The sequence below is a fragment of the Streptomyces sp. NPDC014734 genome (assembly GCF_043083325.1).
Lineage (GTDB): Bacteria > Actinomycetota > Actinomycetes > Streptomycetales > Streptomycetaceae > Streptomyces.
In genome coordinates, this window is record NZ_JBIBYN010000036.1 from 1 (window position 1) to 55,261 (window position 55,261).

Sequence of the window (55,261 nt, forward strand, 5' to 3'; positions counted from 1 at the left end):
GTCTCATCAGGCGTGTCCTGCGTCCCGCCGCCCTGCGGACGCACCCTCGACGGCGGGATCAACGGCTTCGCGATCTCCCACAGCCCGTCCGGAACTATCCAACTCCACGTATCCCGCCCCATGAACAGCCCAACGAGTGATCACCACATAGGACACGGTCTAAAAGACAAGCTCAACGGAACTGGCTTCGGCGGAACCCCTGAGGATCGTCGTCACCCTCGGCTGGGGCCATGCACCATGGTGGGGTGATGGGCACCGAAGCACAGCCGTGAAACACGAGGACCGATGAATCTTGAATCTCCGTGGTGGGGGGATACTGGGATCACTGACGACTACCGCCTCACGCTGGCCTTCGACGAAGGTTGGGAAGTCGCACTCGAAGCGTCTGCTCGGCTCTCATCCGGGCCAGCTCACGTCAATCCCGGCGTGCTTCTGATACCGGAGACTCAGGGCGTGGCCGCAGTCCTCCCGCCCTGATTGTTGGAACCGCGGCGCGCGAGGGCTGTTGTCGATCTTCTTGATGAGGACGTCACCGTGGTGGCGGAGGAGTTCGCGCAGGGCCGCGTAATGGTTCAGGGCGTCCGGGCGTGAGAGATGGAACCAGGTGTTTCGCCCTCCGTTGTCGCCAGGCTTGGCGACAACGGAGGACTGGCTGGCATCTGGGCCCGTTCGCAGGAAGCCGAGCCTGCAGGGGGCCGTCGCCGATCGGGCCGTAAGTCATGTCGATGAAGACCGCCCCACCTGCTCGACGCCCACGCGCACCTGGAGGCAAGCGCGCTCACGGGCGCCGCAGGCGGCTGCGCGGCCCCCTCTCCGGAACGGGGCGCGCTCGTGCTGCTGCGACGCCGGCGATCCCTGCGCCACAGGCCCGGTGCAAGGAACTGGTGTGTTGGTAGGTGTATGAGGGAATGGCGACCTCACATGTATGCCGCATCTCCCGTGTGATGTGGCAGGGGAGTGAGGGGGAGACATGGACGCTTCGGAGTTGGCGATCACAGCTGTTGGCCGCCTTGTGACAGCCGTGGTCGGGGCGGCGGGTGGAGCGATCGGTGAGAGCGGAGGAGACGCTGTCGCCGAGATCGTCCGCAACCGCCTGCGCAGCAACCCACGAGGAGAAACAACGCTGCGGGCGCTCGAAGCGGATTCCGGGAACATCCAGGCACGAGACGAAGCCCAGAATGTCCTGCGTGAGGAGATCGATGCCGATCCCGAACTACGGCGTCAGCTCTCCGTTCATCTGTCCAGCTCACCTATTCACAACCGTGAGTCGGTTGTGATCACCGGAAGTCGAGTTTCGCGCAGCCATATATCCCTCGGGCCGTTAACGATCAACAATACGCCAGGCGCACGGATTTTGATCGGGTTATCTGTGCTGCTGGCCGTCGCGCTCGTGGCTCTTGCCGTTTACGGCGGGCAGCGCATCCTAACTTCACAGAGCCCAAATCAAATCCCCTCCGCACAACAGCCTCGAGGAGTAGGTGGCTCAAGCAACGGGTCCGGATCGCAGATGCTTTCTGCTGCGGAGGCCGACCGGGCCCTGCTGACAGCGGATGACATGCCTCAAGGCTGGGTCACGTTCGACGTAGACACATACAGCGAGCAGGACCGGCAGGACGGGTGCGCACTCGACGGCATCGAATTCGAACGAGATGGAAACACAGCCAGCTCAGAGTTCGTGGGTGTCACCTCGGCGATCCGTCCGTGCCCGGCAAGCCGCTTGCAGGTCGCGCGGATCGTCTCCACCGCCGCCGTCCCGGCCTTGCCCTCCGTCGGGCGTCCCGGAGCAGCGGTGAGATCCCTGACGTGCATCTGCTTCCCGGACGTGGCCAGCAACTGCTCGATGGCCTGCATCACCTCGCCGGACTTCGCCCCAGCCCTCTGCTTCGGCCGCGCGTTCTTCGTGCCGGCCTGCCGGGGCCCCTGCGGGGACGCCGGTGTCTCAGCTGCCGGAGCAGGGGAGTCGTCGTGCGAGGATGCGGTATCGCTCCCGGCTGCCTCCGAAGCGGTTTCCTGTTCCTCACGGGCGCTCGGCGCCTGGGCGAGGATCTCGTCGAGAGCACCGGCGAGCTGATCTCGGGTGGTCTGGGTCTTCAGCAAATCATCCTGGACAGCAGCGAGTTTGGCCGCCAGCTCGCGCTGTCGCTCCTGGAGACGGTCGGCCTTGCGGGTGTAGAAGTCCACGGCCGCACGCACCCCTGACGCCGCAGCAGCCTCATCCGTGTCAGCGAAATCCATCTGCCCTCCCCAGCCAGACGACGCCTCAGGCGCATCGCCAGACATCGTAGGCAACGCCAGACGTCCCAGACAGCCAAACGGCAAACCACGTCCGGCAGTTGGCCAGACAGCTGCCTGCCACGCAGCGCGGCCTCGCGCCTACGGCCGACGACTGCCGCCGCCAGACGTACCGGACAGGCACGCAGCAGCACTGACGCCGACCTCGCACAGAAGGGGGTCCCCGAATCACAATTCGTCGTCTCCGCCAGCGAACGCCGACATCACCAGTACGATGCCTGTCATGCATCACCTCTGTGACTGACCAGCGATCGTTCCGTGACCTCGCAGGCCACGGGGCACACACGACGTCATTTTGTCGTTCGTCCCGGTCATTTTCGGGACGTCACACTGCTGGAGTCACTGGTGTTCCTCGCTCGACGCCGCCCTCACGGAAGCCTCGTCGCGCTCCTGCGTGACAACGCAGACTTCCGACGCCTCTTCGGCGCTTCCGCTCTCAGCCTGACCGGCGACTGGTTCACTTTCGTCGCCCTGAGCAGCTTCGTCTACCGCCACACGGGCTCGCCAGGCTGGACAGCCCTACTGTTCGCCGTCAACTCCCTGCCCGGGGTCGTGCTGCTGCCGCTGATCGGACCCCTCACCGACCGGTTCGACCGGCAACGCCTGCGCATCGCTTGCGACCTGGGAGCGATTATCCCCGTCGCCGGCCTGCTGGTCGCCTTCCACATCCAGTCCGTCCCGCTGGCCCTCGGATGCCTGGCAGGACTGTCCATCGCCGCCGCCGTCGCGAGCCCCATCCCCGAGGCCGCACTGCCGAACCTCGTCACCTCCCGCGAACTCCCACTGGCACAGACCGCTCTCGGAAGCCTGTACTCGGCGGGCCTCCTTGTGGGAGCCGGTCTGGGAGGCGTGGTCTCCTCGGCATGGGGTCCCTCGGTCACTCTCGTCATCGACGGGGCAACCTTCGCCGTCTCCGCACTCCTCATCAGGAGGATCAGGCAGCCGCTCGCCAAGACGATCGCGAATCGCCGGATCCGGATGCGGGCCGATACAGCCGAACTCTGGACCTTCGTACGGACGACGCCAGTGGTGTCCGCCTTTCTGTGGCTGACCGTGGGACTGCGCCTCTGCTACGGCATGGTCGGCCTGCTGCCCGTTTACGCCCTCGACCGCTTCCACGTCGGCGACGCCGGCGTCGGGGCCCTGTATCTGGCACAAGGACTCGGCGCCGTACTGGGCCCCTTCCTCGGCCGACGACTCGTCGCCGGGTCGATGCGCCGCAGACTGAACACGGCCGGTGCCGCCCTGGCGCTCTTCGGGTTCGGCTATCTTGCCCTGGCCCAGGTCACAGCCCTCGGTCCCGGCATGGCCGCAGCCCTGATCGGCCACATCGGAGTGGGTGCCTGCGCCATCCTCGCCGTCAACGGCCTTCAACTCGCGACACCCGATCACATCCGCGGCCGGGTCATGGTCCTCGTCTTCGGCCTCTCCTCCGCGTTCCAGGGTGTGTCGTCCCTGGCCGTGGCACCCCTGGCCGCGTCCATCGGCATGCCCGACACCACCCGACTCCTCGCTGCACTTGCCATCGCCTGCGCAGTCATCTGGACGATCGGTGTAACACGCACGGGGAGAGCGCGAAAGCGCGTCGAACCGGACACGGCCCACGAGAACACTCCCGACCTCGCGCACTGAGTCCTGTCAAGAACATGCTCACCTGCACTTCGAGGGTCGGGTCACGGGCCGCAGCGGCAACTGGAGGATCCACCCTCATTTGGGTCTGTACGGTGAGTGATGTAACTCCTGAGCTGGAAGCGACAGTTGATGACTGACGTGATGAGTGGCATCGAGGCCGGGGAGGCCGCCATGGGCAAGATCGACGCCGTGGACGATGAGCTGGTTGCCGAGTTGGTGAACCGGGCCCAGGCGGGCGGGGTGAAGCTCACCGGTGAAGGTGGTCTGCTTCAGCAGCTGACGAAACGCGTGCTGGAGTCCGTGCTGCAGGGTGAGATCACCGATCATCTGGGGCACGAGCCGGGCGAGAGGGCCGAGGGCGGCCGGGAGAACTACCGCAACGGGCACCGGTCCAAGACGGTGGTCACCGAGTCCGGGCAGGTAGAGATCGAGGTGCCGCGGGACAGGGCCGGTACGTTCGAGCCGCAGCTGGTCAAGAAGCGGCAGCGGCGTCTGGGCGGAGTTGACGAGATGGTGCTGTCGCTGTCCGCGAAAGGGCTGACGCATGGGGAGATCTCCGCGCATCTGGCCGAGGTGTACGGCTCCGACATTTCCAAGTCGACGATCTCCACGATCACCGACAGCGTGATGACCGGCATGACGGAATGGCAGAACCGGCCGCTGGACAGTGTCTACCCGGTCGTCTTCATCGACTGCGTGAACGTGAAGGTCAGGGACGGGCACGTCGCCAACCGGCCCATCTACATGGCGGTGGCGGTCACCGCCGAGGGGCACCGGGACGTCCTGGGCCTGTGGATCGGCGAGGGCGGTGAGGGGGCGAAGTACTGGCTCCAGGTCCTGACCGAGATCAAGAATCGCGGCGCCGCCGATGTCCTGATGTTGGTCTGTGACGGCCCGAGTGGCCTCCCGGACGCCGTGAACACCGTCTGGCCTGCACCGATCGTCCAGACCTGTGTTGTTCACCTGCTGAGGAACAGCTTCCGTTACGCGGCCCGGCAGGACTGGGAGAAGATCGCGAAGGCGCTCAGGCCCGTCTACACCGCGCCGACCGAGGAAGCCGCGCTGGAGCGGTTCGTGGAGTTCACCGACGCCTGGGGCGGGAAGTATCCGGCAATCGTGAGGCTCTGGGAGGCGGCCTGGGCGGAATTCGTACCCTTCCTCCAGTTCGACGTGGAGATCCGGAAGATCATCTGCACCACCAACGCAATCGAGAGCATCAACGCACGGATCCGCAAGGCCGTCCGGGCCCGGGGGCACTTCCCCACCGACCAGGCAGCCCTCAAATGCGTCTACCTGGCCGTCATGAGCCTGGACCCGACCGGCACCGGTCGCAAACGCTGGACCATGCGCTGGAAGGCCGCACTCCAAGCCTTCGACATCACCTTCGACGGCCGGCTCACCGCCGGACGTCGCTAAAAATCCGACCGAGTCCCACCGTTTACTACACAGACCCCCTCGAGGCCAGGTGGGGAAACGAACCCTGTATAGCTGCTGAAGTACGGAGTAGTCGGTCCGCAGCGGGCAACTTCACTCGGATGGGCTTCGGGGTCACTCGTGCGCGGGATCGCGGGTTCCATCGCTGCCCAATGAGTGGGGAACGATCACTGCCGTGCCGGGAAGCGATCTCCAATGCCTTGGGACGTGGCTGGTCGGTCCTACTCGTGAACGGCCCACCACTGCTACGAGCGCAAACCAGGCAACTACCCGGCCTTTCTCGGGCTTGCCGCCGCCCTCTGCTGCTACAAACGGCTCCTCAAGCTCACCATGTAGGACACCGTCTAAGGTCGGGCCGCCGGTGTTCAAGCCCCGCAAGGACCATCGGTAGTCCGTCCGCTTCACCAGGAACGCCTACGTCAAGGTCACAGGCGAGGGACGGCTTTCCCTGCTTGATCGTGTGCGGGCTCAGGTTGCCGACGGGCGCCGCGAATTCCAGCACCAGCTGTCCACCCGCATCGTCCGTGAACACCAAGCGGTCGTCGTGGAGGACCTCGCGGTGCCAGGAATGGCGCGCACCAGATTGGCCAAGAGCGTGCACGACGCGGGCTGGGCCGCGTTCGCGAGCATGCTCCGGTACAAGTGCGAACGCTACGTGCGGGCGTTCATCAAGATCGGCCGATTCGAACCGACCACCCGCTGCTGCCACGCCTGCGGGCCTGTCGACGGGTCCAAACCCCTCGACATCAGGGAATGGGACTGTTCCGCCTGCGGTGCGCATCTGGACCGCGGCATCAACGCCGCCATCAATGTGAAGGACGCCGCCGGACGGGCGGTGTATGCCTGAGGAGCACCCGCAAGACCACGGCCCAGTGCCGTGGCGGGGCGTGGAGAAGCCGGAAGCCGGGAATCCAGGCCGGAGCCCGCGCCGCGTAGCGGCGCGGGCTCCGGACCGGAAGGCCAGAATCCTCTCCTTTCAGGGAGAGGATGCACGTCACTGCTTGCCGTAGCCGACGGGCTCGACCGTGACGCCCTGACCGGACTCCGAGCCGTCCGTCACCGGGAGGCTGAGGCCGATCCGGAGCGACGTGGAGTGCGTCTCGTTCGGCGGGGTCACGACGATGGAGACGATCCGGAGGCCGGTGCCGCCGGTGTCGTTGGGCGGGGTGTGGAGCGTGAAGCGGGTGGTCTCGCCGCCGCCGAGGACGACCTCCTGCGGGGTGTTCGCGCTGCGGTTCGCGCTGAAGGTGTCGCCGTCCGACGTATTCAGGTCGACGCCGGGGAAGCCCTTGAGCGAGCAGGCGTCGCTGTTGTTCTTCAGGCTGACCAGGACGTCGCCCTCGCGCATGCCGTGGTTGGCGGTGATGGTGAGATTGGCCGTCTTGCACGGGCCGGTGTTGATCTGGCCGCCGCCGCTGCCCTTGTCACTGCCGTTGTCGCTGCCGTTGCCGGAGTCGCCGCCCTTGCTGCCGTCGTCCGTGGCGGTGCCGCCGTTGCCGCCGGTGCTGTCCGAGGGGGCCGCGGAGTTCTCGGCGGCGGGGGAGGACGCGGTGTCCTGCGACGGGGCGGCGTCGGTGTTGTCGTCCTGACAGGCCGTCAGAGTCAGGCCCGCGAGGACGGCCACGGTGGCGAGGGTCAGCTTCTTCTTCAGCTTCGGCTGGACGTGCATCGGGACTTCCTTGCTGTGGTCTGGGAGGTGGTGCGCTGCTGATCATTAGGACACAGCCTGCGTCTGTCCCGTTCCGATCCCGCGCTGCTGGGACGTGTCCCTGACAGACCTGTTACACGCGGGCCCGGCACTCAGCCCGCCGTACGCAACCGCTGGAGCGCCGCACGAATCTGGGAGCCGAGTCCGTTTCCCGAGGCGTCGCCCTGCTACGGCACGTGCGACGCCCCCCGTCTCGCAGCGTCTGGTTCCTGATGAACTCAGGGAACTGGCCGCCCCGTTGCCGCCGTCGTTTGCTGCTCGTCCGCAAGGTGGTGGGACCGCTCCGTGTGACGAGCGGGCCGTGTTCACGGCGGTGGTGTACGTGCTGACCAGTGACTGTGCCCGGCGGCATCTGCCGCCGGCGTTCGGCACGTCGCCCGCCACCGCGCATCGCCGTTTCACGGTATGGACCGAGGCCGGCCTGTGGCGCCGGCTGCATCGGGCGGTGCTGGACGGACTCGGGGCCCGGGGCGAAGTGGACTGGACCTCGGCGATCGTCGACGCGGCCTCCGTTCGCGCCAAAGACACCTCGGGGGGTAAGAAGTCAAGCTGGTGGATGTAGCCGAGTCACCAGGGTCGGCCTGCTGCGCCATGGCGGCGTCCACTTGCGCGATCGACCAGAGTGAAGACGGACAGGGCGACCGTCGACGCGGCCCCCGTGGCCAGGGCATCCGCCACGTACCGGCCCAGGTCCGGCCGCAGGATGTCCACGAGCCCGAACAGCACGGCAAACCCCGCGAGGCACGCCGCGACAGCGGCACGCCAGCAGCGGTGATACGCAAAGAACCATTGGGCCAGGCCCATGCCGATCAGGGGTGCAGGGGACAGCTGCGGCTCGTCGAGGGCGGCGAGCACCCCGTATCCCAGTCCGCTGACCGTCCAGCAGGCGGCGCTCACGAGTGCCGCCTCGCTCCAGGACACGGGCCGCTTCACTTGTGCCGTCCGTGCCGTCCGCCGACGGCGCCACCGGCCCGATGGCGCGCTCGCCACTGGGACACGCCTGCCGCGATCACTGAGAAGAGCAGGAGCGGTCCGGCAGCCCAGTGGAGCACGGCAATCGGCCAGGCCGGTACCTTGCCGACCAGCATGGTCGTCATCTTGGCAGCCATAGCGATGCCCAGCAGCACATAGGCGAGGCCCCAGGTGCGGGCCACCCATACGGGGCCCCCGATCGGCTGCGGCGGCCGGTGCGGACGGAGCACGGCCCGCCCGCCCAACCACGTACAGCCCAGGGCCATGACCGTCATGAACACTCCCCCAGCCGTGTCCAACGCATCGGTCTGGATCCCGAGCATTCGCACCACACTCTTCTCACGTCATGAGGCTCCCAACGCCAAGGCCGCCCCTGGTCAGCATCATGGCAGTCCGGGCGCGGCACCTCATCTGCAGGGCACGGCAGATGGCTGGAGGGGCTGCCTTCCGGAATCCGGCAATGTGGGAGGCCCGGACTACAGTCACGCAGGCGCTTGGCGGAGCGATGCGAAGGCGCGTTGTTCGTCGAAGAACTGCCGGGTCGTGAGGCAGTGATGGAGCTGGCCGAGGAAGCGGTTCAGCAAGTGCCGTTGCGCGGCGGCATGCCAGTCCCCATGGTCGCGCCGGCGTCGATAGTGCGCGTTGGCTCCGGGTGAGGCGGTGAGGGCGGCGAAGGCCCAGAGGAAGCCGGCGTTGATGAGGCGGTTGTTCTTGACGAAGCGGCGGCCGACGAAGTGCTTCTTGCCGGAGGCCCGGGTGATGGGCGGGGATCCGGCGTACGACTTCAGCGCCCGGGCGTCGGCGAACCGTGCCCGGTCGTCGCCCAGCTCGGCGAGCACGCGGGCGCCGAGCATGGGGCCCAGGCCCGGGAAGCTGAGCAGGATCTCGCTGTCGGCGTGCTGGTGAAAAGCGGCTGTTGCCACCTCCGCGAGGTCGTCCGCAGCCTGGCAGGCGGCGTCCAGCTGCTTGAGCAGGGCCAGGAGCTGGTGGCCGAAGGCGTCCTCGACTCCGGGGAGCTGGTGGGCGTACTCGGCGCGGAAGACGGCCCGCAGCCGCTCGGCTTCCGCGTCGCAGGCGCGGAGGCGGCCACTGCGTTGAGGGCGGCCCGCAGCTGGGCGAGGGTGAGCTTCGCGGCCTTGGCCGGGGTCGGGGCCAGGGTGAGGATGACGCGGGCGTCAGCCCTGGTCAGGCCGCCTTGTTTGCCCTGGAAGGCCAGCAGAGCAGCGGGGTAGTACTCGCGCAGGAGCGAGCGGACCTGGTTGGCGACCTGCTGCCGGGTCCAGACGGCGTCCTGCTGGGTTCGGGCCAGTACCGCGATGGCCTGGGCGAGTTCGGAGTCGGCCGGCAGAGGCCGGTGGGCGTGCATGTCGGTGCGCAGGATGTTCGCCAGGACCAGGGCGTCGCCCGGGTCGGACTTCTTGCGGCTGACGCCGTGGCGGTCCCGGTAGCGGGCGGCGGCGAGCGGATTGATCGCGAAGACCCGACGGCTGCCGGTGTGCAGGCTCGCGACCAGGAGGCCGTGGCTGGTCTCGATGGCCACCGGTATCGGATCTTCTGGGCTGTCACCGTGCTCGGCGAGGAGGGCCAGGAGCTTGTGGTGGCCGGCCGCGTCGTCGGTGATACGGGTCTTGGCGAGCAGATTGCCGGCTTCGTCGACAAGGGCGACGTCGTGGTGGCGCTCCGCCCAGTCGATACCGCGGAAAACGGTCAAGCTGTCCTCCCAGATCCGTCCGTTTATGCAGGTCGCGAGCACATTCGGGTCACACGGCGCCCTAATCCAAGGACTCGTTGGTCCGCCATCTCAGTAGCCGTTCGCAACACCAGCGCACTCCAGGGGCTCGATCTTCTGCAGAGCTCGCGGGCTCGCGGACTCGCGGATGAACAAGAGGTCGACCCTGGAGCGGGCTCGCGCCGTGACGATCAACGTCCGACAAGCCGCCGCGAGTTTCGCGGTGACCACGGAGGCGCCGGGCTGCGCCGCTCTTGACGGAGGCCTCACGGACCCGGGGAAACGGAGGCATCAGCCCGGCGCCCGCGTCATCACCGCGAGCCCCGCAACGGACAGCGATGCCGCTCTCTGAGGAGGCCTTGATGACCAGGGGGATCCAGGCATTCGCTGTCCTGCGCGAGCAGTTGCCCCGGGTCGTTGCATGGGCCCGGGCCGCCTGCTTACACACTGGATGAGGGGAATCGCTGACCGGGCCGAACCCGGTCGATCGCGGCAAGAAGGGCAGTACGTTGCACGTGCTGTCCGAGGCCCAGGGCATCCCGCTCGCCGTCGCCGTGTCCGGCGCGAACATGCACGACAGCCTCGCCCTCAAGCCGCTGATCCGCGGCATACCCGCCGTCCGGTCCCGCCGGGGACCACGGCGGCGCCGCCCCGTCAAACTCCGCGCGGACAAGGCGTACTTCTCCGCCGAACACCTGGCCTGGCTGCTCGGGCGCGGGCTCGTCGCGCGCATCGCGAGGCCCGGCATCGAGTCCGGTGAACGCCTCGGTCGGCACCGCTGGAAGATCGAGCGGTCGATCGCCCGGCTCTTCGGCTACCGCCGCCTCACCGTCCGATACGAACGAAAGGGCTCCCACTTCCTCGCCTTCCTCGGCCTGGCCGCCGCCCTGACCTGCTACAGGAAGCTTGCGAAACTTGCCACGCGGGACAACCTCTGAATCATGATTTTCGGCGTGCTCCTGCCGGCCTCGGGGATCATCGCACCCAGCGCCGACATAGCTTGAAGCGGTCGCCAACAGGACGGGCCGGACGGACGGGCTCGTCGTTCTCGCCGCCCTGCGGTGCACGCCATTGAGGGGAAGGACCGAGCGGCCCGGCGGCGGCAGCATCGGCGGGACACAAAACGGGGCCGCCTTCTTCCGGCCCGGCGCAACCGGTACTGCCCACGTGAGATCAAGAAACCGAACTGCTGGCCAGTCCTGAGAACCCGTGCCGGACGCGACACGGTCCAGCCCGGCCGGTGGGCCCACAACCCGGCCTCGAAGGCAAAGAGCAGTCGGAGGGCTGGACGGCCGGCGCTGAAAGGAACACAGGCCGCGCTCGCCGTCCTGACCCCGCCATATATCCCTGAGACCCAGGCAGCGGCAGTCTCCTGTGCTGTGGCCGTGGACGGATATCAGGGCCTGACGGCATTGACCGAATCGGCGTGGGAGGAGCTGAATGGCTCCGATGCGGGCCGCCGGAACCTCTGCCTTGATAGTCGTCAGCGACGTCCTGGAGACGGGCCGCCTGACGCCGGATGACGCCGAGCGGGCCGTGAACGCGCCCCACCTCGTTGCCCTCGTCCGCGCCGGAGCTCGCTTCGAGCGCGGCCACTTCGTCGAACGTCCCGGAGCCTACGCGGCATAGACGACCGCGACTGATCCGCAGATGCGACCATAGCCCCAGGTCACAGGCGCGGGAAACGGACGCGCTTGGCGTCGATGCAGGTGTCCCGGGAGGCTCGTATGCGGAGCCGTTTGAACCGGTTCGGCCAGGCGAAGCCAGCCCGGTCCCAGCCTCTCGTGTACGGCTTGGCGCTCCAGCTCCTCGCGCTCCGGGGGAGGTCAGGGGCCGGGGACGGTGTCCGCGGCCAGTTCCCGGTCGGCCTCGGCCAGCCTGGGGTGGCCCTGTTCGGCCAGTCCCCGCCGGGCCTCCTCCAGCGCCGTGCGGGCCTCCGCCTCCCGGCCGAGTCGGCGCAGCGCGATGGCCAGGTCGAGGCGGGCGGGTTCGCTCCATGCGGCCATGCCGGCCTCTTCGAGGCCGTCGAGGGCGCGGTGCAGGAGAGGCTCGGCCTCCGCCCAGCGGTCCAGCGCGCCGAGGTCCTGGCCGAGGTGGTGGAGGGTACTGGCCCGGAACAGGGTCAGGAGGTCCGCCGACTGGCCGGGGATCCCGGCGAGACACAGCTCTTTGCTCTGCCAGTGGATGGTCAGGGCCTCCTCCGGTCGCCCCATGGAACGCAGGTATCCGCCCAGTGTGTTGAGCGTCGTCAGTTCTGCCAGTCGGGCCTGCGGCGCGGGGTTCTCCCGGTGGCAGGCCGCGGAGTTCTCCAGCCACGTCACCGCCGCCTCGTCTCGCCCGAGGCGGTGCAACGACCCCGCCCCGTAGCCGTAGGCCCAGCCGGTCTGGAGGAGGTCGCCCACCTCGCGCGCCACGGATAACGCCTCACGGGCCGTGGCCAGCCCACGGACGGGATCGTGGAGGCACAGGTTGTACGACCAGGTCAGGTAGTTGAGGTGTGTGGCCTCCTCGCGCCGGTTGCCCAGCGCCCGGGCCGCCGCCACCGAACAGTGGAACACCTCCGTCCACTGCTCCCAGTGCTGGACGCGGTCCGAGAACCAGTGCATGGCCTCCGCCGCGTCCAGGACCTCTTGGTGGTGACCGTCCATGAGGGCCCGGTGCAGGGAGTCCAGCCACTGCGCCCGCTCCGCCTCCAGCCAGCCCCGCGCCTGTTCGGGGCCGCGTGGCGCGGTGGCCGGGTCCGGATCGTCCGAGGGTGAGCGCTCGGGGTCGAAGTGGAGCGCGGCGGCCTCGGCCCGGGCCAGCGTCCAACGGGCCGCGTCTTCCCGGGTGCGGGCGAGCTCGGCGGGGTCGTCCTCGGCCAGTTGCTCGGCGGCGAACAGCCGCAGGAGGTCGTGGAAGCGGTAGCGCTCGGCGGTCGGGTCGGGCTGGAGCAGCCCGCGGTCGGCCAGTTCCTGCGTGCACAGTTCGGCCTGCCGCTGCGTCGTCCTCGAAAGCAGCGCGACCGTCCGCGGGGAGAAGTCGGGCCCCGCGGCCAGTGTGGCGCGCCGCAGCATCCGCCGCGCCGACGGGTCCAGGCGGGCGTACGAGAGTGCGAAGGCCGCCCGTACCTGCAGGTCCCCGGCCCGCAGGCCGTCCAGCCGACGGCTCTCGTCGGCGAGGAGGGCCGCGAGTTTGGCGAGCCGCTCCTGCGGCTGGGCCGCCAGCCGCTGGGCGGCGATCCGCACCGCCAGCGGCAGCCGCCCGCACAGGTCGGCCAGGTCTCGCGCCGCCTGCGCCTCCGCCGCCACCCGCTCCGGTCCGATGACTCGGGCCAGCAGGGCGACGGCCTCCTCACGGCGCAGCACCCCCAGCGTGATCCGGTGCGCGTTTTCCAGGCCCGCGAGCGTGCTGCGGCCGGTCACCAGGGTCAGCGAGGGCCCGTCTGCGGGGAACAGCGGCCGGACCTGTTCCTCGTCGGCGGCGTCGTCCAGGAGCAGCAGCATCCGCCGCTCCCTGGCCACCGTCCGGAACAGATCGGTCCGGTCCTCGGTGTCCTGAGGCAGGGCCGTCAGGGCGACCCCGCAGGCGTGCAGCAGCCGCCCCAGGACCTCGCGCGGCGCGGCCGGCTGCGTGTGCGTGCCGCGCAGGTCGACGGTGAACTGCCCGTCGGGGTAGTGGCCGGCGAGGCTGTGCGCGGCCCGTACCGCGAAGGCCGTCTTGCCCAGCCCTGGCTGGCCCGTGATCAGCACCACCGGCGCGGGCCCCTCCTCGGCCATCGTCCGCAGCCGGGCCAGGCTCTCCTCGCGGGCGGTGAAGTCCCGTACGTCGCGCGGAAGATGCAGCCCGGCCTGCGCCACCGGAGCATGCTTCGGCCGGGGCCGGCCCGAGGCCGCTGCCCGTTCCAGCGCCTCGGCCTGTGCTCCGTCCGGCGCGAGCACCGCCACCAGTGCGGCCACCGTCCGGCGCTGCGGGCCCCGGGTGCGGCCCCGTTCCATGTCGGCCAGCGCCCGGACGCTCACCCCGGTCCGCTGCGCCAGTTCCTCCTGGCTGAGCCCGGCATGCCGGCGCAGGTCGCGCAGCAGCGGCCCGAACTCTCCGCGGGCGGTGTCGGCGGTGCTCATCGTGCGGTTCCCCCCGTACGGAATGTGGCCGGCCTGCGGTCCGGCAGAAGTACGCAGCATGCTACTTCCGCAGGAAGAACTTCCTGGTGAGGGACATGCGCCCGGTGGTGGAGTGGTCTTGGTGGGACCGGGAGGGAACGGGATGTGGGGTCCCGTCCCCTCACGTCTCCGGGCACACCATCCATACAGGCAGAGAAAGAAGCACGGTGAAGAACAAGATCAAGGCAGCCGTCCTGACGGCCGCGGTCATCGCCGGAACGGCCGTCGCGGCCACTCCGGCCCACGCCCTCAGCGAGTGCAAGCGCGGCTCCGGCGTCATCATCTGCGAGTACGGCGTCGCCACCGTCACCTCAAGGGCCGGTGTCCAGTACGAGTTCGCGATCGGCACCAACTACGTCGCCTACGTCCGCACCAAGACGTCCTCCACCAACTGGACCGGCTGGCAGTCCATGGGCGGAAAGTGGAAGAGCGGCTTCAGCCTCACGAAGATCAACGGGTCGTACCCGGGGAAGGAGAACTTCGAGTTCGTCATCGGCGCCATACGCGACGACGGCCGGGCATGGCGCCTCTATTACGCATGGGACGGCACTCGGACCTGGTGGGAGCCCACCACCGACCCGTACTGATCGGTTCAGAATGAGTTGAGCTGCGGGTCTTGTGCTCGACGATCTTGATCGGCAGGGAGTCCGGGGTGTGTGTTGATCTTGCTCCTGACGACCTGTGGGAGCGGGTGGCCCCGCTGCTGCCGCCCGCTCCTGAACGACACCACCGCTGTCCCGGGCGGCTGCGAGCTCCGGACCGGGTGGCACTCAGCGGCGTCATGTACGTGCTGCGGACCGGTGTGGCCTGGCGCGCGCCGGCCCATCTCGCTACAGAGCAGGGAGACGTCAGCGGTGACGGACTGGGCATCGGCCCGGCCGACCGGCGTAGTCGGCCGGGCGCCGAGGTGTGGGGGGCGGTACGGTCGGGTGCGGGTGCCCTGACAGGACGGTACTCCCGGTTGTCCCCGCGGCTATTTCGCACGCCCCTGCGGGGACAGTCGAACTCCTTCGGCAACTTGCCGAACAGCCCCAACTCCGGCCGCAACTCTCGCGAGCCCACCCAGGACCTGGATGGGCTCTTCCCAGGGATGGCCCCGGGCAAGCCGATCTCGACACACGGCATGACCCAGAAACTCAACCGGTACGGCATCCTGGTTCGCACCGCACGCAACGGGGCTCTGGCCGCTCTCGCTGCCGATCCCCCAGCCCGATCCTCGCCGACGTGACCGGGATGCACCGCCACACCGCGCTCCGCCGGGTCGCCTACGCCCGATGTGACTGGGCCGAGTACCTCGCCGCCCGAGCTGAAGATGAAGCTGCCGGAAAGGGGGGAAGGAAGAGAGACGGTTGAGAGGCTGTGGTCAGTGGTCAGTCGCCGATGGCCAGTGGCCAGTCTGAAGAAGGTCACTGGCCTGCCGACTCCACAGTCAAGTCACCGTTCGTTGTCGACAGATCCAAGCGGTACTTTCCCGACGGGTCGTTCTTGAACGCCACCTTCTTGTCGCCGTGGGTGTCGCTCGCCGAGATCCGGTAGTTGGCGGACGGGGCCGTGACCGTGAGGCTGCCGCTGGTCGTGCGGGCCTTGATGTTCTGCGGGGTGGCCGTCCGGATCGTCACCTCGCCGTTCGACGTCAGCGTGTCTATGCCGCCGCCCTTGGTGTCATTGACGTGGACACCACCGTTGGACGTGCGCAGCTTCACCGGGCCTGTCGCCTTGTTCACCGCGATCTCGCCGTTGCTTGTGTGCACGTCGACCACACCGACATCGTTCAGTGTGAGGCTGCCGTTGGACGTTCCTCCCGTCACCGCAAGACCGGCGGGCACCTTGACAACGTAGTCGACGCCGCAGTTCTTGCCACAGCCAGAGAGCGTCAGGACGCCGTTCTCGACGCTGAACGAGGTACCGCTCGGCTTGTCACCGCGGTAGTCGACCTTGCGGTGCACGGAGGTCGTTGAGATGTCCGCGGAGGCGTCCACCTTCACCCCGCCGTTCCTGCTGTCGAGACGGATCGAGGTGACCTTCTGGGGCACCTTGGCATCGTCCTCGAAGGTCTTCTGGTCAAGGACCGAGCACGCGCAGAGCCCGCCGGCGCTGAGAGCAGCCAAAGCCGCTGCAGCAAGGAGACGCGTCTGCAGGCGTCGCATAAAGTTCCCCCGTGTGAAGTGAGTTGGATCGTGAGCAGTCACTGCGACTTTACGCAGCTGCAGTCCCGTCCACGATGGGAAAACCCCCAATACCCGGACTGGGCTGACCTTCACGGCAACCACAGCTACCGGCTGAAGAACCGCCTCAAGACCATCGAGCGAGAGACCGAAGTGGCCTGACGACTGGGGACGGTCCGTACGCAAGTGGGGAGAGACGTCGGAATCCCGACCGTCGCGGTGGACGTGCGCGCGGACGCTCCCGCGCTCCCGTTCGCCGATGCCGCCCTGAAGATCTCCACCCGGAACACCGACGCCATCGCCGACGCGCTCGGCGGCATACGCCCCGCCGGGATCGTAGGCGGCACGAGTGACGCCGCGCTGGCCAGTCGGCACGCCCTCGGCCTGCGGTACGGCACCCCTCACGTGTGTCCCAGGAGTGCCCTCGCCGCCGGGGAGGAGGCCGCCTTCCACGCGATCGCCGCGCCCTGTTGCGTCACCGGGTACGGATGGACCGCTTCAAACGCGCCGGACCAGGTCATCGCGGAGGCGGCTCGGTTGCGCTTCCCAACGGTTACGCGGCACCCTCGATCTCGGCCCGCAGCCGCTGGGTCACGGGCGTGCGCTGTCGACCTGAGCGGCGGGCTGCTTCGGCGCGGCGGGTTCCTTTGCTGCCGATTCGAACGCGAGAAGAACGAGCCCCGCGCAGATCGGGATGTAGACGAAGGTGTCAGCCGACTGCCACGGCTCGCCCAGGAACGTGAGGGAAACCAGTACCAGCAGCACCGGCTCGACGTAGCTGAGTACCCCGAACAGGGAGAACGGCAGGACGCGGCTGGCGGTCAGGTACAGCGCGAATCCAGCGGCGCTGAGAAGCCCCAGCAGGACGAGTCCGGCGATCAGCCGTGGGCGGTGGATGACCGTGCCGAGCGACGGTTCGGCCGCCAGGACGAAGGCCGAGAAGGGGAGCATCGCGCCGAGCTCGAAGAGCTGGGCCGCGGCGGAGTCCAGTGCGAAGGCGCGCCGGCTGGTGAAGTAGAGCGGAAGCCCCAGTGCAACCAGCAGGGTGGGCCAGCGCAGCCCGCCGGCGACGATCACGGCCGCCGTGACTCCCGCAGCGGCGCAGAGCACGGCCGCGATCCGCCAGCGGGAGAGCTTTTCTCGGTAGACCACGACGCTGACCACCACCATGACCAGCGGCAGGATGAGATAGCCCAGAGAGAGATCGAGGCCGTGCCCGCTCTGGGGCGCCCATCCGAACAGCCACAGTTGCAGCCCCAGAAGGGCGGCGTCCACGACCAGAACGCTGGCCAGATGCGGTGTTGCGCGCAGACGGCCGACCAGCACCGCGGCCTGGTCCCACAACCGCGCCAGGCAGAAGAAGGCAGCCAGGAAGGCGACCATCGCGACGATGCGGTATCCCAGGATCTGCGCGGGATCCAGCGGCAGAAGGTGCGGGGGGATCATGAAAATGGCCCCGAAGATGACCGACGCTCCGACCGAGGACAAGATCCCGGACGCAGGGACGGAGGGGGTGCGCGCGTTCATGTGAGCGTTGGGACTTTCTGGGTGGTGGGGAGCGTGAGACGCCCTGGGACCGGCCAGCGGCGACCTCCAGCGTCCCCCACCTCGCTGGTAAGGACCAGCGATGAATAATGGAGCAGATTCATTAGAATTTATGGATGGTCTTGTCTGATCTCCGCCGCCTGAGGATGCTTCGCGAACTCGCCGAGCGGGGGACCCTCGCCGCCGTGGCCGCCGCGATCGGCTACAGCCCCTCGGCGGTCTCCCAGCAGCTGGCAGTGCTGGAACGGGAAACCGGTGCCCGCCTGGTCGAGCCGGCCGGACGGGGAGTCCGGCTCACCGACGCCGGAAAGGCGCTCGCCCGTCACGCCACCGTCATGCTGAACGTCGCCGAAACCGCAGAAACCGAACTGGCGAACCTGACCCAGGAAGTCCGCGGCAGGATCCGAGCCGTGGGTCTGCAATCGGCAGCCCGCCGGCTTCTCATCCCCGCCCTGGTAGAAGTGGCACGCTCGCACCCACTCGTCGAGGTCGAGATCACCGAGCTCGAACTCGAAGTGGCCCTGCCCGAGCTGCGCCTGGGCACCGTCGACCTTGTCGTCAGCGACGAGTACGAAGGCTATCCCCGCCCGCGTCCCGACGGCGTGGACCATCACCTGCTCCTTCGCGAAGGAACACGACTGGTTCTGCCTGCAGGGCATCCACTTGCCGCCCGCCCCGGGCCCGTTGCTCCTTCCGCGCTGCGCCACGAGGTATGGGCTTCCTCAAACAGCGGTACCGGCCACCACGCAATGATCATCGGGACCTGCCGGACGCACGGAGGATTCGACCCCGACCTCAGGCACCGGTCCAACGATGCCGACGTCCAGCTCGAACTCGTTCGCCGCGCAGGCGCAGTGACCCTGCTGCCCGACCTGACCCTGCCAGCCACAGACCCGTGCCTGGCCATTCGCGACATCGCCGGTACCAGCCTGACCCGACGGCTCTACGCCGTGATCCGCCAACAGTCCCCAACCTCACCAGCGCTCAACACCTACCTCGAAGCCCTGCGCCGGCAGAGCTGATCCTGCCTGCGCCTGAACTCCGGTCGCCGGAGTGATCTCCATGGGTCTTACGGCTCGAACGGCCGCCACTGGCCGAGATGCCGATGCGGGTGGGGTGGACGGGCTGCCGGGTGAGGCGGCGAGCCATCAGCGTGACGGCCGCGAGGGTGAGCATCGCCTCGGCGCAGAGCATCGCAACGGGCACCGACAGTGCCCTCTACGCAGACCGCACAGGAGAACCGGATTCGGGCTGACACCCGAAGGGTTCCCGCCTGTCGGCAAACGACGGCACCCTCAAGTGATCAACGCACCACCCACGGATGATCATGTGATCGTGGAGGCACAGGTGCGTGACTACGGGTTCTCGCCAGCTCAGCAGGAAGAGATTTGGAGACGCCGGCGCGAAGGGCAGTCTTCAGCCTGATCGGGCGGGCGCTCGGGGCACCGATGCAGCACGCTCGTCGCTTCCTGTACCAGAGCGGCGGCGTCCGCCTCGCCCCGCAAACGCGGTCAGAGCGGCATCTGAGTGGTCGCGAGAGGGAGGAGATCTCTCGCGGCATCGCGGCGGGAGAATCGGCCCGGCAGCTGGCCAAGCGGCTGGGCCGATCCCCTTCGACCGTCTCCCGCGAGATCGCCCGCAACGGCTGCCGAGACCGCTACGGGCCGCCACCGCCGATGCAGCCGCCTACGGACGCGGTCGTCGGCCCTTCAAGCTCGTCGAGTCCGCCCAGACACGCCGACGCGATCACCGGCGCCCACCTCGTCGCCCTGGTCCGTGCGGGCGCCGGCTTCGAGAAAGGCCTCCTGGTCGAGCGAGAGCAAGTCACCGCGGCTTGAAGCACGACACGTTTCCGGCAGTCAAACCTACGACGGATCAGGATGCTGCGGCCGGGAGCCGAAGGGTCGTCGCGATGTTGGACGCCAGGCCGGTCACTGCGTCCAGCACCAACCGGTGATCGGTCCACGGGGCGAACTTCTCCGGCAGCCGTTTCTCCGGCAGCCGTTTCTCCGTCTCCCGTGTCGGCGCCAAGAAGTCCTCGATCCCATGGGGGCGGCCTGCCAACCGCCGACGAAGCACCACCGGATCCGAACGCGCTACCTCGATGAACGCCACCGCACGGCATGACGATCCGCCAGCGGCCGCCCCTGGTCGCGCGTCACTCATGCTGTGCGGTGGGCAGGAGAGCAGCAGCCAGCTCGCGCCACTCGCGTTCGGGCAGTGAGGTGGTGTCGGCGGTGAGTACTTGCAGGCAGACGTGGTCAGCTCCTGCGTCGAGGTGCTCCTGAACGCGTCGGCGGATTGCTTCTACTTCCCCGTAGGCAACGATCGCGTCCGCCAGCCGGCGGCTCGGGCCGCCGACGATGTCCTCGTCGCCGAAGCCGAGCCGTCGTACGTTCGCTTCCTGATGCGGTGCCGAGAGGTAGCCGGCGACGTGCGCTGTGGCCACTTCTCGGGCGCGACTGAGGTCGGTCTCGAGCACCACTGCCTGCTCCACAGCGAGGAGAGCTTTCGGTCCCATGATCCGGCGCGCCTGTTCGGTGTGCTCGGTGGACACGAAGTAGGGGTGCGCGCCCCAGGTGTGTTCGGCGGCCAGTTGAAGCATCTTCGGGCCGAGGGCGGCCAGTACACGGCGTGGAGCCGGGTCCGGCATGGGGCCGTGGGCGGGTACCGCGTCCATGGCCTGCAGGTAGGCGCGCATGGTGGTCACCGCCCTGCCGCGGGCCGGTACGGGGTAGCCGTCCAGTTCATGGACGGTGTCGTCGACGCGATGTCCGCCCAGGCCGAGTACGTAGCGTCCGGGGAACGCCTCGCCCAGCGCACGTGTCGCGGTAGCGGTGGCGATCGGGTCCCGGAACGCGATGTTGGCGATGCCGGAGGCGACGACGATGCGCTGTGTCGCCGACAGCAACAGCCACGCCTGGCCCACTGTGTCGCGTCCGAACGCCTCCCCGTACCAGATGGCCCCGTAACCCAACTCCTCGATCTCCGCGACCGATTCGCGTACCCGCCCGGCAGGCTGTCCATCGTAGGCAGAGGTCCAGATCCCGACTCGGCCCAGCTCGGTCCGTCCACTGACTGTCATCCGCACTCCTCAGACCAAGGCATTCCGGAGAGGTTCTCCGTTTGACGCAAGCTACTATACGGAGAGGTGCTCCGCTTAAATTCCCCGAACTCGACCGAAAGAACGGGACGATGACGACCACACACGGGCACGTCCCCGCGCGACGACCGCGGCGTACCGATGCGCGACTCAACCGGGAACGTCTCATCGCCACGGCGCAGGAAGTATTCGCCGAAGCCGGACCAGAGGCGTCTCTCAACGAGGTCGCACGCCGAGCCGGCGTCGGCCCGGGGACCTTGTACCGTCACTTCCCGAACCGCTCCGCTCTGCTGACCGCGGTCCTCAGGGACCGGATCGAGACGCTGTGCGAGCTGGCCGAGACGCTGTCCTCATCGGAATCCGCCGACGACGCGCTGACACAGTGGCTGCGCGCGTTCCTCGTTCATGCCAGGCTCGGCCAAGGACTGGTGGGCGCGTTGATGGTTGAGGAGCCGGTCGCGCTGGGGCTCGACTGTCATCGGCTGATCCTGGACGCGGCAGCCGATCTTCTTGCCCAGGCTCAGCGGCGGGGAACGGCGCGCGCCGGCCTGACCGCCGACGACCTGGTCCAGCTTGTCGTCGGGATTGCGCTGTCCACAGCTCGCAGCCACGACGCGGAACAGCCCGACCGGCTGCTCACTCTGGTGCTCGATGCCACGTACGGGACACCGCTTCAGAACGAGTGATTACAGCGATGCCCTCTGCGCGTCAGCTTGTACCTGCCTGTGCACGTCAACCCGAACGCCGACAGCATCCACAGAATCTGACAATTACTCCAGCACGTACCGCTGCAGGCGGCCAGTGCGGTCCGTGTCCGGTCCGGCCGAGCCCGGTGCGCACGGTGTGAGGCAGTACGCCCGCCTGCGTGAGCGGCTGTCCCGGCTGGTCCCGCGTTCTTCCGCCGCCTCGCCCACACGCACGTGCGTATCCCGCGATGCCGCCGGTACGTACGGCCGGAACGGGGCGGGGGCCGACGGTGTCGACCGTGTCCTTCCTCACCGCTCCTGACCGCCCGCCCTCGCAACGGTGCCGTTCAGTCCCTGCTGGAAAGAGGGACCCGCAGCTCGACACGAAGCCGGATGGTGGCGTCGATGGGCCAGGCAGTTTGCGGGCGTCAGGTCTGCATGACGTGGATGCGCGAGCACGACACCGAAGCCGAGGTCAGCCACGGTCAACTCCTCTGGGAGGGTGCGATGTTCGACATCGGCAATGCAGGCGTCTTCCTCGGCATGGACGTCGGTAGGAGCGCCCACCACGGGCACGGGCTCACCCCGGCCGGCAAGAAGGTCTTCGACAAGGCCATGCCCGACAGCGAGCCGAAACTGCGGGCGGTCTTCGACAAGCTCGTCGCGAGGTTCGGCATCGTCCTGGTCATCGTCGACCAGCCCGCCTCCATCGGCGCCCTCCCGCTCACGGTGGCCCGGGATACCGGCTGCAAGGTCGCCTACCTGCCCGGGCTGGCGATGCGACGGATCGCCGACCTCTACCCGGGCGAGGCCAAGACCGACGCGAAGGACGCCGCGGTCATCGCGGACGCCGCCCGCACCATGCCGCACACCCTGCGCTCGCTGGAACTCACCGACGAGATCACCGCCGAGCTCGCCGAGCTCGTCGGCTTCGACCAGGACCTCGCGGCCGAGGCCGCCCGCACCTCCATCCGGGTACGCGGCCTGCTCACCCAGTTCCACCCCAGCCTGGAACGCGTCCTGGGCCCCCGCCTCGCCCACCAGGCAGTCACCTGGCTCCTGGAGCGCCATGGTTCCCCGGCCGCACTGCGCAAAGCCGGCCGCCGCCGTCTCGTCGAGGTCATCCGCCCCAAGGCCCCGCGCATGGCCCAGCGGCTGATCGACGACGTCTTCGACGCCCTCGACGAGCAGACCGTCATTGTGCCCGGCACAGGCACCCCCGGCACCGGCACCCCCGACATCGTGATCCCGTCCCTGGCCCGTTCGCTGGGAGCCGTCCACGAACAGCGACGCGCTCTGGAGGCCCAGATCAACACCCTGCTGGAGGCTCACCCTCTTTCCCCGGTCCTGACATCGATGCCCGGCATCGGCGTCAGGACCGCCGCCGTCCTGCTGGTCACCGTCGGCGACGGCAGCAGCTTCCCCACCGCCGCCCACCTCGCCTCCTACGCCGGCCTGGCGCCCGCCACCAGGCAATCCGGCACCTCGATCCACGGCGAACACGCACCCCGCGGCGGAAACCGGCAGCTCAAACGCGCCATGTTCCTCTCCGCCTTCGCCTGCACGAACGCCGATACCGCCTCCCGCACCTACTACGACCGCCAACGAGCCCGCGGAAAAACCCACACACAGGCCCTCCTCCGCCTCGCCCGCCAACGCATCAGCGTCCTGTTCGCCATGCTCCGCGACGGCACCTTCCACGAAGCCCGCCAGCCCAGGACCGCCACCCTCACCGCATGAACCCCACACCCACAAACCACCCCAAACCCGGCACCATAGGGTTGACGAAACCCATAGAGGCCCCCCCAGAGGACGGACCCCTGGCCACGAGGTCGAGAGCTCGCACAGACGTTCCCAGGCCGGAGGGTGTCAAGAGGTCTGCCGGCAAGCCGGACGTCTCGTTCCGCTCGCACCGAGTCCGGGGACGGGTCAGCGGGTGCGTTCATAGTGACGGCGCGCCTTCTCACGGTTGCCGCAGACGGCCATTGAACACCAGCGGGCACGGTTGGCGCGGCTGCGGTCGAGCAGGAACAGCCGGCACTCGTCGTTGGCGCAGGGGCGCAGCCGACCTGGCATCCGCTCCTCGGCGGCGGCCCAAGCGAGGACCATCTCCACAGCCAGCCGGGCGTGCGGGGGAGTCCGGACCGTCCACCGAATGCCGTCCGACGTGACCTCCGGGGACTGGTGGACCCCTTCGAACAGCGGGCCCAGCGCGGCGGGCGAGCTGTTTCCGCACACCACGTCCCGCAGGATGTCCCGCGTCTCGCGTAGCACCGCCAGTTCCGCCGGGCTACCGTCGCCGCCGTGCTCCCGCGCCCAGCGCATACCGTCGGCCGGGTCTCCGAGTGCGTCCCGTTCCTCGCCGTCGACGAGTGGCCTGCTGTTGAGCAGGTCCAGTAGCGCATCCATCGAGCATTCCCTCTCTCTAACCAGATTGAGCCACTTGACAGGTTAGATCATCCATGCTTGCATGGCGAATGGCTAACCAGATCAAACATTCAAAGGGGTTAGATGTGAGCTCGGTGCACCACCGGACAGCCACTGTCGACGGTCATGAGATCTTCTACCGCGAGGCCGGCCCCACCGACGCCCCCGCGATCGTCCTGCTGCACGGCTACCCGACCAGCTCGTTCATGTTCCGCGAACTCATCCCGCTGCTGGCCGACGACTACCACATCATCGCGCCCGACCACCTCGGCTTCGGCCACTCCGACGCCCCCTCCATAGGGGAGTTCACCTACACCTTCGACGCCCTCGCCGAAGTCACCTCCCAGTTGCTCGACCAGCTGGGTCTGGACCGCTACGCCCTCTACGTCCAGGACTACGGCGCCCCCATCGGATGGCGTCTCGCGCTCAAGCACCCCGAACGGATCTCCGCCCTCGTCACCCAGAACGGCAACGGTTACGAGGACGGTTTCGTCGAGTCGTTCTGGAGCGACCTCTGGGCCTACGGAGCGAACCCCGGCCCCGACACCGAACCCGCGGTCCGCGCCGCACTCGGCATCGACGCCATCCGCTGGCAGTACGTCCACGGCGTACCTGACCCGAGCCTGGTCAGCCCGGACACCTGGGAACACGACGTCGCCCTCGTCTCCCGCGAGGGCAACGACGAGGTCCAACTCGCGCTGTTCCGCGACTACCAGAACAACCGCCCGCTCTACCCGCTGCTGCACGAGTTCCTACGCACCAGCGAGGTACCGGTGCTCGCCGTCTGGGGCCGCAACGACGAGATCTTCGGCCCGGAAGGCGCCCGCGCCTTCGCCCGCGACGCCAAGGACGCGGAAGTGCACCTGATTGACGGCGGCCACTTCCTACTGGAGAGCCACCTGGACGTCGTCGCGGGCTACCTCCGCGGCTTCCTCGGACGGGTGCTGGGATAGAGACAGGGCCGGGTCCGGAGACAGAGCCTTCGCAGGCCACCGCGCCACCCCGACCGACTCGGCCGTACGTCACTCCCCCAGGCGCGGGTTGGAAAGAGGGAAGGTCGGCGACGGTATCCGTCAAGGCGCAGTGTCCCTGCGTGGCGAGCTCGTCGGTGAGTCTGCGGGGGGACTTCGCCGTCCAGCGCAGTGGCGACATCTGATCCCCAGGCATGTCTGGCTCGACCAGCGCCAAGAGCGCGGGACTCTGTTCTGGATTCGCCTCGACCGCCCGCCACCTGAGCGGCGGACCCGGCCCAGCGGTTCCGCCCTGTCCTCTCACTCGTTCACGCCCTGGTGGACTGCAGTCTCGCTGAATTGGGCCGCCTGGGCGACCGCCCAGATCCCCCGTGTCCCAGGATCCGGGCTTCAGCCCTCATCAGCCGACGACGCTGCCGCTCGTCCAGATGCGGGAACAACACGTGCGAACTTCAGGCCGAGTTGCTCACGGACCACGCCAGATATGCGCATACCACACCAGCGAGCCGAACCATGGGTGTCGTCGTCGGCTGCCTGCTCGGCATCCACCAGAACACCGCCGACACCTGGCAGCGCCTCGCCTGCCACGATCACACCGATGCCGCTGAGATCACTCAACACCAATGATTCAGGATTTCCCGAATGCAGGACTCGATGCACTGTCGTGGCATGCTGACACTCACCGCTGACGTCGGGGCGCTGGTGCGGTCTCGTCAGCCCGAACACGGCCCGGAACTAAGGGTTCGCGGGCGGGAAGACAGCCGAGCGGATCGGCGAAATGCTGAGTACGTGGTCGAGCATCTCGGCGCCCCTGGTGCAGTCCTGATCGTGGACGACACAGGCTTCCTGAAGAAGGGCACCTGGCTTCGTTCACGTCTGGCGGGAGCATTTGTGCATGAGTTCCGGAGGAAGTTGTCGATCACGGCGGCGGAAGATGTTCGTGAGTTTTGACGGCGCCGTCGTGCCGTCACCGCGTCGACTGATCAATTCGCTGTGCCTCGACAAGCGGCGTCCGTAGGATTCCCGCATGACGGATGAGCGTGAGCGGGCCGTGCAAGCGGCCATTGATGGGGAGATGCGGCTTCTCGATCCCGAGGTGCGGGCTTCGCCGGACCGTGTCCTGGAGCTTCTGGATCCGGAGTGGACCGAAATCGGGGCTTCTGGACGCCGGTGGGATGTGGGGTCGATCCTCACGGTCACGAGCAGCGGCTCGGTGTCCGCGGAGGCTCCGGTCGAGGTCAGCGAGATGTCCGGAGTCGTTCTCGCTCCGGGCGTCGTTCATCTGACGTACTTCGCCGACCATCAGGGCCGTCGGGCATGGCGGAGTTCCTTGTGGCGTTCGACGGAGACGGGCTGGCGGATGTACTTCCATCAGGGCACTTTGACCGGTTGATGAGGTGAGACCGCCGCCCGTAAAGGCGGCGGTCTGCCAGCTGACCAGGCGGATTCAGCTGGCCATGGCTGACGCCTCCACTCGCGCGCGGGTGCTGGCGAGGCGGTAGGAGTCGGTGCCGGTCTCGATGATCGTGCCGTTGAAGGTCAGGCGATCGACGATGGCCGCGCAGAGTCGGGGATCAGTGAAGGTCTTCGTCTTCGTCCAGCCACCGAATGACTCGTTCGAGGCGATCGCGACGCTGTGCTTCTCCTCGCGCTCGGTCGGCACCTGGAAGAGGAGTTCGGCGCCGTGACGGTCGAGTTCCATGTAGCCGAGCTCGTCAATGCAAAGAAGATCGACGCGGCCGTAGCGGGCGATGGTCTTGTTCAGCTGTTTCTCGTCGGCGGCTTCGACCAGCTCGTTGACCAGCTTCGTGGCCAGCGTGTAGCGGACCCGGTAGCCCTTCATGGCGGCCTCGATGCCCAGAGCGATGAGCATGTGGGACTTGCCGGTGCCGGAGTCGCCGATCAGGCAGAGCGGCTGACTCTTCTTGATCCATTCACAGCTGGCGAGGGTGTGGACGGTGGCCGCGTCGATGTTCGGGTTGGCGTCGAAGTCGAAGGCCCGCAGGGACTTCTCCCGGGGGAAGCCTGCGGCCTTGATCCGTCGTTCCGAACGGCGCCTGGCCCGGTCGTCGTACTCGGTCATCAGCAGCTCGGCGAGGAAGCCGCGGTAGGTCATCTGATCCTTGATCACCCGGTCGGCGATCTCCTTGAACTCGTTGCGGATCGACGGAAGCCGCAGCAGGCGGCAGGCGGTGTCGATCGCGGCGTCGGCGGCCTGCTCGGTCAAGCCTCGCTGGCGGGGTAGCGCCGACCCGCAGGGCGGTGGCCAGTCCCGCGACGACGTGCTCGTGCGCGAGGTGACGGTTCAGCAGCAGGACCTCGATCAGCGCCCGGGTGCCGTCCCGCTCGCCGTGAACCTTGCGAGCCTGGGCCCACCAGGCGTCGTGGACGGGGTGAACTTCCCTGCCGACCGGGCCTGTTCCAGGGGTGTGGCGCCGGGGAAAGCGCCGGGCTTGCGAATGAGGGCTTCGAGATAGTGGTCCGGGTCCAAGCGCAACCCGCCCTTCGCGATCAGCCTCTCGTGACGGGCCACCTCGACGTTCCTGTCGTAAACCACCAGGTGAGAGGCGTGTAGGACGACACGCACCCGCTTGCCGATGAAACGGGTCGGGACCGGGCAGCGGTTGGTTCGGACGTTGATCTGGCTGTATCGGTCGACCCGTGGCGTGAACAGCCGGCCTGTCTCGAAGGGCTCCTGAGGTAGCGGCATCAGCAGCGGCTGCTCGACGGCGAAGTACTCGTCGACGGTCCGCGGCCGCGAGCCGGTCCGGCGGTGCCCGTCGTGCAGATCCCATTGCTCGACCATCTCGTTCAGCTCGGCGAGGGAGTCGGCTTCCGGGACCGGGGTGAAGTGGTTGCGGCGGAAGCAGCCGATCATTCCCCCGACGCCGCCCTCCTCATGGGCGCCTTCGATGCCGGGGCGGCAGTAGAAGCTCTCGATGTTGAAGTGCGAGCGGAAGGCGATCCAGCGATCGGTCTCCACTCTCGCCCGGCTCAACCCCAGCACCTGGGCAACGGCCGACTTCAGGTTGTCGTAGCGGCTCTTGGTCCGGGGGACACCGCCCAGCGTGCGAAGCGCGTGCACATGCCCTTCGAAGAACGCTTCCTGACCGCACGAAGCGAACACCCGGTGAACGGTCGGCGAAGCGCATGTCCGCGGCCATCGCCAGTTCGGCGCCGCCCGCGCGGGCGTAGCCGCGCACCTTCGCGATGGTCACCTGCGACAGGGTGCGCAGCCGCTCGTTGAGCTGCTGGAGCGGGTTGAGGGCCGGGGCGGCGCCGGGGTCGGGGTCGGCCAGGACCATGAGGCTGCTCGGATCGAAGGACCACTCGAAGTCCGCGTGGGCGGAGAAGAACTCGGGGTTGGCCGACTGGAGGACGATCACCGTGATGTTCTCGTCGAAGGCCACCTCGCCGGCGAACGCCTTGAGATCGCCGGCGAGGGTGGCGTCGACGGTGTTCACCGGCGGATTGTCGATGGTCGCCCGGGCGATCCGGTCCTCTGCGCGGACCACCAGGGACTTGTAACCGCTGTAGCTCATCGCTGTGCTCCTTCGGGCGGGCGTGGCAGCACACCCGCCAATTTTGTTTAGCGGGCATTACAGAAAGACCGGTAGCGCGTTCTTTAACGTGCGATACAGTTTTGGCATGGCAGGCAGACCAAGGACCTTCGACAAGGACGCGGTGCTCCGGATGGCGATGCGCGCCTTCTGGGAGCACGGATACGACGGAGTGAGCGTCGCGCAGGTGTGCAAGGAGGCGGGGATCGCCGCACCGAGCCTGTACGCGGCCTTCGGTGACAAGAACGCGCTGTTCGAGAAGGCGTGCGCGCTCTACACCGAGCACCTGGACGAGGACCTGGACCGCGGCCTTTCGGCACCCACGGCACGGGAGGCGGTCGAACGCCTGCTGCGGTCCTCGGCCGAGCACTTCACGGCGCCCGGACAGCCCCCCGGTTGCCTCGTCATGGGCGAGCCGCGACTGACCGAACAGCGCGGCAGGACACGCGACATGATCCGGGCACGCCTGTGCCGGGCCGTCACGGAGGGAGAACTCACCTCCGTCGCCGAGGCCGACGAGATCGCCGCGTTCGTCGACACCGTCCTGGCCGGCATGGCCGCCCTGGCCCGCGACGGCGCCGACCGGACCCGTCTCCTGGACGCGGCCCGCCGCGCGACCCGGGCCTGGCCCGTATAGCGACCACCGGGTCGGCGCCGCGGTAGCCGCCGTCGGCGATCACCATGGCGCCGGCGTCGATGACGACTTGGTGGTCGCGGAGTACCGGCACTTCTTCGACTGCTCGGCGACGGACCGAGGCGATCACCCATGCGGTCGGCGCACCGAGTCCCCATCGCCGCGCTGCAGCGCGGGGATGCGATCGCCCCACCATCCGGTCCACACTCCGGTGAGCGGAGGCGGGGGCACGGATACCAATCCAGTCCCGGGCTGGGCGGCGGGGGCCTGCCCCCACCAAGGCAGTTGCCCTAGAGGTCGCGCAGATAGGCGGTGATGAGGCTCTCTACCGGAATCCCCACCGGCGCCCCCTGGTTCGCGGACCTGTTTGCGTTCGCCACCGTTCAGTCCACGAGTGTTGACTGCTGGGCTGGGGCCTGGAGGTCAGCTGACGGTGCGGCCGAGATAGCCGGCGAGGTGATCGAGGGCGGACACATCGTGGGGCACAGGCTGGGGCGGGGCGAAGGAACCGCCGGGCGTCCGCGGCAGGACGCCGTAGATCTCCCGTACTACCGGGAGGGCTGACTCGGCGAGGTCCGGGACGAGGTCACGCGGGTGTCCGATGGCCGTGGCCAGGTCCCAGCCGTGCACCAGCATCTCGATGGACAGCTGCTCGACGAGCCGCCGGCCCGGCGCGGGCCCGTACCGCTGGTCGAGCATGCCGGGGCGGCGGAAGGCGGCCAGCGAAGCCTGTGCGGCGGCATGGAACGCTTCCGTGTGGTCCTTGCCGAGGTGGTCGGCGGTGACATCGGAGCGAGGGGCGCCGTTGGCCAGGCCGGCCCAAAGCAGGTTCTCCCAGACCAAGTGGTCGAGCAGGGCCCGCACATCCCACCGTGCGCAGGGCGTCGGCAAGCCGAACTGGTCCGGACCGACGGCCCGGACGAGATCGGCCACAGCGGCGAGAACCCTGGTGCAGGCGTCGAGCACTCCGGCGGGCTGCCATGCGTCGGCCCCTGTGCCGTACAGGGGGCTGAGCTCCTCGGCCCGGGCGCCGGGAGTGGGGTTGGTGCGCAACGCGGTCCTCAGCCAGTCCCCGGCCGCCGCCATGCTGGGCTGTACAGGCCAGCCGTTGATGATGCACATCAGCTGCCAGTACCGCTCGACCTTGGTGTCGCAGGCGGCTTCGAGCTGGTCCAGCAACGTGTGACGAGCCTGTGCGCCGTCGGTGTGCACGGCGTTGCGGGTGTGCGTCTGTGTGGGGATCCAGGCGGTGACGATGGCGGCGACCACTTGGTCGGCGGCGGGTGAGTCCGCGGCGATCCCGTCCTGTATGGCTGTGTTTACCCGCCGCGTCCAGTCGTCGGTGAGCTGCCGGACGTCTCGCAGCGTGCTCTCGTCGTGGTCGCCGGGGGCATGCTCGGCGGCATACCGGGCCATGCGCCGCACTCCGGTGCGCAGGGCCGGGTCCGATACCAGTTCGCTCAGTTCGATCCAGGCGTCGACCTGCTCGTCGGTGGGATTGTCGGGAAGAGCCGGGGTGGCGGCCAGCAACCCGTGGCGGATGGTTGGCACGTCCAGGTCCGCGAGGGCGTCGGTCACGAACTCGTGAATGAGCGTGCGTCGTTGGGCTGCGGACAGGTGGGCGGTTCGGGTCATGAAGGCGAGTCCTTCGGCAGTGGCGGAACGGCGGGTGACGGAGCGCAACACCGCCTGCTGCGTGCGCAGCGCGCGGATCTGCACCTCCAGCGCGTCGGCATGGGCCGTGGCCACGTCCGTGAGCGTGTGCTCGCGGTCGAGGACATCACGGATCTGCGGCAATCCCAGCCCAAGGTCCCGTAGGGTCTGTGCCAGTTGCAGACGGGCCAGGGACTCGGATCCGTAAAGGCGGTATCCGGCGGTGGTCCGCCCGGCAGGTGGCACCACCCCGGTGTCGGACCAGTGCCGGATGAGCTTCACCGACAGCCCAGTCTTCCGCGCAATCTCCCCGATGCCCCACAAACCCGCGTCGCCGACGTGCATGCACCCCACCTTCAACTCTCCCACGGTGGGAGAGTCAACCAGGTCCGACGTCCGTCCGCGCTTTGTTCGAGGAGTCCCAACAGCGGCAGCAGGTCATGGTCGGCGTCAAGGGCGTGCATCCCAACGGTGGGTGGTCCAGGCCCGGCGGAATGAGACTACGGATGGTGATGATGGTGTCGGTGAGGTCGCAGAAGGCTTCGATGACGCTGCTTCGACGTTCGTACCAGCGTGCGAGCCGGTGAATGGCGTTCTGCCAGGCGTGGGTGCGTTCGACGTGCCATCGCCGGGTGGCCTGGAGCGGTGCCTTGGTCCCTTTGCGGGCGATCCGGCCGTGCAGTCCCCGCTCGCCGAGCACGGCACGCGACGCGGCCGAGTCATCACCGGCGTCGAGGTGCACGGTGCACTCGTCGGGCAGTGGCCCAAGTTCAGCCAGCAGACCGAGTGTTGGCGCCAGGAGCGGGGAGTCGTGGCGGTCGGCGCCGACGAGGACGCGGCCAAGGGGGATGCCGTAGCCGTCAGTCATGCCCGAACCCTTCATGCCCTGCTTGCCCCGGTCGACCGGTGAGCGTCCAGCTACCTCCCCGCCGCCGCGGGCCCTGGTGATGGCTCCGTCCACGGCAACCTGATCGAGGACGAGACCGACGACGCGGTCATAGGCGTCGAGCGCGATCTGCTTCAGCCGGGCAGACAGCCCCAGGACCATCCGCTCATCCCGACGGTTGCGGATCGTGGTGGCCGAGCAAGTGCAGTCCGCGATCGCCTCGTAGGAGCAGCCGAAGCGAAGAACTTGCAGGAGCTTGTCGAACACGTTCCTGTCGCCGATCCGACGCCGGTGGCAGCCCAACGGGTGGGCCGGATCGAACTTGCTCCGCTGCGGCAACAGGACGGCGAATTGATCCCACAGCGGTTCGGTCAGCCACGATGGCAACGGAGGCACAGGTCTCCCGTGATCACAGAGCGTTGTACTCCATGATCACGGAACCTGTACCTGCCCGTCTGCCCGTCTGTCAGCTGGCCCCCACTCGTCACCGGCAAGCGCGTCCTCGAACTCGGATGCGGCGCCGGCCAGTGGTCCAGGGCGCTTGCCGCCGAGGGCGCCACCGTGGTCGGGCTCGACCTGTCCGAAGCCCAACTCGCCGCAGCGGCCCGCGCGATGGGAGCGGCCCGCTACCCGCTGGTGCAAGGCGCCGCCGGACAACTCCCCTTCGCCGCCGACACCTTCGACCTGGTGTTCTGCGACTTCGGTGGGCTCAGCTGGGCACCTCCGCACCTGGCCGTCCCGCAGGCCGCACGCGTCTTGGGCCGAGGCGGGCGCCTGGTGTTCAACGTCGCCGGCCCATGGTTCGAAGCTTGCTACGACGAAGCCGCCAGCCGCGTGACCACGACGCTGCAGCAGGACAACGTCGGGCTGAACACCGTCGCCGAAGACGACGGCGCGACCAGCTATCAGCTCACCTACGGCGACTGGGTCAAGGTCCTGCGCAGCGCTGGTCCCATCATCGACGACCTCATCGAGCCGAGGCCCGACTGGAGCCCGACCAGGAGATCCGCGCCCGCCAAGGTGAAAAGACCGCGAGAGTCCCTCACGATCTCCGCCCGGCCCATCGCTTCGCACCGCATCCCGAGGCGCCGACAATACGGGCAGTCATACGGCGCCCCCCTCGGCCGACTTCGGTGATGGTGGGGGTTGCGGGAGAAGTAGACCGGTCGTATAGTCCTGGGTGCCGGAACGCGACAGACATAGGATTCCCGGAAGGGGAAGGCATCATGGGGCGCATCAAGGTCGGCACGGAGAACAGCACCGACATCGAACTGCACTACGAGGACAAGGGGAGCGGGCAGCCGGTCGTCCTCATCCACGGGTACCCGCTGGACGGCAACTCCTGGGAGGGGCAGATCCCGGCCCTGCTGACCGCCGGCCACCGAGTCGTCACCTACGACCGGCGCGGCTTCGGCCGGTCGAGCCAGCCCTCGACCGGCTACGACTACGACACGTTCGCCGCCGACCTGCACACCGTCATGGAGAAACTCGACCTGCACGACGCGGTCCTGGCCGGTTTCTCGATGGGCACCGGCGAGGTCGCCCGGTACCTGTCCACCTACGGCTCCGGCCGGGTCGCCAAGGCCGTGTTCCTCGCATCACTGGAGCCGTACCTGGCCATGACCGACGACAACCCCGACGGCGCCGCCCCGCTCTCCTTCTTCGAGGGCGTCTCCGAGGCGGTGCAGAAGGACCGCTACGCCTTCTTCACCGACTTCTACGCCGACTTCTTCAACCTCGACGAGAACCTGGGCACCCGGGTGAGCGAGGAGGCCGTACGCAACGCCTGGAACGTGGCGGCCGGTGCGGGCCCGATCGCCTCGGCCGCCGCCCCCCTGACCTGGCCCACCGACTTCCGCGCCGACATCCCGCGGATCGACGTACCCACCCTGATCGTGCACGGCACGGGCGACCGGACCCTGCCCGTCGATGCCACCGGGCGCCGCTTCGCCAAGGCCCTGCCCGCCGCCAGGTACGTGGAGATCGACGGCGCCCCGCACGGGCTGCTCACCACCCACACCACCGAGGTCAACGAGATCCTCCTCGACTTCCTCCGCCAGTGACACGGGCCAAGACCCCGACATCCCGACACCACCGATTAGACGACTGGTCTAATGGGCGATAGGGTGAGAAGCATGCCAGCCGTTCAGGGCGACACTCGCCGCAGCATCCTCGACGCCGCCCAGCGGATCATGTCCCGCAAGGGATTCTCCGCTGTAGGCATCAATGAAGTCCTCTCCGCAGCCGGAGTACCCAAGGGGTCCTTCTACCATTTCTTCGGCTCCAAGGACGCCTTCGGCGAGGCGATGATGCGGGCCTACTTCACCGACTACCTGGCGGACATGGACCGCATCCTCGCCGAACCCGGCCTGACCGCGGCCCAGCGACTGATGAACTACTGGCAGAACTGGCGCGAGACACAGAGCGTCGACGAATGCCAGGGCAAATGTCTGGCCGTCAAGCTCGGCGCGGAGGTCTCCGACTTGTCGGAGACGATGCGGATCGCCCTCAAGGAAGGCACCACCGCCATCATCGACCGCCTGGAACGGACGATCTCGGCCGGCCTGGAGGACGGATCGGTCACCCTTGACGGCACCCCGCGTGACACCGCACAGGTCCTGTACGACATGTGGCTCGGAGCAAGCGTCATGGCCAAGATCCACCGCGACATCAGCCCCCTGGACACCACGACGACGGTCACCCGTCAGCTCCTCCACCTGTAACACCCGAGCCCAACCCGGGCCGGCCCGGCCCGGAAGAACCCGCCCGGACACCGGTCGCTTCCCACGCCCCATCAGAGACGACCGGTCTACTGCAAAAGGAGTCGCACCATGAAGGTCCTCATCGTCCTCACCTCGCACGACGAGCTCGGCACCACCGGCCGCAAGACGGGTTTCTGGCTGGAGGAACTCGCCGCCCCCTACTACCGCTTCAAGGAGGCCGGCGCCGAAGTCGTACTCGCCTCCCCCAAGGGTGGCAGGCCGCCACTGGACCCCAAGAGCAACGAGCCCGCCTTCCAGACCGACGAGACCCGCCGCTTCGAGGCCGACCCCGAGGCCATGGCGGCCCTCGCCCACACCGTCCGCCTCGACTCCGTCTCCGCCGACGAATTCGACACCGTCTTCTACCCCGGCGGCCACGGCCCCCTGTGGGATCTGGCCGAAGACCCCACCTCCGTCCGGCTCATCGAAACCGTCCTGCGATCCGGCAAGCCCCTCGCCCTGGTCTGCCACGCCCCCGGCACCCTGCGCCACGCCACCAACCCCGACGGCGCCCCCCTCGTCCGCGGCCGCAAGGTCACCGGCTTCACCAACGGCGAAGAAGCCGACGCCGGCCTCACCGACGTCGTCCCCTTCCTCGTCGAGGACGAACTCAAAAGGCTCGGCGCCCACTACTCCAAGACCGGCAACTGGCAGCCCTACGTCGTCATCGACGGCCTCCTCATCACCGGCCAGAGCCCCGCCTCCTCCGGCCCCGCCGCCGACGCCCTCCTCACCCTCGTCAACCAAGTGGATGACGCCCGCGCATAACCCACACCCCCAACCAGCGCGGCCCGACACACAGACCACTGACCCCGCCGGACCGGGACACCCACGAGGCCCCGGCCCGGCCGGGCCTCGCGGCACACTGATCAAGGAGAGCGACACCAGTGAAGGTCTTCATCGTGGGCATCGCCGGCGGCATCGGCAGCCGCCTGGCCCGGCTGCTGACCGCCGCCGGCGACCAGGCCGACGGGCTGTACCTCCGCCCGGAGCAGGGCCAACACCTCGTACTGCAAAGGTGCTTGTGCTGATGGGTGGCCGGTTCTATGGGCTGTGTCCGCGTCGTTTGTAGTGACTGACGCGGGCTTGGTGTTGTCGTCGGCGGCGCCAGTGTGACCAGTGCAGGATGTGATCGATCGGGGTGGGAACGCGGTCGTTGAGGCGGGTGATCAGGCGTCTGATTTCGGCGAAGCTGAGGTGGATGAGCCGGGAGGATCCGTTTTTGCTTCGTCTGTGTCCAGTGCCCGGGCTCGCAGGACGGTCAGGCAGGCATGGGCGGTCATGGCGAGGGTGATGTGGCGGTGCCGGCCGGGACAGCGGCGGACTTGGTAGTCGTCCAGGCCGCACTCCTGCTTCGCGCTCTGGAAGCATTCCTCGACAGCCCAGCGGCTGCCGGCGATGTGGATCAGCTGATCGAGCGTGGTGTCCGCGGGGCAGTAGGCGATGTAGGAGGAAATCTCGTCGGGGCGGCTGACGCTGCGGCGGACGATTTGAGTACGGACCGTGGGGTCGGGTGTACGACCTCTTCCGCCGGTGGCAACGGGACGGAACCTGGCAGCGGATCCTCACCCGGCTCCAGTCCCTGGCCGACGCGAAGGGCGCGATCAGGTGGGATCTGAGCGTCGACTCCACGGTCTGTCGCGCACATCAGCATGCGGCCGGTGCCCGCAAGCGGGGCGACCTGCAGAAGGAACCGCCGGGCGGTGTCTTCGCCGAGCCCGGAGACCACGGACCGGGAAGGTCGCGCGGCGGGTTCACCACCAAGCTGCACCTGTCCGTCGAGCAGGGTCAGAAGCCCATGCCGATCGTGGTCACGGCCGGGCAGCGCGGGGACTCGCCGCAGTTCGAACCCGTGCTGGAGAAGGTCCGCGTGCCCCGCATCGGGCCGGGGCGGCCACGCATCCGTCCCCACCGGGTCCGCGCCGACAAGGCGTACGCCTCTCGTAGAAACCGCGCTTACCTGCGCCGCCGCGGAATTCTCTGCACCATCCCGGACAAGGCCGACCAGGCACGCAATCGCCAGAAGCTCGGCTCCCGCGGCGGCCGACCACCACATCTCGACCCAGCTGACTACCGCAAGCGTCACGCGGTCGAGTGCGGGATCAACCGCCTCAAGAGGCACCGCGCCGTCGCCACCCGGTACGACAAACTGGCAGTCCGCTACGAGGCGACCGTCCTCATCGCGGCCATCGACGAGTGGCTGTGATCGGCACCCCGTCGCTAGAGCTCGTAGTCCTGGGCCAGCTCCCCCCAGGGAATGCCGCGCAGCACAAGGTCGGCGTCCTCGCCCGACGGGACATCCAAGCCGGCCTGGAACCAGACCACGGTGAGAGCGGAACGGTGCAGCACCGAGTCGAGCTCAGGGGCGACTGCCGTCGAGCGGAAGGCCCCGATGCAGGCCACGGAAGGCAGCACCTCAACGGGGCCGAAGGCGCCGGCGGTCTGGTCCGGGTACTCACAGGAGGGTGGCACCAGATGGACCGGCGTGGAGGGAAACGCGCGTTCAGCCTGCCGCTGGAGGCCCCTGACCTTCATGTCATTGACGGGCTTGCAGGGGTAGCCCTCCAGCATCCCTCCGTAGGTCGAAGACATTCGCAGCTCGGTGAGCTCGATCGAACGTCCGGACAAGAGAGTCAGGTGGCTCAGCGACATGCCGACACCCTATGCACAAGATCCACTTTCGATACACGGCCTAGAGACGTACCCGATGAAATACGTCTCGCCTGGGTCCAAACGGGAAGCGCGTCGCACCTCGGATCCGCCCAGGATGATCTCTCTGCTGTCACCCGTGGACGACTTGACCTCATAGGGGTAGGTCGCGTTCAAGTTGGCGAAGGCTTACGGGAGTGGCGCCACTCCGCACGTTCCGCCCAATGTGTGTACAGAGGGTGATGGTGCATCGGATGCGGTGCACTCGATGCACCCGATGCCGGTCGTCAAGTTCCAGACGGCCGCGGTCTACCTCGGCTCCGCCGTCGGGGCTGTGGCGGGCAGTCGCCCGCTCGCTGCCGGAACCCGCGCGGGCGGCCTCGCCGGGTAGGCCGTCGTCCCGGCGGCAGTCGCGATCCTGCTCACCGGATGGCTCGGCTTGGCCGCGCTCCGCCGACGGACCGAACACCTGACCGCCGTCCCCGCGTGCGGAGCCACACCGTAGCGAACCGTTCCTGCCCCGGGCAGGCAGCCCCCGGCCGCACGGCCCGCGCACGACCGCGACACGCGGGACGGCGGAAGAAGGAGCGGCGTCCGGGGCCTTCGCGTCCAGGGCGGAGACCCCGGACACCACGACGCCGCCGGCCCTCGTGGGCGAGGTCGTCAGCCGCCGGTCCCGGACAGGCTCTCCGAGACCGCTTCCGCGAACGAGGCGATCGCTTCGTTGCCCCGGCTCGGCACCCAGACCACCGAGGTCAGCCACGCGAGTGGCGTCCCCTCCAGGGGGCGCCACACCAGACCGTCGATGAGCGGGGTCACCGGGGCCTCGTTGAGATGGACGCCGCGACCCGCGAGGACGAGCCCGTGCACGAAGTGGGGATTGCGCGCGTGCCTGATCGAACCGGGCAGGAATCCCTCGTCCCGGCAGACCGTGAGCATGTGGTCGTAGAGGCGCGGCGCCATCGCACGCGGGAAGATAACCAGCGGTGTCCCGTCGAGATCCCTCAGCCGGACCGCACCGCCGCCCGCTGCCGCGGCATGGTCCGACCGCAGTACGACGCCCATTTCGCGCCGCGCCACAGGACCCGATTCCAGGCCCACCGTGTCCGCCGGGTGCCGGACCACCCCGGCGTCCAGTTCGCCCTCGCGCAGCCGGGCCAACTGTTCGTCCGTGGTGAGTTCATGGAGATCGAGCAGGACATCGGGCACCCGGTCGGCGAAACCGGCGGTGAGGTTCCGCAGCACCGTCGGTCCGGTGTCCGGCGGTACGCCCACCCGCAGCACGCCTGCCTCGCCGGGCCGGATCCTGCGCATCGCCTCGCGCGCGGTGTCCACCCCGGCGAGTACCGGCCGCACATGTTCGAGGAGCAGTGCCCCGGCCTCGGTCAGCTGGACCCGGTGTCGCGTCCGGTCGAAGAGCCGTACCCCGAGTTCGCGCTCCAGGTCGCGAATGCGCTGCGACAGGGGCGGCTGGGCCATGTGCAGACGTTCCGCCGCACGGCCGAAATGCAGTTCCTCGGCAAGGACGGCGAAGTAGCGCAGGTGGCGGAGCTCCATGAGCGGACCATATCGCTCCGATATCACGGCCAGTCCGGATTGGTGTTGGCCAGCTCACATCCCCGCCTGTTTGCATGACTGCTCACGGGACGCCCGCTCACGGACATCCGCCCGTCACTCCGGCCTCCCTCCGGCTCCCTCGCCGCTTTCCCCCTGCCCATCCCGAGAAAGGCATGCCCTCATGACCGAGAAGAGCACCGTCGTCGTCACCCGGCACCCGGTGGCGGCCACGACCGCCGATGTCCATGTCGCCGAGGTCACCCTCAACCGCCCCGACAAGCTCAACGCCTGGACCGGCGGGATGCGGAGCCGACTGGTCGCGGCACTCGAAACGCTGGGGGCCGAAGAGCAGTGCCGCGCAGTCGTTCTCACCGGCGCCGGGCGCGCGTTCTGCGCCGGTCAGGACCTCGCCGAGACCGCGGCGATCGACCCCGACGACCACGCGGCCGTCGAGGCGTGGATCGACGACTTCGGCCGCCTCTTCCGCGTCCTGCGCGGCCTGGACAAGCCGGTCGTCGCCGCCGTCAACGGCGTCGCAGCGGGCTCGGGCTTCCAGTTCGCCCTGCTGGCCGACTTCCGCATCGGCCACGCCGCGGTCCGGATGGGACAGCCGGAAGTGTTGTCCGGCATCCCCAGCATCACCGGCATCTGGGCCATGCGGGGCATCCTCGGCCGGGCGAAGACCGCCGAGTTCGCGCTCGGCGGACGCCTCGTCGACGGCGCCGAGGCCGAACGGCTCGGTCTCCTCACCCGTCTCGTCGCACCGGAGGAGGTCGTGCCGGAAGCACTGGCCGAGGCGGCCCGTCTCGCCGCACTTCCGCCCGGCGCGGTCGCCCTCACCAAGGGGCGGCTGCGCGAACTGGACGACGCGGACCTGGACGACGCGATCGAGGCCGCCAAGAAGGTGCACGCCGCCGCGTACGCCACGGGTGAGCCCCAGCAGGAGATGGCCCGCTTCCTGGCCGGCCGCCGCCGCTGAGCGGCCCGCCGCGTCCGAGCCCCGCCCCCTTCCCGCCCTCAGGAGAGACCCTTCCATGACCACCAGCGTCACGCCGCCCACCGGCGCGGCCCTTGACGGCGAGAGCGCCTACCGCCGTCTCGTCGAGGAGCACCGGTGGACCGTCCCCGAGCGCTACAACATGGCCGCGGACGTCGCCGACCGCCATCCCGGCGACCGGCTCGCGCTCGTCTTCGAGGACCACACCGGTCACCGCGAGGAGGTCGTCTGGCAGCAGATCCAGGACCGCTCCCGGCAGATCGCCGCCCACCTGCACGCACGCGGAGTCCGCAAGGGCGACCGGGTGGCGGTGCTGCTCCCCCAGCGCCCCGACACCCCGGCGACCTACCTCGGCGTCCTGCGCACCGGCGCCGTCCTGGTGACGATGTCGCTGCTGTGGGCCGACGAACCCATCCGCTACCGGCTGGCCGATTCCGGCGCCGCCGTTCTGGTCACCGAGACCTCCGCCGTCGACCGTGCCGCCGGTTTCGGCGGCACGGTCGTGGACGTCGACGACCCGGCGATCGACGCGCTGCCCCCGGTGTACACCACGGCCGACACCGCCCCGGACGACCCGGCGCTGATCTTCTACACCTCCGGCACCACGGGCGCCGCCAAGGGCATCGTGCATGCCCACCGCACCCTGCTGGGGCACAACGAATTCCGCTGCTGTCACGACCTGCGACCGGGCGACGTGTTCTACGGAGCCGGGGACTGGGCCTGGTCCATGGCCAAACTGATGGGCCCCCTCCGCGCGGGCGCCGTGCACCTGGTGTACCGGCCGGCCGGCGGCTTCGACCCCGCCGGGCTGCTGGCCGCCATGTCCCGTAACAAGGTGACAACAGCCCTGGTCAACCCGACCTTCCTCCGTAAAATGATGCACGACGTCCCCGATGCGGGCAGTCGTCATCCCCAGTCGCTGCGGGTGGTGTGCTCGTCGAACGAGCCGCTCACCCCGGACCTGATCGAATGGTTCCGTGCCCAGTTCGACGTCACCCTGCTCGACTACTACGGGTCAACGGAGTCGTATCCGCTGCTCGGCAATTTCCCCGGCGTGCCGGTCAAGCCCGGCTCGATGGGCCGCCCGCTTCCCGGCTGGGACGTGGCGCTGCTGGACGCCGACGACCAGGAGGTTCCGGTCGGGCAGCCGGGCGAGATCTGCCTGCGCGCCGCATCCAACCCGCAGTTCCCGCTGGGCTACTGGAACCGCCCGGAGGCATCGGCCGAGTCGTTCGGCGGCACCTGGTACCGCACGAAGGACCAGGCGGTCAGGGACGAGGACGGGTACTTCTGGTTCCTCGGCCGGACCGACGACGTCATCAAGACGTCCGGCTACCGGGTGGGACCGTACGAGGTTGAGGCCGTGCTGCGCGGACACCCCGCAGTCGCCGACGCCGGAGTCGTCGGCGTCCCCGACCCGGTTCGCGGACAGGCCGTCAAAGCCTGGATCGAGCTCAACCCCGGCCATGAACCGGACGAGGCCCTGGCACGGGACATCACCCGCTTCGCCCGCGACACCCACTCCCGTTTCGCCTACCCGCGCCTGATCGAATTCGTCGAAGAACTGCCCCGCTCGGCCACCGGAAAGATCCAGCGGGCCGCTCTTCGCGCCCGTGAGCTGAGCCCCGCCGGGCCCGAAGCCGCGGCACCACCCCGGAAGGACGGACGGACATGACGACCGACACCAGTGCTGCGGTGTCCTCACCGCAGCCGGCGAGACCCATGGCGTCCGAGAACGCCGTGGCCCCGGGCGTACGCCGCAAGGTGGCCACCGCCACGGCCATCGGCAACTTCGTGGAATGGTTCGACTCGGGCGCGTACGCCATCATGTCCGCGACCATCGCCGGGCTCTTCTTCCCCCAGTACGACAAGACCGCGGCGCTCCTCGCCACCTGGGCCGTCTTCGCCGGCGGCTTCATCGCCCGCCCGCTCGGCGCCGCGTTCTTCGGCCGCTACGGCGACCGCATCGGGCGCAACCGCATGCTCGCGCTGAGCGTGCTGTGCATGAGCGGTTCGACCCTGCTCATCGGTCTGCTGCCCAGCTACGCGACGATCGGAATCGCCGCCCCGGTTCTGCTCTTCCTGCTGCGGGCCATGCAGGGCTTCTCCACGGGCGGCGAATACACCGGGGCCTCGGCGTTCATCATGGAGTACGCCCCCGAGGGGCGCAGGGCCCGCTACGCCAGCGTGGTACCGCTCACCGTCGGACTGGCCTCCGTCACCGGGGCGTTGACCGGCCTGCTGATCACCTCCTCGCTCGACGAAGCGGCACTGAACAGCTGGGGCTGGCGCGTTCCGTTCCTCCTCGCCGGACCGCTCGGCCTCATCGGCCTGTATCTGCGCAGCCGTATCCAGGACACCCCGGTCTTCCGGGCGCTGGAGAAGGGCGACGTGGTACAGAAGGCGCCGCTGCGCACGGCATGGCGGGTCTGCCGGCGCCAGGTGCTGACACTCTTCGGCTACAGCATCACCAACGCCGTCGGGTACTACCTGATGAGCAGTTACATGATCGCCTACATGTCCGAGGAGATCGGGTACACCAAGTCGGAGGCCATGCTGACCAGCATGGTGGCAATGCTCGCGTACAGCCTGGCATGCCCGCTGATGGCCGCTGCCAGCGACCGGTTCGGCCGCAAGCCGATGCTGCTCATCGCCTGCGGCGGCTTCGCCGTGGCCACCCTGCCCGCCTTCTGGCTGATCGGTACGGGACTGCCGGGCGCGATCCTCGGCACGGCGCTGCTGGCCTCGCTGGTCGCGGTGATCGGCACCTCCAATGTGCCCGCGATGGTCGAGATGTTCCCCGGCCAGCTCCGGGCGAGCGGTTCGGCCATCGGCTACACCGCCGCGTACGTCCTTTTCGGCGGCACCGCACCCTTCGTCGCGACCGGTCTGGTCTCCCTCGGCGGAACACCGCTGGCGCCTGGCTTCTACCTGATGGGGCTGGGGCTGGTGTCCGCGCTGGTGGTGCTCTTCTCCTTCCGGGAGACGCTGCACCTGCCGCTGACGCGCACCACCGTGCTTGAGAACTGACTTCCGCTCCGCGGCCTGAAGGAAGGGAGAGGACTCCTGCCACGGTCGGCTGACCGTCTCGGTGATTCCTGGTTCTCCGCGCCGTGCCGGGACGAGTCCCGTCCCACCTGCGCTCCGCAGGCGGACCAGCCGGTCCGGCCGCCTTGGCGATGTCGACCGCCGCGTTGATGTCCCGGTCGAGGACCGCCCCAAGCCCCCAAGTCCCTGCACGTCCCCTCTCGGACATGCAGGGACTTGGGGCCGTTCTCGACGGTGGTGGCCCCGCAGGCACCGGGCAACAGCAGCCCTGCGTCCATGCCCGCACTCGCCTCGTCGACGCGCTGCAGCATCCCGGCCGTGGCTGCGGCGGCTGTCCACCAGCCCGCAGCCAGGTACGGGGCGAGCGCCTCGACCTGCCGGGCCTGCCCGCCGAGCACTCCTGCCCGCTCCAACGCGCAGGACCACTCCCCGCGGCCTGCCTGGCGTTCCACCTCCTCGGCGTGGCCGTCCTCGAACAACCACGAGACCAGCTCCGGCAGGAGGCAGCCGGACCGTGTCCGGGTCCCGGTGTTCAAGATCAGAAGCGTCCACGACCACGCACCGCAGCGCCTGACTCTGGCACCGTGGCCGGTGACAGCAGGTCAGATGGACCTCATGAGAGGAGCTCTGACGATGCCTGCCCCGAGGAAGTACCCGCTGGAGTTGCGTGAGCGTGCGGTGCGGATGTACCGCGCTTCCGAGCCGAAGCCCGTGATCCGCCGCATGGCCGAGGAACTCGGCGTGCACCACGAGGCCCTGCGCAACTGGATTCGCGGTCCAAGGTCTTTTCAATTTACGTGCCGCGGCTCCACGCGTCGACCGTCGCAGCGGCCCAAGCCTCGACGCGTTCCGTGAACTCCGCGGACGGGAACGTTCCGTCGACGGCGACGTCTTCGATCGTGACGGAGAAACGAGATCGCGGCGCGTCCCGGTGCGGCAGCGTCGCGTCTCGGGCGATTCGAGAAGGCCTGCCCTTCACACGATGGGAGTTGCCACGCCGAGCTTGGCCAACGAGCTGATTCACTTCGTCGAGGCCGCCCTCGATGTACGCGCGCAGGAGCGCCCAAGCCATCGCGCCGTCGTCGGCAGGTAGCTGGCTGGGGTGTTGGAACAGGAAGCAAGCGACTGAGACGCCGTGCAGCGGCCCCCACGGTGCCTGCCGCGAATGGTCCAATGCGAGCAAGGTGTGGAACAGCTCGTCACAGGACCGCGGGTTCGTCGGCGCACCGCATTCCGCGCAAGGTTCCATGCCTTCTCCTTGATCCTCGAAGCACAGCCTAGTAGTGCTTGGTCAGGTTGGTGCGGGGTCTGGCATGTCGCGGTGACAGGTGGGGCAGGCGCCGGTCAAGATCACGAGGAGTGTTTGCAGCTCGTGAGCGACTCGGTAGAGGCTCAGGCCGACGCCGTCTCCTTTGGGGATCGGCTCAGTCGCCGCAGGGTGCAGAAGGCGTGGGCGACCGAGACGAGGGTGACGCGGTGGTGCCAGCCTGGCCAGGTCCGGCCTTCGAAGTGGGCCAGGCACAGGGCCTGTTTCATCTCGCGGTAGTCGTTCCCGATGCGCCAGCGGAGCTTCGCGGTACGCACGAGGACGGGCAACGGGGTGGTCCCGGGCAGGCTGGAGAGCCAGAACTGCACGGGCTCGTCCTGGTCGGCGGGCCATTCGGCCAGCAGCCAGCGAACCGGAAGCCCGCTGCCGGCCGTGGCCTTGCGGATCTCGTGTCCGGCGGGCCGGATCCGCAGGGCCACGAAGCGCGAGTACATGCGCTTGCGCCCGCTTCGGCCACTGCCCGGCCCTGGCCTGCGCCCAAGGTGCCTCGAACAAGGACGTGGCCGCTCGACTCGGATCCACACCTCATGCGGTGGGCCGCTGGCGGGCCCGGTTCGTGCAGTACCGCATCGCCGGGCCGGGTGACATGCCGCGTCCGGGTGGTCCGCGGACAGTGACGGACGAGCAGGTGGCCGCGCTGGTCACGAGAACGCTGGAGTCCACGCCGAAGAACGCAACCCACTGGTCGACGCGTTCGATGGCGAAGGAACTGGGCCTGTCGCAGTCGACCGTGTCGCGGATCTGGCGGGCGTTCGGCCTCCAGCCGCACCGCTCGGAGACGTTCAGGCTGTCGACGGATCCGTACTTCATCGACAAGGTCCACGACGTCGTCGGCCTCTATCTGGACCCGCCCGAGAGGGCTTTGGTGTTCTGCGTCGACGAGAAGTCGCAGATCCAGGCCCTGGACCGCTATTATCTGGACCAAGACCGCAGACGAGATTCTCGAACACCTCGCCAGCTATCTGAACAGAATTCCTGACTCAGAAGACTAGCCGAGCTGGCCATTCTCCGGGGCCCGGCCTAGGGCGGCCACCATCAGGGCGGCGAGCGCCAGGGCGCCGCCCAGCCACATCACGGCTTCGATCCCGGCGCCGTCTGCAGCAAGACCGCCGGCCAGGGCGCCCAGCGCGATCGCCCCGTTGAAGACACCCACAAAGAGCGAGGCCGCCGCCTCACGGGCCTGCGGCGCAGCGGCCAGCAGCCAGGTCTGGGTGCTCACCGAAACGCCGCCGTACGAGATACCCCACACCGCGAGCAGCACACCGGCTGTCAGCACCGAGCCGCCGAGCAGAGGCAGGAGCCCCACCGTGGCCGCCAGGACGAGGGCGATCACCAGGAGAGTGCCGCGCGGGGAGCGGACCGCTCCGGCGCTGGCCACGAAGTTCCCGAGGACGCCGGCGACGCCGTAGACGAGGAGCAGGGTGCCGATCACCGTGGGGCTGACCTCGGAGATCTCCTCCAGCGCGGGCCGTACGTACGTGTAGGCAGCGAAGTGTCCGGTGACCAGCAAGGCCACCACGGCGAGCCCGGTCGCCACCCGTAGGTTGCCGATCAGCTTCAGCACGCCGCCGAGGCGGATGACCTGCTCGGCCGGGAGCGGCGGCAGCAGGGCCGCGAGCGCGATCAGGACCACCACGGCGAGGGCGGCGATGACGGCGAACGCCGCTCTCCAGTCGTCCAGTTCGCCGATGTACGTACCGGCTGGGACGCCCAGCACCGAGGCCACCGCGATCCCGCTGAAGATGAGTGAGGTGGCCGGGCCGATGACGGTGCCGGGCACGAGCCGTACAGCGAGACCGGCGGCGACCGCCCAGACCACGCCCATGCCGATGCCGATGATGACACGGGCGACCACCATCACCCCGAAGTTGGGGGCCCACGCCGCGAGCAGGTTGCCCAGCACGAGCAGCGCCATCATGGAGCACAGCAGCACCCGACGGTCCAGCCGGCCGAGCAGCGGAGTCAGCAGCGGCGCGGAAGCTGCGCCGACCAGACCCGTGATGGTGAGAGTCAGCCCTGCGGTCCCCTCGCTCACATGGAGCGTGTGGCCGATGGAGGTGAGTAGCCCCACGGGCAGCATTTCGGAGGTGACCACCGTGAACGTCGCCCCGGCGACGGCGGCGACTGCGAGCCAGCCCCCACCTGCCGGCTGCCCCTCTTCGGGTGCTTTGTCTGCGATTTCCTCTGTCTGTGACATACAACCAGCCAAGCCGCAGGGCCGTTCGGGAACAACGGCCGATCTCTCATCCTTCTATGAGTGGGATTACTCGATCGGGTGGAAGGGGCCGGGGTTCCGTGGGCGGTATCGAGATCCGTGAGTTGGAGGCGTTCCTCGTCCTGGCCGAGGAGCTGCACTTCGGCCAGGCGGGCGAGCGGCTGTATGTCTCCCAAAGCAGGGTGAGCCAGCTGCTGCGCAGCCTGGAGGGACGGATCGGTGCCCCGCTGGTCGAGCGCACCAGCCGCCGGGTGCGGCTGACTCCGCTCGGAGAGTCCTTCATCGGCAGCCTGCGGCCCGCGTACGACGGACTGCGCGCCGCCTTGGACGAGGTGCGGGCCGCCGCCCGGGCGGAGGTGGGCGGGGTACTGCGGATCGGCTTCCAGGGCACCGTCGACGACTACCTCGCCAAGGCGATAGCCCTGTTCGAGAAAGAGTGCCCGGGGTGCGCCCTGGAGCTGACGGAGATCCCGCTGTCGGACCCGTTCGGGCCTGTGCGCCGCCAGGAGGTGGACTGCGCGGTGGTGCTCATGCCAGTACGGGAGAAGGACTTGGTGCTCGGGCCAGTCTTCTCCCGGCAGTCGCAGACCCTCGCCGTCTCCGTCCAGCACTCGGTCGCGGCCCGGGAGTCGGTATCGGCAGAGGAACTGACCGGCTGCCAGCTCATCGGCGTGGGCGCGGGCGGAGTGCCCGGTCCCGCGCCCACGTACTGGCGCCTGGCGCAGGCCCCGGACCACACCCCGGAGCTGCAGCCGATCCCGGCGGGCCCACTGGTCAACACCCTTCAGGAGGGACTGAGTCTGACGGCGGCGGACCGAGGTGCGATGTTGTTGTGCCGGTCCACGGCCGACTACCACGGGCGGCGCAGCGCTATCACCTTCATCCCGGTCGACGGGCTGCCCCCCTCCGAACTGGGGCTGATCTGGCACCGCTCCCATGTCCCCCCGACCGTCCTCGCCTTCGCGCGGGCGGTGAAGGGCATCACGCCGGGGCTGTAGTCGTGCCCCTTCCGATGGGGCCAGACAGAGGAGCGAGCCCGGCCCAGGCCGCCTCCCGTGTCACGGGTCCCAGTCGTGTCCCTTCCCCGGCTGTCTCCGCCTGGGTGGTTGTGCCCGGTGATCTCAGGCGCACCCGACATCAAGACAGACCGCACCGGCGTGACCCGCAAGGAAGGGGCTGGTTCCGCTTGGGTTCGTACCACCAGCCCTGCCCCTCGGGCAGGACCGGGACGGCCTGGGCCGGTGCCACCTTGGTAAGGAACTCCACAGGTCGATCCTGCGAGCCCGGCTCCCCTCAGGCGCGTCGGGCGGTCCGTACGGCCCTACCCGTCGGCGAGCCCCGTCTCGGGCCTGCGGGTCTGACACGCCTCGATGTCCGGATCCGCCAGGGCGATCACCGCCTCTCCCTGGTCGAGGAATCCGCCCTCAACCGGATACGGGGCACAGTCCCCGCGGTGCACAGAGCCGCCGACGACGACCACTGCGGCTGGATCTTCCACCGCAGCCCGGCATGCGCACGCTCCCGACGCCGCCGCTCCTGCTGCGGCGAAGTGTTTCGCCGGGGAGACGCGCTGGTGAACCGCTTCCAGTTCGTCGCCGATCGCCAGCGCCGTTCGGCGTGAAGCGGCTGTGCAGCGTCCTCGGCGTCAGCCGCTCGCGCTTCTGCTGCTCGCGCCGGACCGCCGCGGGCCGGGCAGCCCGGCAGGTGGCCGACGCACGACTGGCCGTCCGGATACGGGCGGTGCACCAGGAATCGGACGGCACCTACGGAGCCCCGAGGATCACCGCCGAGCTCCGCGAGAGGTGCAGTGAGGCGGTCAACCACAAGCGGGTCGCCCGGATCATGCGGGCGTTCGGGATCGAAGGAGTCCGGTTGCGCCGCCGGCACCGCACCACCGTCCCCGACCCGGCTGCCGCCAGGGCGCCGGACCTGATCGGCCGCGACTTCACCGCCCAGAGGCCAGACGCGAAGTACGTCGGCGCCATTACCTGCTTGCCTCTCGACGGCGGGAAGTTCTGCTGCCCGGCGACCGTCATCGACCCCGCCGCGCGCCGTCTGGTCGGCCGGGCGATCGCCGACCACATGCGCGCGGACCTCGTGACCGACGCCCTGGCCGCGGCGATCCGCACCCGCGGGAGCCTCGCCGGATCGATCATGCACACCGACCACTGAGCCCAGTACACGAGCAGGACATTTACCGAAGCCTGCAGGTCAGCAGGGGTTCGGCGAAGCATGAGCGCGGTCGGGTCCAGCGCGGACAACGCACTCGCAGAATCCTTCAACGCGACCTTCAGACGCGAGCCCCTGCAAGGACGAAAGCGCTGGCATCAGCCGCATAACCCGTGTCCAGGTTTCGGGGTCAAGGCCCGACCCTCACTGACCCCGACTCTGCGCGGCCATCGTCGACCGCCTCACCTCCGGCGGCAACATCATCGAAACGGACCGCCAGAAGTCGACAGGTCATCCCTGGTCTGTCCACTGCGGCGAACCGGCAGATCGCACAGTTCGAAATACAGCACCGATTGCCTCCCGGACACGTCGCCCACGCCGTCCAGGCATGGGCTCTGGCGCTCCGTCCATGGCCCGACCACGGCCCCAACCACGGGCGGGGAACCACCCTCTGGCGGGACATGCACGCGCGGACACTGCTGCAGGGCGCGGCCTCGACTATGACTCGCAAGGCACGCCGTGAACTTCTCGGAGCGGTCGCTCCCCTGGACGACCGCTTCTTACGGCGAGCTGCTTGTCCTGGGAGCATGTGGCGCGGACCTGCTGGCCGTCGGTGGACCAAGTCGGAGGCGAAGACGGTGGGTACGGGTCACCGCTGACACACATGGCGAAGGCCCGCACGGATCCGCTCTTCGCCTGGACCATCCACGTGTCGGCGCTGTTGGGGTCGGGGGCGTTGGCACCCGCCGGCAGCTCCTGATCCGTCGCCTCCACGGCCGCCACGCCGTCCACCTCGACGACACCACAAGCGCTCTACTGCACGCATGGCTCCGCTACCGACACCTGAGCTGGCCACGCGCCGTCGCCCCCCCCACCTCCTCGTCACCCAGCAGACTGCCAGTACTACCGATCCCGTCTGCACGGACTGCATCTACAGGCGTTTCACCCCCGCCGATGTGATTCTGCGTGCCGTTCGCGCCGGCAGAATCCTGGACGAAGCCCGCGAGACCGAAGACCCGGTCCACCTCGTCCGCGTCTTCGGAATCTCTGTCACCACGGCCATGAAGTACATCCACACAGCTCACCCTCACCGCGGTGCCCCCATCCCTCGATGACAGGCAGCGCTCTGACCGGGATGGTTCACCGGGGTGCTGACACAGCCGACTTGTGGGTTTCCGGGTAAATGACCTTGAGGTCCCCACAGGGTGGAGTGGGGACCCCAACCCTGGTCCTCAGTGGTGGAAGAGCCTGAGTCCAGTGCGGGCGAGGGCGATCCGATGTTCTCGGCAGGCGTCCTCGACCTCAGCGGACCGGATTGATCCGCCCGGTTCGGCGATATAGGCGACGCCATGCCGGTGGGCGTGGTCAACGTTGTCTCGGAATGGCAACGCGCCGTCCGAGACGAATGCCACCTCCGCCAGGCCCGCGAGCCACTGCATGCGCTGCTCGTCCGTCAGCTCGGGTGCGGGTGCGGACAGGACTGCCGACAGGCGTGTGCTCTCGTCTGGAGTCAGGTCTCCCTCGATGAAGCGGATCTGCCAGTTGATCCGGTCCTGGCGCCGGGTGTCGGGTTTGAATGCGAGTGCACGGACAACCGGGTGGCGTCGCAGCCACCAGGTGTCGGCCTTCGCGCCGGCCAAGCGGGTGCAGTCCACCCGGGACTGCTGGCCGGCACCGATCCCCAGAGTCGCCCCACCACGCAGGTAGCACACGGAGTTGGACTGCGTGTAGCGCAGGACCGCCAGGCCCAGCAGGAGATCCTCGGCTGCCGTGGTCGGCAGCGTGCCGCACACGACGTTGTCCAGCAGCGCGGTGGACAACGTCACCTCGTCACGCTGCTGGGACAGTCGCAGACCGAACACCTCCCGTGTCTCGTACTGCGGGGGTGTGAACGCCTTGTCTACTTCCATGATCAGGAAGCGGCCGTTCTTCTTCTTGCCGAGCGTCGTGACAGTGCCGGGAGCGTAACCGGGGGCGATGACACCGTCGCAGACCACACGGGACAGCAGTTCGGCGAGCTCGGTGTCGACTGGGTGCGACACGGCGGCGAAGTCGCCGTAGGAGGACTTCGGATCGGCGTCGCGAGCGCGCAGATATGCGCTGGTGAGCGCGCTGACGCTGTCGCGGTCGATGCCGTAGAGCTCGGCGGTGACGTCATCGACGGGGCCGGCCACGGCCGCGCCCGCGGGCGAGACGTGCTTGAAGGAGGCAGCGGTCGGCCGGTTCAGGACCCGGCTCGCCTCCAGCACCAGCTGCCAACTGTTGAGTGCGTCCAACATGTTGATGTAGGACGGGTTGCCCTGCAACACCCGCACCGGCCACCGGCCGAGCTGCACGGGCCCGGTAGTCGCCGCCGCCTGCTGCGGGTTGATCCCATAGCGCAGATCCACGTCATAGCCTCCTGTGTCAGCGGGACATCACTGACGCAGGCGCCCAGGCGGTCGACGCTCACGCGGGAAATCGGCCGCTCCCCGGTGGTTTTCCACCTTCGCCAGTTGCGACCGGACACGATGCTACCCGCAGGAGCGCGTACGTGGTTTCGCCGGTCATGCCGCCGGCGGGCAGTGGGTAGCCGTGAACTCGCCCGTCCAGGACCCTTTACCGCCCACTGCAGCGCGGGTTCCCACGACTCAGCGACCAGAAATCAGCGAACCCGCCTTCTTCACCCGGAGGCCACGTCGACGTCGGCGAGACCAGTCTGGCTGCAGCCGTGCGCGAGCTGGAGGAAGAAGCCGGAATCACCGTCCCGGCCGCCGACGTGCAGCAGGTTGGTGCCTTCGACATCCCCGGCCGGGCTGCCCGCGCTGCCACGGCAAGGGCAGCTGGTGGACCGGCGGCGCCTTCCCCGAGATGGAGGCGTGCGGCTGCTGGTCCGACCGGCGCGAGATCCGCATCCGGCTCCTGCCCGTCCCGGCCTGGAACGGGCCGCCCTTCTGAACACCGCCGCCCCGAACCGAGATGAGGAGCACACCCAGCATGACCGATCGCCTCCGCGCCATCGAGGGCCTCGCCCTGGCCGCCGTCTTCGACGGAGTCCACAGCTTCGGGGACCAGTTCGTGCAGAACTCGCACGACGCTGCGACCAAGGACATGCACGGCACCCACCTGGTCTGCAAGAACGACGGCTCCCCGGTTGACGAAAGCCCGTGGCGGCACGGCAAGGAAGGCCGCACCTGTCCCGCCAGCGCGTACGGCCGCCGCTCGGTGGGCCGACACGTCGCCGGCTGCGGCACCGTTCAGCTCGCCTCCGCCATCGCCGTCACCCGCACCGTCGGCTACCGCGTCTCCGCGGCCGCGCTCCTCACCGGTGCCGCGATCGACGCGATCGCCCACGGAATCCTGGACAGGCGCGACCCGCTCCTGTGGCTCCCGGAGCACGTCGGTTCCAAGGGGTTCGCCGAGCTGCAGTCAACGTCACCCGCGCCCGCCTCGGATGCCTCACCCGCCAAGGCTTCCTCACCCAACCCGGACGAGGCCGCTACCTGAAACGGACTCAACGTCCACTCAGGAGAGGGTGTAGATGTGGCAGGTGGGTTCCTTGTTGCCTGAGTGGTAGGTGCAGTTGGCGGTCTGCGTGCTCTCGATCTTGGTCCAGGTGCCGCCGGAGACGGAGTGCGCGGAGCTGCCCCAGGTCGTGATGTAGCCGCCGCTGAAGGTGAAGGCGTCAACGTCGACGCCGCTCCAGTCGCCGCCAGCGGTTTTGCCGTTCTTCAGGGATTTGGGGCTGCCGCACGAGGTCTTCTTCGTGTCCACCTTGTTGCCGCCGCTCCAGTTCCACACAGTGCAGCTGGTGCCTTTGGCGCCCAGGCCCGTCGTGTACTTCATGGTCGACTTGCTGTTGTTGACAACCTTGCCGCAGATAAAGCCTAGGCGACACCCGCCCATCGGGCCGACCTCCCCTTCAGCGGAGACCGCGACGCTCTCCGACTGGCTCGGAAGCGAAGCGGCGGCAGAAGGGGCCAGCGTCAGAGAGCCGACCAGGACGGCCGGGAAGACGAACAGGGTTGTGATGGTCATGCTTCCCCCTAATGCTCCCTGCGGAGCATCCTTCGTGTGGGGGCCTTGTCTGACCCCCGTGGGTGGTCGTTCCGATTGCTCTCCTAAGACGTTAGAAGGCGGGACTTTCTTGGGCCAGCATGCACGGTGCTCAATGCTGGGTGCGGATTGTGCACGGTGCTCAGAAGGCCCGGGTGTTGGTGATGTGGAGTGCATGGACGATGTCGTGGATGCCGGTGCCGGCGGTGAGTAGATCGAGGCCCAGGACGGACTCGGCCGACCGCAGGTGTGTGCGGATCGTGTTGCGGCTGATGCCCAGGGCCCGGGCAGCGCGCTGGGCGTCGGTGTTGGCATCGATCCATGCCTGGAGAGTCTGGTGGTGCCGGGTCTGGAGGGGACGGAGAGTGGCCGCGGCCCAGGCAGCGGCGCGTTCGGTGGACAGGAGGTCGTCCAGAGTGGAGAGCGTTTGGTCGTAGTCGGGTTCGGGGGCGGGGCGGGAACTGGTGAGGACGAGGGCCAGATGGATGGCGGCACGGCAGCGGACGTCGGTGAGGTCCAGGCCGAGAGATGCTTCGACGCGTTTGAGGTGTGCGGTGACGGTGTTGCGGCTGACGCCGAGGAGCTTGGCCACGGCGGAGCGGGGCATGCTCATGGTCAGGCGGGTGATGTCGGTGCTGGTCTTCGTGGCTGTGTCCAGCGGCCGCAGGAGTGTGCGGGCCCATTCCTGGGCGGCCTGGCGGGGAAGGACGGCTTCCAGCGAAGTCCGGCCGTGGTAGGAGGCGACGCGGCCGGGTGCGGTGCGGGCGGCGGCAAGGGCGTGGGCCGCCTGGTTGTAGGCCTCGGCCGTCGCGTGAAGTGGATGGCCGCCGCTTACACCCATCGTGTAGCGCGGGTTGTCGCGTACCAGACGGTGCAGGATCTCAGCGTGACCACGCGACTTCCCGCCAGGGGCGCCCGGTTCCTCATCATCCGTAAAGAGACAGATGAGGTGGCCCTCGAAGACCGGGCACTGCACCATCAGACCTGAGCCGTGGTAGCCGGAAGGGTCCTGGTAGGTCCGCACGATCCTGTCGCGGTCTGCCGAGGGGCACCGCAGCAGGTAGAGCCGCAGCTGGTCGGCGTCCAACAGCGGCGGAATGGCGCCGGTGGTCATCCGCCGTGCCAGTATCGGTTCCCCCGACAAGAGTGCCGACAGCACCGCGAACCGTAACTGGTGTGTCCCGTGCTGGTAGTCGTGCCAGATGCGATCACTGCGCCCTGCTTGGCGCAGCAGCGTGAGGACGCTGCCGGTGTGCGAGATCAGCGCGATCGCATCCGGGGTCGGCTTCGAGGGACCGGCCACCACCAGGACCGGACGAGGCTCGTGCGGCCCGAGAGCCTCACATCGCACGTGCAGCGCACCGGATTGGGTCACGGCTGCAGCCAGCTGCCCGACGGACATGCGTACCAGCAGTGGAGCGAGCGGTTCCAGCACCTCGCGGGGAAAATCCGCGGTGGACGCCTCGACCGTGCCCGCGTCGCCGATGACCATCGCGGCGTGGACGCCGGTCTGCCGGCGCAGCCATTCGAGAACCTTCCGTACGTCGGGCCCGACCCCACGTGACGCCTGAAGCCTCACTTCCCCCAGCAGCCCTTCCAGAGCTTCAACCTGCCACTGCACTCCGGCATCTGTCACGGCTCACACCCTTCCGCCAAGGGCTGTCCCGCAATCCCTGGCGGGCGCGCGACGACAGCTACGGCACCTCGCGGCGTTGCCGGAACATCCGCATACATCCCGTATGCGGATGTCCCTCCGCCTTGCGATGCACCGCATCCGACGCCGCGCACTGTTCCACCGCGGATTACGGGACAGCCCTTGGACAGCCCGCTCTCTCCGGCTCGCCTTGCCCGGGGCACAGCCCACACATCGGCCATCCCTGCCACCCTGTGCTCACCGGCGCAAGAGTTCGCACAGCCATCGGTGAACGCTCCGGGCGCCGCTGTACCTCCGCGCTGTCCGACAGAGTCCGCGCATGGCGCCCTGTCCGGGCTGCGCGGGCTGGACCCGCTTGGCGATACCGTCTGCGGAGGGGTGGACTTGTCGAGCTTCGCCCCTCGCTTCGCCATGGTTCGCACCGTACTGAGCGCCGGTCAGTCCAGTCGGGACTTCGCGAGAACCAGCCAGGCGGGTGCCTGTGTTCAGCCACCACTTTGAGTCTTCACGAAGCCAAAGCCCGTCAGGGCTGGTGCGGTCAGCGCATGCGCGGGGCGTTGATCTGGGCCATGGGCCATGAACTCGCGGTTCGCGGCACGGGCGGCGACGAGGTTCTCGTCCCGTTCGGCGAGTGCGGCGCGGAGGTCGAGGATCTGCCGCTCCAACTCGGCGATCTGGCGGGTGAGTGTCTCGACATCGGCGGGGCGCCGAGGCCGGAGGCTTCCCCGAGCCGTCTGGCCCAGGACCTCGGACAGACGCCGTTCGAGCCGGGTGATGCACGCGGCCAGTCGCCCGCTGCGGGCCGTGAGGTTTACGACGTCGGCCAGCAGCGACTTGCGGCTGACCTGCGTTCCGCCGGTTGTGCCGGGCGGGGGCCGGCCCGCGCGGCCCATGAGAGCACGTCGGCGATCACCAGTTTCGCGGGCCGGTCGGGTTTCCTGCCGAGTTCCCAGCGGCACACCCCGTCCCGGCCTGTCTTCGGCAGGGCTGCCCCGTACCTGGTGGCCGAGCCAGCCGCCCCGCCGAACGACGCCGAGCACTGCAACCTCTCACGACGCAGGCGCGATCGTCCCGACACGCAGATACTTCGCGAACTTGATGTGGGTGAGGGGCGCGTAGGCGTCGCCGTTGGTGCCTGGCAGCTTCGATCCGTACTCGGACGTGAAGCTGAACTTCCCGGAGTTCTTGACGTTGAACGCGCCGTACTCCTGCAGTGCCTTCGCGATCATCCGCTCGTACGGCTTGAGCGAGGTGTCGGCGTCGATGTCGTACGCGCGGTCCAGCCAGATGCACTGCCCTTCGCGCCAGC

Annotated in this window: 50 protein-coding genes, 13 pseudogenes and 1 riboswitch (1 of these 64 cut by a window edge); of the genes and pseudogenes, 33 read left to right on the top strand and 30 right to left on the bottom strand. The window is 68.6% G+C overall.

The window, feature by feature from the left end; translation table 11 throughout:
* Window positions 1-122, bottom strand: a pseudogene (locus ACF1CT_RS34980) (IS5/IS1182 family transposase); the annotation flags it as partial.
* Between the two features lie 1,438 nt (window positions 123-1,560).
* Window positions 1,561-2,181: a hypothetical protein gene (locus ACF1CT_RS34985; RefSeq protein WP_391788060.1), complete on the bottom strand. Its 621-nt coding sequence runs from the start codon at window positions 2,179-2,181 to the stop codon at window positions 1,561-1,563.
* A gap of 456 nt (window positions 2,182-2,637) precedes the next feature.
* Between ACF1CT_RS34985 and ACF1CT_RS34990 the strand changes: the two genes are divergently transcribed.
* The 4 genes and pseudogenes from ACF1CT_RS34990 to ACF1CT_RS35005 all read left to right on the top strand — a co-directional run.
* Entirely contained in the window at window positions 2,638-3,924 is a 1,287-nt protein-coding gene (locus ACF1CT_RS34990; protein WP_391788061.1) for an MFS transporter, read from the top strand.
* Between the two features lie 171 nt (window positions 3,925-4,095).
* Complete coding sequence (locus ACF1CT_RS34995) at window positions 4,096-5,340, top strand: IS256 family transposase (RefSeq protein ID WP_391788120.1); 1,245 nt, start codon at window positions 4,096-4,098, stop codon at window positions 5,338-5,340.
* A 264-nt stretch (window positions 5,341-5,604) separates the two neighbouring features.
* Window positions 5,605-5,694 (top strand): annotated as a pseudogene (locus tag ACF1CT_RS35000) (IS5/IS1182 family transposase); the annotation flags it as partial.
* 121 nt (window positions 5,695-5,815) lie between these two features.
* Window positions 5,816-6,277, top strand: a pseudogene (locus ACF1CT_RS35005) (RNA-guided endonuclease InsQ/TnpB family protein); the annotation flags it as partial.
* A gap of 75 nt (window positions 6,278-6,352) precedes the next feature.
* On the opposite strand, the gene ACF1CT_RS35010 reads toward ACF1CT_RS35005, so the two are convergent.
* Entirely contained in the window at window positions 6,353-7,027 is a 675-nt protein-coding gene (locus ACF1CT_RS35010) for a DUF4232 domain-containing protein (protein ID WP_391788062.1), read from the bottom strand.
* 94 nt (window positions 7,028-7,121) lie between these two features.
* Here ACF1CT_RS35010 and ACF1CT_RS35015 point away from each other — a divergent pair, with 94 nt between their 5' ends.
* Window positions 7,122-7,628, top strand: a complete 507-nt coding sequence (locus ACF1CT_RS35015) for a transposase (RefSeq protein ID WP_391788063.1) — start codon at window positions 7,122-7,124, stop codon at window positions 7,626-7,628.
* Window positions 7,629-7,633: 5 nt separating this feature from the next.
* Here ACF1CT_RS35015 and ACF1CT_RS35020 read toward each other — a convergent pair whose 3' ends face one another.
* From ACF1CT_RS35020 to ACF1CT_RS35030, 3 genes and pseudogenes are all read right to left on the bottom strand, one after another.
* Window positions 7,634-7,999: a hypothetical protein gene (locus ACF1CT_RS35020; protein ID WP_391788064.1), complete on the bottom strand. Its 366-nt coding sequence runs from the start codon at window positions 7,997-7,999 to the stop codon at window positions 7,634-7,636.
* A complete protein-coding gene (locus ACF1CT_RS35025) occupies window positions 7,996-8,313 on the bottom strand; it encodes a hypothetical protein (RefSeq protein ID WP_391788065.1) in 318 nt (105 codons plus the stop codon). Before ACF1CT_RS35025 ends, ACF1CT_RS35020 begins: the two co-directional genes overlap by 4 nt.
* A 207-nt stretch (window positions 8,314-8,520) precedes the next feature.
* Window positions 8,521-9,764: pseudogene (locus ACF1CT_RS35030) on the bottom strand (IS110 family transposase).
* Window positions 9,765-10,231: 467 nt separating this feature from the next.
* Here ACF1CT_RS35030 and ACF1CT_RS35035 point away from each other — a divergent pair.
* Both ACF1CT_RS35035 and ACF1CT_RS35040 read left to right on the top strand, forming a co-directional pair.
* Window positions 10,232-10,705, top strand: coding sequence for a transposase (locus ACF1CT_RS35035; RefSeq protein WP_391788121.1), 474 nt, complete (start codon window positions 10,232-10,234; stop codon window positions 10,703-10,705).
* Between the two features lie 502 nt (window positions 10,706-11,207).
* Window positions 11,208-11,396 carry a hypothetical protein gene (locus ACF1CT_RS35040; RefSeq protein ID WP_391788124.1) on the top strand — a complete coding sequence of 63 codons (189 nt, stop codon included), beginning with the start codon at window positions 11,208-11,210 and terminating at the stop codon, window positions 11,394-11,396.
* A gap of 197 nt (window positions 11,397-11,593) precedes the next feature.
* Here ACF1CT_RS35040 and ACF1CT_RS35045 read toward each other — a convergent pair whose 3' ends face one another.
* Entirely contained in the window at window positions 11,594-13,870 is a 2,277-nt protein-coding gene (locus ACF1CT_RS35045; protein ID WP_391788066.1) for an ATP-binding protein, read from the bottom strand.
* Between the two features lie 206 nt (window positions 13,871-14,076).
* Here ACF1CT_RS35045 and ACF1CT_RS35050 point away from each other — a divergent pair, with 206 nt between their 5' ends.
* On the top strand, window positions 14,077-14,496 hold the full coding sequence (locus tag ACF1CT_RS35050; protein WP_391788067.1) for a hypothetical protein: 420 nt from the start codon (window positions 14,077-14,079) through the stop codon (window positions 14,494-14,496).
* Window positions 14,497-14,527: 31 nt separating this feature from the next.
* Window positions 14,528-14,723, top strand: a pseudogene (locus ACF1CT_RS35055) (transposase); the annotation flags it as partial.
* Window positions 14,724-15,315: 592 nt separating this feature from the next.
* Here the strand turns inward: ACF1CT_RS35055 and ACF1CT_RS35060 are convergent.
* Entirely contained in the window at window positions 15,316-16,449 is a 1,134-nt protein-coding gene (locus tag ACF1CT_RS35060; protein WP_391788068.1) for a DUF4097 domain-containing protein, read from the bottom strand.
* A 216-nt stretch (window positions 16,450-16,665) separates the two neighbouring features.
* Window positions 16,666-17,601, bottom strand: a complete 936-nt coding sequence (gene rarD, locus ACF1CT_RS35065) for an EamA family transporter RarD (RefSeq protein WP_391788069.1) — start codon at window positions 17,599-17,601, stop codon at window positions 16,666-16,668.
* Window positions 17,602-17,735: 134 nt separating this feature from the next.
* On the opposite strand from rarD, the gene ACF1CT_RS35070 reads away from it, so the two are divergent.
* Together ACF1CT_RS35070 and ACF1CT_RS35075 are read left to right on the top strand one after the other, a co-directional pair.
* Entirely contained in the window at window positions 17,736-18,641 is a 906-nt protein-coding gene (locus ACF1CT_RS35070) for a LysR family transcriptional regulator (RefSeq protein ID WP_391788070.1), read from the top strand.
* Window positions 18,642-19,007: 366 nt separating this feature from the next.
* A complete protein-coding gene (locus tag ACF1CT_RS35075) occupies window positions 19,008-19,457 on the top strand; it encodes a helix-turn-helix domain-containing protein (protein WP_391788071.1) in 450 nt (149 codons plus the stop codon).
* A gap of 37 nt (window positions 19,458-19,494) precedes the next feature.
* Here ACF1CT_RS35075 and ACF1CT_RS35080 read toward each other — a convergent pair whose 3' ends face one another.
* Entirely contained in the window at window positions 19,495-19,650 is a 156-nt protein-coding gene (locus ACF1CT_RS35080; protein WP_391788072.1) for a hypothetical protein, read from the bottom strand.
* 127 nt (window positions 19,651-19,777) lie between these two features.
* A complete protein-coding gene (locus tag ACF1CT_RS35085) occupies window positions 19,778-20,704 on the bottom strand; it encodes a TIGR03620 family F420-dependent LLM class oxidoreductase (RefSeq protein ID WP_391788073.1) in 927 nt (308 codons plus the stop codon).
* A 110-nt stretch (window positions 20,705-20,814) separates the two neighbouring features.
* Here ACF1CT_RS35085 and ACF1CT_RS35090 point away from each other — a divergent pair, with 110 nt between their 5' ends.
* Window positions 20,815-21,408 carry a TetR/AcrR family transcriptional regulator gene (locus tag ACF1CT_RS35090; protein WP_391788074.1) on the top strand — a complete coding sequence of 198 codons (594 nt, stop codon included), beginning with the start codon at window positions 20,815-20,817 and terminating at the stop codon, window positions 21,406-21,408.
* Between the two features lie 507 nt (window positions 21,409-21,915).
* Window positions 21,916-23,148, top strand: a complete 1,233-nt coding sequence (locus ACF1CT_RS35095; RefSeq protein ID WP_391788122.1) for an IS110 family transposase — start codon at window positions 21,916-21,918, stop codon at window positions 23,146-23,148.
* A gap of 189 nt (window positions 23,149-23,337) precedes the next feature.
* Here the strand turns inward: ACF1CT_RS35095 and ACF1CT_RS35100 are convergent, their stop codons facing one another.
* A complete protein-coding gene (locus tag ACF1CT_RS35100) occupies window positions 23,338-23,817 on the bottom strand; it encodes a CGNR zinc finger domain-containing protein (protein ID WP_391788075.1) in 480 nt (159 codons plus the stop codon).
* Between the two features lie 104 nt (window positions 23,818-23,921).
* Between ACF1CT_RS35100 and ACF1CT_RS35105 the strand changes: the two genes are divergently transcribed.
* The gene (locus ACF1CT_RS35105; RefSeq protein ID WP_391788076.1) at window positions 23,922-24,788 is read left to right on the top strand and encodes an alpha/beta fold hydrolase; all 867 of its coding nucleotides are present in this window, start codon (window positions 23,922-23,924) and stop codon (window positions 24,786-24,788) included.
* A 100-nt stretch (window positions 24,789-24,888) separates the two neighbouring features.
* Here the strand turns inward: ACF1CT_RS35105 and ACF1CT_RS35110 are convergent.
* Window positions 24,889-25,298 (bottom strand): annotated as a pseudogene (locus tag ACF1CT_RS35110) (ISAzo13 family transposase); the annotation flags it as partial.
* Between the two features lie 177 nt (window positions 25,299-25,475).
* Between ACF1CT_RS35110 and ACF1CT_RS35115 the strand changes: the two are divergent.
* A complete protein-coding gene (locus ACF1CT_RS35115; RefSeq protein WP_391788125.1) occupies window positions 25,476-25,757 on the top strand; it encodes a hypothetical protein in 282 nt (93 codons plus the stop codon).
* Between the two features lie 76 nt (window positions 25,758-25,833).
* On the top strand, window positions 25,834-26,199 hold the full coding sequence (locus ACF1CT_RS35120; RefSeq protein WP_391788077.1) for a DUF4440 domain-containing protein: 366 nt from the start codon (window positions 25,834-25,836) through the stop codon (window positions 26,197-26,199).
* A 54-nt stretch (window positions 26,200-26,253) separates the two neighbouring features.
* Here ACF1CT_RS35120 and istB read toward each other — a convergent pair whose 3' ends face one another.
* The 3 genes from istB to ACF1CT_RS35135 all read right to left on the bottom strand — a co-directional run bounded on the left by istB (window position 26,254) and on the right by ACF1CT_RS35135 (window position 28,348).
* Complete coding sequence (istB, locus tag ACF1CT_RS35125; protein WP_391788078.1) at window positions 26,254-27,033, bottom strand: IS21-like element helper ATPase IstB; 780 nt, start codon at window positions 27,031-27,033, stop codon at window positions 26,254-26,256.
* 96 nt (window positions 27,034-27,129) lie between these two features.
* Entirely contained in the window at window positions 27,130-27,804 is a 675-nt protein-coding gene (locus tag ACF1CT_RS35130) for a hypothetical protein (protein WP_391788079.1), read from the bottom strand.
* Complete coding sequence (locus ACF1CT_RS35135) at window positions 27,704-28,348, bottom strand: enoyl-CoA hydratase/isomerase family protein (RefSeq protein ID WP_391788080.1); 645 nt, start codon at window positions 28,346-28,348, stop codon at window positions 27,704-27,706. The genes ACF1CT_RS35130 and ACF1CT_RS35135 overlap by 101 nt, the downstream gene beginning before the upstream one ends.
* Before the next feature lie 106 nt (window positions 28,349-28,454).
* Between ACF1CT_RS35135 and ACF1CT_RS35140 the strand changes: the two genes are divergently transcribed.
* On the top strand, window positions 28,455-29,003 hold the full coding sequence (locus tag ACF1CT_RS35140; protein ID WP_391788081.1) for a TetR/AcrR family transcriptional regulator: 549 nt from the start codon (window positions 28,455-28,457) through the stop codon (window positions 29,001-29,003).
* A 420-nt stretch (window positions 29,004-29,423) separates the two neighbouring features.
* Here the strand turns inward: ACF1CT_RS35140 and ACF1CT_RS35145 are convergent, their stop codons facing one another.
* Complete coding sequence (locus ACF1CT_RS35145) at window positions 29,424-30,998, bottom strand: TIGR03086 family metal-binding protein (protein WP_391788082.1); 1,575 nt, start codon at window positions 30,996-30,998, stop codon at window positions 29,424-29,426.
* A gap of 105 nt (window positions 30,999-31,103) precedes the next feature.
* A pseudogene (locus ACF1CT_RS35150) lies at window positions 31,104-31,935 on the bottom strand (IS5 family transposase).
* A gap of 87 nt (window positions 31,936-32,022) precedes the next feature.
* Here ACF1CT_RS35150 and ACF1CT_RS35155 point away from each other — a divergent pair.
* The 5 genes and pseudogenes from ACF1CT_RS35155 to ACF1CT_RS35175 form a co-directional block, all read left to right on the top strand.
* Window positions 32,023-32,526: pseudogene (locus ACF1CT_RS35155) on the top strand (class I SAM-dependent methyltransferase); the annotation flags it as partial.
* 239 nt (window positions 32,527-32,765) lie between these two features.
* A complete protein-coding gene (locus ACF1CT_RS35160) occupies window positions 32,766-33,602 on the top strand; it encodes an alpha/beta fold hydrolase (protein WP_391788083.1) in 837 nt (278 codons plus the stop codon).
* Between the two features lie 72 nt (window positions 33,603-33,674).
* Window positions 33,675-34,262 carry a TetR/AcrR family transcriptional regulator gene (locus ACF1CT_RS35165; protein WP_391788084.1) on the top strand — a complete coding sequence of 196 codons (588 nt, stop codon included), beginning with the start codon at window positions 33,675-33,677 and terminating at the stop codon, window positions 34,260-34,262.
* 108 nt (window positions 34,263-34,370) lie between these two features.
* Window positions 34,371-35,069 carry a type 1 glutamine amidotransferase domain-containing protein gene (locus tag ACF1CT_RS35170; RefSeq protein WP_391788085.1) on the top strand — a complete coding sequence of 233 codons (699 nt, stop codon included), beginning with the start codon at window positions 34,371-34,373 and terminating at the stop codon, window positions 35,067-35,069.
* Window positions 35,070-35,188: 119 nt separating this feature from the next.
* Window positions 35,189-35,332, top strand: coding sequence for a hypothetical protein (locus ACF1CT_RS35175; RefSeq protein ID WP_391788086.1), 144 nt, complete (start codon window positions 35,189-35,191; stop codon window positions 35,330-35,332).
* 138 nt (window positions 35,333-35,470) lie between these two features.
* Here the strand turns inward: ACF1CT_RS35175 and ACF1CT_RS35180 are convergent.
* Window positions 35,471-35,791, bottom strand: a pseudogene (locus ACF1CT_RS35180) (IS701 family transposase); the annotation flags it as partial.
* 14 nt (window positions 35,792-35,805) lie between these two features.
* Between ACF1CT_RS35180 and ACF1CT_RS35185 the strand changes: the two are divergent.
* Window positions 35,806-36,507 (top strand): annotated as a pseudogene (locus ACF1CT_RS35185) (IS5 family transposase); the annotation flags it as partial.
* 14 nt (window positions 36,508-36,521) lie between these two features.
* Here the strand turns inward: ACF1CT_RS35185 and ACF1CT_RS35190 are convergent.
* On the bottom strand, window positions 36,522-36,953 hold the full coding sequence (locus ACF1CT_RS35190) for a hypothetical protein (RefSeq protein WP_391788087.1): 432 nt from the start codon (window positions 36,951-36,953) through the stop codon (window positions 36,522-36,524).
* A 265-nt stretch (window positions 36,954-37,218) separates the two neighbouring features.
* Between ACF1CT_RS35190 and ACF1CT_RS35195 the strand changes: the two genes are divergently transcribed.
* Window positions 37,219-37,341: a hypothetical protein gene (locus tag ACF1CT_RS35195; protein WP_391788088.1), complete on the top strand. Its 123-nt coding sequence runs from the start codon at window positions 37,219-37,221 to the stop codon at window positions 37,339-37,341.
* A 272-nt stretch (window positions 37,342-37,613) separates the two neighbouring features.
* Here the strand turns inward: ACF1CT_RS35195 and ACF1CT_RS35200 are convergent, their stop codons facing one another.
* Window positions 37,614-38,507: a LysR family transcriptional regulator gene (locus ACF1CT_RS35200; RefSeq protein WP_391788089.1), complete on the bottom strand. Its 894-nt coding sequence runs from the start codon at window positions 38,505-38,507 to the stop codon at window positions 37,614-37,616.
* 181 nt (window positions 38,508-38,688) lie between these two features.
* On the opposite strand from ACF1CT_RS35200, the gene ACF1CT_RS35205 reads away from it, so the two are divergent.
* The 4 genes from ACF1CT_RS35205 to ACF1CT_RS35220 all read left to right on the top strand — a co-directional run bounded on the left by ACF1CT_RS35205 (window position 38,689) and on the right by ACF1CT_RS35220 (window position 43,407).
* Window positions 38,689-39,486 carry an enoyl-CoA hydratase/isomerase family protein gene (locus tag ACF1CT_RS35205; protein WP_391788090.1) on the top strand — a complete coding sequence of 266 codons (798 nt, stop codon included), beginning with the start codon at window positions 38,689-38,691 and terminating at the stop codon, window positions 39,484-39,486.
* Between the two features lie 55 nt (window positions 39,487-39,541).
* Window positions 39,542-41,179 (top strand): acyl-CoA synthetase, encoded by a 1,638-nt coding sequence (locus tag ACF1CT_RS35210; RefSeq protein WP_391788091.1) that lies wholly within the window; start codon window positions 39,542-39,544, stop codon window positions 41,177-41,179.
* Complete coding sequence (locus ACF1CT_RS35215; RefSeq protein WP_391788092.1) at window positions 41,176-42,534, top strand: MFS transporter; 1,359 nt, start codon at window positions 41,176-41,178, stop codon at window positions 42,532-42,534. Before ACF1CT_RS35210 ends, ACF1CT_RS35215 begins: the two co-directional genes overlap by 4 nt.
* Window positions 42,535-43,185: 651 nt before the next feature.
* Window positions 43,186-43,407: a transposase gene (locus ACF1CT_RS35220; RefSeq protein ID WP_391788093.1), complete on the top strand. Its 222-nt coding sequence runs from the start codon at window positions 43,186-43,188 to the stop codon at window positions 43,405-43,407.
* On the opposite strand, the gene ACF1CT_RS35225 is transcribed toward ACF1CT_RS35220, so the two are convergent.
* Complete coding sequence (locus tag ACF1CT_RS35225) at window positions 43,346-43,801, bottom strand: DUF5946 family protein (RefSeq protein WP_391788094.1); 456 nt, start codon at window positions 43,799-43,801, stop codon at window positions 43,346-43,348. The two genes, ACF1CT_RS35220 and ACF1CT_RS35225, sit on opposite strands and share 62 nt — an antisense overlap.
* 143 nt (window positions 43,802-43,944) lie before the next feature.
* Window positions 43,945-44,343, bottom strand: a pseudogene (locus tag ACF1CT_RS35230) (IS701 family transposase); the annotation flags it as partial.
* A 2-nt stretch (window positions 44,344-44,345) separates the two neighbouring features.
* Between ACF1CT_RS35230 and ACF1CT_RS35235 the strand changes: the two are divergent.
* Window positions 44,346-44,789 (top strand): annotated as a pseudogene (locus tag ACF1CT_RS35235) (IS630 family transposase); the annotation flags it as partial.
* A gap of 78 nt (window positions 44,790-44,867) precedes the next feature.
* On the opposite strand, the gene ACF1CT_RS35240 reads toward ACF1CT_RS35235, so the two are convergent.
* Entirely contained in the window at window positions 44,868-46,076 is a 1,209-nt protein-coding gene (locus ACF1CT_RS35240) for an MFS transporter (RefSeq protein ID WP_391788095.1), read from the bottom strand.
* A gap of 98 nt (window positions 46,077-46,174) precedes the next feature.
* Between ACF1CT_RS35240 and ACF1CT_RS35245 the strand changes: the two genes are divergently transcribed.
* Window positions 46,175-47,092 (top strand): LysR family transcriptional regulator, encoded by a 918-nt coding sequence (locus tag ACF1CT_RS35245; protein WP_391788096.1) that lies wholly within the window; start codon window positions 46,175-46,177, stop codon window positions 47,090-47,092.
* A 323-nt stretch (window positions 47,093-47,415) separates the two neighbouring features.
* Here the strand turns inward: ACF1CT_RS35245 and ACF1CT_RS35250 are convergent, their stop codons facing one another.
* Window positions 47,416-47,592, bottom strand: coding sequence for a DUF6233 domain-containing protein (locus tag ACF1CT_RS35250; protein ID WP_391788097.1), 177 nt, complete (start codon window positions 47,590-47,592; stop codon window positions 47,416-47,418).
* Window positions 47,593-47,646: 54 nt separating this feature from the next.
* Between ACF1CT_RS35250 and ACF1CT_RS35255 the strand changes: the two are divergent.
* Window positions 47,647-48,422, top strand: a pseudogene (locus ACF1CT_RS35255) (IS3 family transposase); the annotation flags it as partial.
* A gap of 1,073 nt (window positions 48,423-49,495) precedes the next feature.
* On the opposite strand, the gene ACF1CT_RS35260 reads toward ACF1CT_RS35255, so the two are convergent.
* The gene (locus ACF1CT_RS35260) at window positions 49,496-50,653 is read right to left on the bottom strand and encodes a phosphoribosylaminoimidazolecarboxamide formyltransferase (RefSeq protein ID WP_391788098.1); all 1,158 of its coding nucleotides are present in this window, start codon (window positions 50,651-50,653) and stop codon (window positions 49,496-49,498) included.
* 34 nt (window positions 50,654-50,687) lie between these two features.
* Window positions 50,688-50,772, bottom strand: a riboswitch (ZMP/ZTP riboswitch).
* Between the two features lie 99 nt (window positions 50,773-50,871).
* Here ACF1CT_RS35260 and ACF1CT_RS35265 point away from each other — a divergent pair.
* Window positions 50,872-51,225, top strand: a complete 354-nt coding sequence (locus ACF1CT_RS35265) for an NUDIX domain-containing protein (RefSeq protein ID WP_391788123.1) — start codon at window positions 50,872-50,874, stop codon at window positions 51,223-51,225.
* A 14-nt stretch (window positions 51,226-51,239) separates the two neighbouring features.
* Window positions 51,240-51,749: a hypothetical protein gene (locus tag ACF1CT_RS35270; protein WP_391788099.1), complete on the top strand. Its 510-nt coding sequence runs from the start codon at window positions 51,240-51,242 to the stop codon at window positions 51,747-51,749.
* 18 nt (window positions 51,750-51,767) lie between these two features.
* Here ACF1CT_RS35270 and ACF1CT_RS35275 read toward each other — a convergent pair whose 3' ends face one another.
* The 4 genes from ACF1CT_RS35275 to ACF1CT_RS35290 all read right to left on the bottom strand — a co-directional run.
* Complete coding sequence (locus tag ACF1CT_RS35275) at window positions 51,768-52,280, bottom strand: hypothetical protein (RefSeq protein WP_391788100.1); 513 nt, start codon at window positions 52,278-52,280, stop codon at window positions 51,768-51,770.
* A gap of 160 nt (window positions 52,281-52,440) precedes the next feature.
* A complete protein-coding gene (locus ACF1CT_RS35280) occupies window positions 52,441-53,934 on the bottom strand; it encodes a helix-turn-helix domain-containing protein (protein WP_391788101.1) in 1,494 nt (497 codons plus the stop codon).
* 503 nt (window positions 53,935-54,437) lie between these two features.
* The gene (locus ACF1CT_RS35285; protein ID WP_391788102.1) at window positions 54,438-54,845 is read right to left on the bottom strand and encodes a hypothetical protein; all 408 of its coding nucleotides are present in this window, start codon (window positions 54,843-54,845) and stop codon (window positions 54,438-54,440) included.
* 156 nt (window positions 54,846-55,001) lie between these two features.
* On the bottom strand, window positions 55,002-55,261 hold the 3' portion of the coding sequence (locus ACF1CT_RS35290) for a helix-turn-helix domain-containing protein (protein WP_391788103.1). It continues 988 nt past the right edge of the window; 260 of the gene's 1,248 nt are visible here — the last part of the coding sequence; its start codon lies beyond the right edge, outside the window — the gene reads right to left on this strand; its stop codon occupies window positions 55,002-55,004.

What these genes read in the sequence shown, in the direction of transcription:
- ACF1CT_RS35190 (WP_391788087.1), bottom strand. Translation starts at nt 36,953, where the DNA reads ATGTCGCTGAGCCACCTGACTCTCTTGTCCGGACGTTCGATCGAGCTC.
- ACF1CT_RS35145 (WP_391788082.1), bottom strand. Translation starts at nt 30,998, where the DNA reads ATGCACGTCGGCGACGCGGGTTTGTGGGGCATCGGGGAGATTGCGCGG.
- ACF1CT_RS34995 (WP_391788120.1), top strand. Translation starts at nt 4,096, where the DNA reads ATGGGCAAGATCGACGCCGTGGACGATGAGCTGGTTGCCGAGTTGGTG.
- ACF1CT_RS35210 (WP_391788091.1), top strand. Translation starts at nt 39,542, where the DNA reads ATGACCACCAGCGTCACGCCGCCCACCGGCGCGGCCCTTGACGGCGAG.
- ACF1CT_RS35165 (WP_391788084.1), top strand. Translation starts at nt 33,675, where the DNA reads ATGCCAGCCGTTCAGGGCGACACTCGCCGCAGCATCCTCGACGCCGCC.
- ACF1CT_RS35195 (WP_391788088.1), top strand. Translation starts at nt 37,219, where the DNA reads ATGCACCCGATGCCGGTCGTCAAGTTCCAGACGGCCGCGGTCTACCTC.
- ACF1CT_RS35090 (WP_391788074.1), top strand. Translation starts at nt 20,815, where the DNA reads ATGACGACCACACACGGGCACGTCCCCGCGCGACGACCGCGGCGTACC.
- ACF1CT_RS35160 (WP_391788083.1), top strand. Translation starts at nt 32,766, where the DNA reads ATGGGGCGCATCAAGGTCGGCACGGAGAACAGCACCGACATCGAACTG.
- ACF1CT_RS35240 (WP_391788095.1), bottom strand. Translation starts at nt 46,076, where the DNA reads ATGTCACAGACAGAGGAAATCGCAGACAAAGCACCCGAAGAGGGGCAG.
- ACF1CT_RS35225 (WP_391788094.1), bottom strand. Translation starts at nt 43,801, where the DNA reads ATGGAACCTTGCGCGGAATGCGGTGCGCCGACGAACCCGCGGTCCTGT.
- ACF1CT_RS35120 (WP_391788077.1), top strand. Translation starts at nt 25,834, where the DNA reads ATGACGGATGAGCGTGAGCGGGCCGTGCAAGCGGCCATTGATGGGGAG.
- ACF1CT_RS35215 (WP_391788092.1), top strand. Translation starts at nt 41,176, where the DNA reads ATGACGACCGACACCAGTGCTGCGGTGTCCTCACCGCAGCCGGCGAGA.
- ACF1CT_RS35025 (WP_391788065.1), bottom strand. Translation starts at nt 8,313, where the DNA reads ATGACGGTCATGGCCCTGGGCTGTACGTGGTTGGGCGGGCGGGCCGTG.
- ACF1CT_RS35100 (WP_391788075.1), bottom strand. Translation starts at nt 23,817, where the DNA reads ATGGATGCGCTACTGGACCTGCTCAACAGCAGGCCACTCGTCGACGGC.
- ACF1CT_RS35045 (WP_391788066.1), bottom strand. Translation starts at nt 13,870, where the DNA reads ATGAGCACCGCCGACACCGCCCGCGGAGAGTTCGGGCCGCTGCTGCGC.
- ACF1CT_RS35200 (WP_391788089.1), bottom strand. Translation starts at nt 38,507, where the DNA reads ATGGAGCTCCGCCACCTGCGCTACTTCGCCGTCCTTGCCGAGGAACTG.
- ACF1CT_RS35135 (WP_391788080.1), bottom strand. Translation starts at nt 28,348, where the DNA reads ATGAGCTACAGCGGTTACAAGTCCCTGGTGGTCCGCGCAGAGGACCGG.
- ACF1CT_RS35205 (WP_391788090.1), top strand. Translation starts at nt 38,689, where the DNA reads ATGACCGAGAAGAGCACCGTCGTCGTCACCCGGCACCCGGTGGCGGCC.
- ACF1CT_RS35140 (WP_391788081.1), top strand. Translation starts at nt 28,455, where the DNA reads ATGGCAGGCAGACCAAGGACCTTCGACAAGGACGCGGTGCTCCGGATG.
- ACF1CT_RS35070 (WP_391788070.1), top strand. Translation starts at nt 17,736, where the DNA reads ATGGTCTTGTCTGATCTCCGCCGCCTGAGGATGCTTCGCGAACTCGCC.
- ACF1CT_RS35275 (WP_391788100.1), bottom strand. Translation starts at nt 52,280, where the DNA reads ATGACCATCACAACCCTGTTCGTCTTCCCGGCCGTCCTGGTCGGCTCT.
- ACF1CT_RS35085 (WP_391788073.1), bottom strand. Translation starts at nt 20,704, where the DNA reads ATGACAGTCAGTGGACGGACCGAGCTGGGCCGAGTCGGGATCTGGACC.
- ACF1CT_RS35095 (WP_391788122.1), top strand. Translation starts at nt 21,916, where the DNA reads ATGTTCGACATCGGCAATGCAGGCGTCTTCCTCGGCATGGACGTCGGT.
- ACF1CT_RS35115 (WP_391788125.1), top strand. Translation starts at nt 25,476, where the DNA reads ATGCTGACACTCACCGCTGACGTCGGGGCGCTGGTGCGGTCTCGTCAG.
- ACF1CT_RS35220 (WP_391788093.1), top strand. Translation starts at nt 43,186, where the DNA reads ATGCCTGCCCCGAGGAAGTACCCGCTGGAGTTGCGTGAGCGTGCGGTG.
- rarD (WP_391788069.1), bottom strand. Translation starts at nt 17,601, where the DNA reads ATGAACGCGCGCACCCCCTCCGTCCCTGCGTCCGGGATCTTGTCCTCG.
- ACF1CT_RS35285 (WP_391788102.1), bottom strand. Translation starts at nt 54,845, where the DNA reads ATGGGCCGCGCGGGCCGGCCCCCGCCCGGCACAACCGGCGGAACGCAG.
- ACF1CT_RS35170 (WP_391788085.1), top strand. Translation starts at nt 34,371, where the DNA reads ATGAAGGTCCTCATCGTCCTCACCTCGCACGACGAGCTCGGCACCACC.
- ACF1CT_RS35270 (WP_391788099.1), top strand. Translation starts at nt 51,240, where the DNA reads ATGACCGATCGCCTCCGCGCCATCGAGGGCCTCGCCCTGGCCGCCGTC.
- ACF1CT_RS35040 (WP_391788124.1), top strand. Translation starts at nt 11,208, where the DNA reads ATGGCTCCGATGCGGGCCGCCGGAACCTCTGCCTTGATAGTCGTCAGC.
- ACF1CT_RS35010 (WP_391788062.1), bottom strand. Translation starts at nt 7,027, where the DNA reads ATGCACGTCCAGCCGAAGCTGAAGAAGAAGCTGACCCTCGCCACCGTG.